We start from the raw sequence: 41,006 nt of genomic DNA, 5'->3' as shown, positions 1-41,006 counted from the left end.
GGCTCCCGGACTGGCTCCGGAGGCAGGCGCCCGGCTGCTGCGCGAGGCCAGCCAGCTCGACCTGAGCGGACAGCCCCGCTTTGTGCTGCATCTGCTGCAACTCGACGGCCTGTACCAGGGGCGGCAGACAACCCGCACCATCGTGCTGCGCGGCAGCGGCAATGCCGCGCTGACCGGAGTGATGGCGGCGCTGACCGTCGCGGCCGTCGCCCGCGATGCGGTGCCGCCCGGCAGCCATTTCGCGGCCAATATCCTTGATCCCGACGCGACGATCGACCGGCTTGTGTTGAGCGGAGCGGTGGACGTCCTGACCGAAACCGACGGCCCGATCTCTGCCCTGGCAGATTGCGAGGAGGGCACATTGTGAGAGAGCCAGACGATCTGGCCGCGATCGCCGATCAGGCCGCCTCGGCGGCTCTGGCGGCACGCGGGGCAACGGCGGAGACAATCGCCGCCTTGCCCGACTGGCTGGAGCAGGTCGAACGGATCAGCCTGAGCGCGATCGCCGCCTTGCTCGCCAGGAGTGGCGCCCTGCCTGCCGAGGGACCGCCCCGCCGGACCGAAGCAATCGTCGCCGGTCTGGGCACGGCATCCCGCCACGGCTGGCTGGTGCACCGCTGGCTGGCCGCGCTGATCCGACGTGGCTGGCTCAGTCGGAACGCAGACGGTGGCCTGGGCTGGATCGCTCCGCCAGCACAGTTCGGCATCGACCCGGCCGGACTGGACCCGGCCTATCACGCCCTGGGCTTCCCCCCCACGATGGCAACGGCGCACCGAGCGGCACTGGAACGATTGGGGGCGCTGGTCCGCGACGACATCACCCTGCAACACCTGCTGTTCCGCGATGGTGACGTGCTGACCGCACTGGCCGCTTATCAGGATAATCTGTTCACAGCGGCCCTCAACGCCGCAGCAGCGGCCCTGGCCGCCCGACGGCCTCGATCTCGCCTCCTCGAACTTGGTGGCGGGGCTGGCCTGACCACGGCGGCGGCGTTACGGGCCTTGGCTGGCTCGGCTGCCAGCTACCGTTTCACCGACGTATCGCGCTTGTTCACCGTGGCGGCGGAACGACGTTTCTCTGGCACGCCGGGGCTGATCTGCGCCCCGCTCAACATCGACGAGGACTTCGCGGCCCAGGGTGTTGCCCAGGGCTCGGTTGAGATCGTGCTGGCTGGCAACGTCCTGCACAACGCCCGCGACCTGGGCGCGACCCTGGGCTGGATACACCGCAGCCTGACCCCGAACGGCTGGCTGATCCTGACCGATTCGATCCGCGAAACCGACGCGATCCTGACCTCGATGCAATTCCTGTTATCGCCGCCGCAGGGTGGATCACCCCCAGGCGGCCGCGACCGACGCCCATGCGGTCAAGCCTTCCTCGACGCGCCCGGCTGGGCCGACCAACTGGCCGCCGCCGACTTCACCCTGTGTCTCGCCCGACCCAACCCGGCCTCGCCCCTGGCCGCCGCCGGGCAATGTCTCCTCCTCGCCCAGAGTGCCCGATGACCTCCCTCCCCCCATCCCTGCCCGACCAGATCCTGACCGCGCTCCGCCAAATGGGCTCACGTCCTGCTTTGTCTTCGGGCGAACGGAACTGGAGCGGTGCCGACCTCGCCGCGTTGTGCGACAGCGCCACCGCCCGGCTGGACTCCCACCCCGGCGACAGCCTGCCGTGGCCGCCTGCCACCGCCGACGATCCGACCCTTCTGCCGACACGGCTCGCGGCGTTGCGTCTCGGCCAGCCCCCGGAGGCAACCGCAATCCGCTCTCTGAGCGACCATTTTCCACCCGGCAGCCGATTGACACTGCTTGCCCCGCTAAGTGGATTTGGCGGCAATGCCGCGCTGGCCTGCTGGCGCAGCGGCGGCCACGTCCTCCACCAGCCAGGAGCGGATTCCTCGCCCGGCCGGGCGCTGCGACAGCTTGAACAGAACCCGACCGAGGTGGCCGCGCTCTCTGCCCCACTGCTGCGCGCCCTATCGCACCATCCGGCGCTGGCATTGGCCGATTTCGGCCCGCTGCGGCACATATTACATGACGCTGGAACCTTGAGCGCGACCGAGACCGCACCCTGGCGCAACCGCGACATCCCCCTGATCGGCCTGCCCCTCGCCACCTCGACGACGGATTGGCTGGCCGAGGCCGAAGCGGCGGTCGAGACAGATATGGCCGGATTCGACTTCGCCGCCACCGTGGCCACGGTGGAGCGGCTGGGCTATACGGCCCTGCTGTCGATGCTGAACGCGCTACTGCGGCGCGGTCTGTTCACCCGGCCCGAGGCGCGCCACGACACGGCCGAGATCCTGCTCCGGGCCAAGGTGGCAGAGGAGCACCAGCCGCTGATCCGGCGCTGGCTGCGGGTGCTGGAGGAACACGGTCTGCTGCACCGCGACGGCGCGAGATGGCGGGCGGCACCAGCGGTAGAGGATTATACCGACGACGCGCTGGCGCGGGCCTGGGATGGACTGGAGCGAGACTGGCGCATCGACACCGGCGGCAACGGCACCATCGCCTATGCCCGCAGCAACACCGAATGCCTGCCCGACCTGATGGCCGGTCAGGTGCGGGCGGTGCATCTGCTGTTCCCAGAAGGCCGCACCGATCTGGCCTGCGCTCTATACCGCGAACCCGTCTCCGCCCGCTATCAGCACCGAATGGCGGCAGCGATGGTGAGCCGGATCGCCGCCGATTGGTCCGGCCAAGCTCCGCTGCGGCTGCTGGAGGTCGGGGCTGGCACTGGGGCGACCTCGGAAACGCTGTTGCCCGCACTGGCCGCGACCGGCTGCGCGCTGGAATACTGGTTCACGGATGTATCGCGCTTTTTCCTCGATCAGGAAGCGGGATGGCTCGCGGCCTATCCCTTCGTCCGACGCTGCCGGTACGACATCGACCTCCCCCCGATCGCCCAGGGCCACGCCGCCGGTTCATTCGACGTCGTGATCGCTGGCGGAGCACTCAACGCTGCCCGCGACACCGACGCCTCGGTCAGCTGGCTGCGCGAATTGCTGCGCCCAGGCGGCTGGCTGGTACTGACCGAGCCGACGATCGAGGAAGTGTGGGTGATGGCCTCGCAAGCCTTCATGCTGGCCGAGGCACGCGACGGCCGCCGCCACACCGACGCGACCTTCCTGTCGCTGCCGCAATGGCACGCGGTGCTGGACAGGGCCGGACTGCACCGGGTTGCCACCCTGCCCCGGCCCGATCATCCGCTGGCGCGGCTGGGACACCTCGTTTTCCTCGCCCAGGCCGGGCGAGAGGAGCCGACATGAGCCCGGCCCGGCCCAAGCCCCGGCGGGTGGTCGTCGCAGGAACGGCCTTCGGCAGGATCTATCTCGATGCCATCGCCTCGGCCCCTGACGAATTCACCCTGGCCGGAATCGTGGCGCGGGGGAGCGAGGAATCCCGCCGTCACGCCACAGAACGCGGAGTGCCGCTCTACACCTCGGTCGCGGCAGTGCCCAACGACATCGACCTCGCCTGCGTGGTCGTGCGCTCGGGCGTAACAGGCGGGGCTGGGGCAGAGTTGGCCCAAGCCTTGTTGCGGCGGGGCATCCCGGTATTGCAGGAGCATCCGGTTCATGTCGCCGAGATCACCGCCGGACTCCAGGCGGCACGACTGGGCGACACCGCTTACGCGGTCAACACCCTGCACCCCAACCTCCGCGCCGTGCGCCAGTTCCTCGCCGCCGCCGCTCATCTGCGCCGACATCATCCTCCGCGCTTCCTCGACGCCGCCTGCAACAGCCAGTTGGCCTATCCCCTCCTCGACATCCTCGGCCGGGCCGTGGGGGGGCTGCGGCCCTGGTCGTTTCACGATGCACCACTACGTCCCGCTCCCATGGCCCCATTCCTTACCCTGGCTGGCACGGTCGGCGGAGTGCCGCTGACGCTACGGGTGCAGAATCAGGTCCATCCCGACGACCCCGACAACCATTCCTTCGTGCTGTACCGGGTCGCACTCGGCTGCGACGCCGGAGTGCTGACCCTGGCCGACCTCCAAGGGCCGGTGCTGTGGACACCCCGGCTGCATGCCCCACGCGACGCAACCGGCCGACTGCGGATGAACGGTCCCGGTACCGAGCGGCTGGCGGTGGCCAGCACCTCGATTCTGGGCGGGGAGACGCCTGCCAGCTTTCACCAGATGTTCGCCCAGACTTGGCCGGAAGCGGTGCTGGTCGCCCTGCGCGGGCTGGCGCGGGCCGTCGATGATCAGGCGGCGCGGCAGCGGGAAGGGTCGTGGGCGCTCGACGTGTCGATGGCCTGGCGCGACCTGACCGGACGGATCGGCCTGCCTGAGATCATCCGCCCGACCGAACCGATGCCACTGGCGCTCGATGAACTGGAAGCGGCAGTCCGAGCCGCCGAATAGAGACCGCGCAACGATCGCGGACATTGGAAGGAAGCGAAGAATGCGGTGCAGTCATGTCCTGGTCTGGGTCGAGGATCTGCATCGGGCGGTGCGGGATTATCGTCATCTCGGCTTCGAGGTCGAATACGCCACCGACGCCCGCGATGCCCGTCATGCCCATGTCTGGTTCCCGCAAGGTCCTATCCTCGAATTGCTCACCACCCCCGGCCATGCTGGCGCCTTCCGTTGGTTGATCGATCTGATCGCTGGACGCGGCGCCGGACGTCGGATGGCAGGCTGGGGCGGCAATGGCGAAGGATTCTGTGACGTGGCGGTGGTCAGCGCCTCCGCCGAGTTGGACCCCGTGCTACGCGACCTCCGCCGCGACGGGCTGGCAGTCGGCCGGGCGGTACGCTGGGTGCGGCGGCGGCCGGACGGACAGCGCACCCGTTTCCAGTTCGCCTATCCGGTCGAACCCCGCCTGCCCTTCCTGGTCAGCCCCTATGATCCACCGCAGCATCCTACCGTCCAGACCCATCGCAACGGCGCCTGCGGGATCGCACGGGTCCGGTTGGGAGTGGCGGCAGGAGATGAGGCCGCTATGACCCGGCTGGTCGACGACGACCCGACCTTCGCACTCGAACCAGCCGCCGTCACTGGAGTGAAAGCGGTCGAACTGGCCGGACTGCATCACGAACTCGACCCGCTTCTGTTGCACGGGGCTGTGATCCGGCGGGCACGAGAACAATCAGCTGGTCTTGCCGCGACAGCCGTTTGTTCTAATTGCAAGTGATAGTGATTTGCACTTAATATCCCCCTCATCAGGGCGAGGGGGATGGCTTTCGCTGAAGGGCTGCGTACAAGATGAAGCAGGATGGTTCTTCCCGGTGCGCGTCCGGGGGTGGCGGTAACGACGATTATAACAGCCTATTCGAGGATGGAACCGGCCGACTCCCCCGCCTCAACGCCCGCTTCGTCGAATTGAGGCCGGGGATGACAGCCGCGCTGTATCGCGGCACCGGGCAGGAGGAAACCCACGCCGATCTGATCAACAACAGCCCCTATGTCCATTTCACCTGCCTGCTGAAGGACCGATCCCGCACCCAGGTCCGGGGGCACGATCTGTCGCCCGACATCGGCGAAGGCTATGTGGTGTTCGCGCCGGGGGAACGGTTCTCGGTCGATTATGGCCCGAATTACGCCCATGTCGATCTGATGCTGTTGCCGGAAACGCTGGCGGAACTGACCGGGGACGATGGGTCCGGCCTTGATGACGAAATCAGCGGCGGCTTCGTGATGCAGGGAACCCCCCCAGGCCAGAGAATGATCGATGCCGCGCTGCGGCTCGCCGAACATGTCGAGGCACCCCAAGGCCAGCGTCTTTATTTATACGCTGCCGCCCTCGAATTCCTCGCCGGTCATCTCGGCGGCGGCGCGCCCGACCCGATCCCGCCGCGCGAACGGCAACGGCTGATCGCGGCGCGTGCCCGCCTGTTGCGCGACCTCAGCGCTGCCCCGACCATCGCCGAACTGGCGCGTGAGATCGGCCTTAACCAGCTCAAACTGAAACAGGGTTTCAAAACCCTGTTCGGCTCAAGCATCTACGCCCTGTTCCAGCAGCACCGGATGGAATACGCCCGACAATTGCTGCGCAGCCACAGCGTGACCGAAACCGCTCTGATGCTGGGCTACAACAACCTCAGCCATTTCAGCACCGCCTTCCGCAAGCAGTTCGGAATCCTGCCCCGCCACGAGCGCAAGGGCCTGACCAACTAACCGTGAAGGCACGTGTGGGCTCCCCCCACACCCGCCCAGGCCCCCGGCCCTAGACTCTCCCTTGATCGGGGTGAGAGCGGCCTGCCTTGCCCCCTCCCACACTGGTGAAACGCAGATAATCCCGATCCGGGCATTTTTCCGCCCGGTTTCGGGGGGAATCTTCCGACCAAATTGATAATGAAAATCATTATCTTTTAATGCCCGCCGGTGAGCAAAGGAATCTGTGATGAAGCCCTCCTTTCATGCGTGGCCGGATCATCTGGCAGAACAGTACGAACGGAAAGGCTATTGGCAGCCGCTAACGCTGGGACAGCATGTCCACGCCTGGGCCGCTTCCTTCTCCTCCCGCATCGCTCTGGTCGATGGGGCGCGGCGAATGTCCTATGCCGAACTCGACGCCCGGATCGACCGGCTGGCAGCCGGGTTCCACGCCCTTGGTCTCGCCGCCGGGGACCGGGTGTTGGTACAATTGCCCAACAGCATAGGCTTCGTCACCGCCTGCTTCGCCCTGTTCCGCCTCGGCGTGGTGCCGGTTCTGGCGATGCCAGCGCAGCGCGTGGCCGAGATCGACGCGTTGTGCCAGTTGGCCGAGCCAGTCGCCTATCTGCTGCCGGACCGCTTCCTCGGCTTCGACTACCGGCAGATGGCCGAGCAGGTTGCCGCCCGCCACCCCGCGCTGCGCCTGCTGATCGTCGATGGCGCGCCGGGCAGAGGGCATCTGACGCTGGAGGGGATCGAGCGCCCGGCGGCGCGTGTCTTCACCGGTCCCAGCCATCGCGACGTCGCCCTGCTGCTCCAATCCGGCGGCACCACCGGCACCCCCAAACTGATTCCTCGCACCCATGCCGATTACGCCTACGCCGCTCGTGCTTCGGCGGAAATATGCAGGATCGGTCCCGACAGCGTGACCCTGGCCGCGCTCCCGCTGGCACACAATTTCCCATTATGTTGCCCTGGCCTGCTCGGCACCCTCGGCCAAGGCGGCCGGGTGGTTCTGGCCCGCACGCCCGGCTTCGACGAAGCGTTTCCACTGATCGCCATCGAAGGCGTCACCCACACCGCCCTGGTCCCTGCGTTAGCCCGGCTGTGGGCGTCTGCCCGCGCTTGGAACCAGGAAAATCTCTCCAGCCTGACCCTGCTCCAGATCGGCGGGGCCCGGTTGGAGCCGACGGCGGCAGCGGATATCCGCACCGCTCTAGGATGCCCGATCCAGCAGGTGTTCGGCATGGCCGAGGGGCTATTGTGCTACACCCGGCTGGACGATCCCGACACCGTGACCCTGGCCACTCAGGGCCGCCCACTCAGCCCGGACGATGAGGTGCGGATCGTCGATACCGAGGGTCGCGACGTGACGCCGGGCGAAACCGGCGAGTTGCTGACACGGGGGCCATACACTATCCGCGGCTATTTCCGGGCCGAGGCGGTCAACGCCACCGCCTTCACCCCGGACGGCTTTTTCCGCTCTGGCGACCTCGTCCGCCGTACCGCTGATGGCAATCTGGTCGTGGAAGGCCGGGTCAAGGACCAGATCAACCGTGGCGGCGAGAAGATCGCGGCCGCCGAAATCGAACAGCATCTGCGCGCCCATCCCGCCGTGCGCGACGCGGCGGTGGTGGCGGTGCCCGACCCCCGGCTGGGCGAACGCAGTTGCGCGGTGCTGATCGCGCCGGAAGACCCGCCCGATCTCGACCGACTGCACGCCTTCCTGCGTGATCGCGGCCTGCCTCGCCATAAATGGCCCGACCAAATCACATTCGCCCGCTCCTGGCCGCTAACCGCGATCGGCAAAATCGACAAGAAGCAATTGGCGCAGCAGGCCCTGATCCGCCAGAGCGACACGCCCCGCCCTTATCTGGAGATGGAGGTGGCGCTGGCTGGCGATCCGCTCGACATGGCAGCGCGGATCGCCGCCAACGATCCAGCCGAAGCGCTGATGATCTATGAACGCGGCGGGGAATGGTCGATCGGCCTCGGCCGCGCCGCAGAGATCCTGGCCGATGCCGATGGTCTGGTGGTGCGCAATGGAGACGAAGTGCGGCGATGGGACGGCCCGAACCTCGCCGCCCTGATGACCGAGGCGCTGTCTGCGCTGCCGTTCTCCGGTTGGCGCGCCTATGGCACCGCTCAGTTCGAACTGGCGCGTCGGTTCCAGGATTTGCCGCTGGCTGCCGATGCGGCGCCGTTGCTGCATATGGTCCTGCCTGAAAGCGAAATCCGCCTCAGCCAGGGACGGGCCCTGTTACGCGGCCTCGACCGGCCCACCCTCGACGCGTTAGCCCGCCAAGTGAAGGCGCTCGAACTGAAGGCCGCGCCCCACCGGCCCACCACCGCCCGGATTGAGGTCGCCGAGGTAGAAACCGCCGAAGCCGAACCCTATCGCCGCCGCGTCGCCGCCGCTGTCACCGAGATCCACCAGGGCCATTATCAGAAGGTGATCCTGTCGCGGCGGGTCGAACTGGCCACCCCGCCCGACCTGATCGCCAGCTATCTGGTCGCCCGCCGGGCCAACACCCCGGCCCGTTCCTTCCTCCTGCGGCGTGATGGCTTCGCGGCAATCGGCTTCAGCCCGGAAACAGTGGTCGAGGTTGCCGCCGATGGCGCGGTCAGCACCCAGCCGTTGGCAGGCACCCGTGCCATGGGCGGCGATCGGGCCGAAGAGGACCGGCTGCGCGCCGAATTGCTTAGCGACGCCAAGGAGATCGCCGAACACGCGGTGTCGGTCAAGCTGGCCTGCGAGGAACTGAACTCGGTCTGCGTCCCCGGCTCGGTTCAGGTCTGCGACTTCATGTCAGTGTGTCGGCGCGGCTCGGTCCAACATCTCGGTTCACGGGTAGCGGGACGGCTAACGGCGGGACGCACCGCCTGGGACGCCTTCGCCGTCCTATTCCCGGCCGTCACCGCGTCCGGCATCCCGAAACGCCCGGCGATTGAGGCGATTGGCCGCCACGAACCCGGCCCGCGCGGGCTGTACAGCGGTTGCGTCATGATCGCCGATGCCGACGGTTCCCTCGATGCCGCCTTGGTGCTGCGCACTGTCTATCGGCGGGGCGACCGGGCATGGCTCCAGGCCGGAGCCGGGCTGGTCGCCCTCTCCACCCCGGAGCGGGAATTCCGTGAAACCTGCGAGAAGCTGAACAGCGTGTCGCCCCATCTGATCGCCGCAGCACCGGCAGAGGAAGACGACCACGCCCTGGAAGAGGCCCGCGCATGACACAGGATCTCCCGCTGGGGGCGTCGGCAAAGGCCGCCGCCTCGTTGTCCACCCCTGTCTCCCCCGATTGGCTGCGGCTCCAGGTGCGGCCGCTGCTATCCAATCCCGGCCGTGCGCTGGGTGACGACGACGACCTGATCGAGGCCGGGCTGGATTCGCTTCAGGTGATGCGACTGGTCGCCAGCCTGGGTCAGGCCGGGGTGGCCGTCACCTTCTCCACCCTGATTGAGCGCCCGACACTGGCGGCGTGGTGGGCGCTGATCAGCGCCACCGCCCCGACTGCGACCAAGGAAACCGAAGCCAACGCGGCCAACGGCGCGGATGATGGCACCCCCTTCGCCCTCACTGACGTCCAGCACGCTTATTGGATCGGCCGCCGCGACGATCAGCCGCTCGGCGGAGTCGGGTGTCACGCCTACCTAGAACTGGACGGCCGTCATGTCGATCCAAACCGGCTGGCGGCGGCATGGGGGCGAGTGCGGCAGAGTCATGGCATGCTGCGCGCCCGCTTCCACGAGGATGGCAGCCAGAGCATCGGCCCGCTTGATCACGCCGTTACGTCGCTACCGGTACATGATCTGCGCGGTAACGCGCCCGAGGCCGTGGACGCGGCCCTCGCCGCTACCCGAGACCGCCTGTCACACCGCCGCCTCGCCGTCGAGATGGGCGAGGTGGCCGGGCTGGAACTGAGCCTGCTGCCGGGCGGGGCGACCCGGATTCATTTCGACCTCGATCTGCTGGTCGCCGACGTCCACAGCTTGCATCTTCTGCTGCGCGACCTCGCCGCCGCCTATGCTCGCGATGCCGCGCCGCCAGCCCCGGCCGGATGGAGCTTCGCCGCCTATCTCGCAGACGAGGAACGACGCAAGGCGGCTCACCATGACGCCGACCGCGCCTATTGGCAGCGGCGGCTGGCTGATTGGCCCGGTGCTCCGGCGCTACCGCTGCGACGGCAGCCGGAGGAGATCGCCCAGCCGCGCGTTCGCCGCCATCAGCACCGGCTGAGTCCATCGGCCTGGGAAAACCTACGCAACCACGCCGCCTGCCACCGCCTCACCCCGGCGCTGACATTGGCAACCGCCTATGCCGAGATCCTGGCGCGCTGGAGCGCAAGCTCGCGCTTCCTGCTCAACCTGCCATTGTTCGACCGCCAGGGGAGCGATCCGGCGCTAGGCGAGGTTGTCGCCGATTTCACCAATCTGCTCCTGCTCGCGGTCGATTGCGGCGCGGACCAGACGTTCACCGATCGTGCCCGCACCCTCCAGGCCGGACTGCACGCCGACATCGCCCATGCGGGCTATTCCGGAGTCCGGGTGCAGCGCGACCTCGCCCGACTGCGACCGGGGGAGCGGAGCTTCGCCCCGGTGGTGTTCGCCTGCAATCTTGGCATCCCGTTGCTCGGCGAAGAGGCATCTGCCGTGCTCGGTCGGCTCGGCCACATGATCTCGCAGACGCCGCAGGTGTGGCTCGACCATCAGGTTTACGAACTGGAAGGCGGGCTGCTGCTGACCTGGGATGCGGTTGAGGATCTGTTCCCCGAGGGGCTGATCTCAGCGATGTTCGCCGCCTATGTCGAACTCATCGAAACCCTGGCCGCCACTCCGGCAGCATGGGAGCAGTCGGTCGCGATAGCGCTGCCGACAGAACAACGGGCGGTGCGGGCGGCGGTTAACGCCACCGCCTCGCCTTTGCCGCCGCACCTGCTGCACGACCCGATATTCGCCCTGGCGCGGGAGAGGCCCGAGCAGGTGGCACTGATCGAGCGACAGGGCACGCTGAGTTACAGTGCGCTGACCCGCCACGCCCTCCAGGTCGCCGCCCTGCTGGTGGAATGGGGGGTGCGGCCGGGCGACCCGGTGATGGTAACGATGCCGCGCGGCATCGGCCAGGCGATCGCGGTGCTGGGGGTGCTGGCGGCGGGCGGCTGCTACGTCCCGGTCGGGATAGGACAGCCACAGACCCGGCAGGCCCGTATCCAGCGCACCGCCGACATTCGCCATGTCCTGCTGCCGACCGACCTCGCCGCCGCCACCCGGCTCCCGCCGCTCGACCGGCCGGTCGATGTCGCGCCGGATTCGCCCGCCTACATCATCTTCACCTCGGGCTCGACCGGCGAGCCGAAGGGGGTGGAGGTCACCCACCGCGCCGCAGCCAACACGATCGACGCCATCAACCGCCGTTACCGGATCGGCCCGACCGACCGGGTTCTGGCGGTATCGGCGCTCGATTTCGATCTGTCGGTTTACGACATCTTCGGCCTGCTCGGAGTCGGCGGGGCGGTGGTGATGGTCGAAGAAGAGGACCGGCGCGACGCCACCGCGTGGCTCGATCTGATCCACCGCCATCAGGTGACGCTGTGGAATTCGGTTCCGGTGCTGCTCGACATGCTGCTGACGGCGGCAGAAGGGACGGAAACGGTATTGCCGCTGCGGCTGGCGCTGGCCTCGGGCGACTGGGTCGGGCTCGACCTCGCCGGACGCCTCGCCGCCACCACGGCCAGCACCGGCCGACTGGTCGCGCTGGGTGGCGCGACCGAAGCGGCGATCTGGTCCAACGCCCAGGAGGTGCCCGCGACACCGCCGCGTTCGTGGCGGTCGGTCCCGTATGGCACCCCACTGGAGAACCAGTGCTACCGGGTCGTCGATCCGCGCGGGCGCGATTGCCCCGACTGGGTGACGGGGGAATTGTGGATCGGCGGCACGGGCTTAGCCACCGGCTATCGCGGCGATCCGGCGCTGACGGCGCAACGCTTCGTCCAGGCCGATGGCCAGCGCTGGTATCGCACCGGCGACCTCGGCCGCTACGTGCCGGATGGAACGCTGGACTTCCTCGGCCGTGCGGACCATCAGGTCAAGATCCGGGGGCACCGCATCGAACTGGGCGAAATCGAAGCGGCATTGCACGCCTTGCCCGAGATACGCCAAGCGATTGCGCTGGCGGTGGGCCGACCACCGGCCCTGGCCGCCCTGCTGGTGCTGAAGCCGGACGCTCCGGCCGAGGCGATGGCAACGATCCGCGCCGGTCTGGCCGAACGGCTGCCCGAGGCAATGATCCCCACCACCCTCGTGGCGCGTGATGCGCTGCCGCTATCGGCAAACGGCAAGGTCGACCGCGCAGCTCTTGCTGCTCTACTGACCGAGGCCGCCGCCACCCGGCCCGAGGTCGGCGAACCGCCCCGCCCCGGGACGGAACAGCGGGTCGCAGCCCTGTGGTGCGAGGTGCTCGGGCTCGAACGCGTCCGCCGCCGTGACGATTTCTTCATGCTCGGTGGCGACAGCCTGCTGGCGACCCGGCTGGTGGCCCGGCTGGGCCAGCATGGCCTATCGGCCGACCAGCCGTTGCGGCTGCTGTTCGCCCAGCCGGTACTGGCCGATTTCGTCACCGGCCTGAGCGAGGCCAGCCCGGTGGGAGACGCAGCCCCGCTTCTTCCCGACATCGACCACCGCGCCGAACCGTTTCCGCTGACCGAGGTGCAGCAGGCATACCTGACCGGACGGGAGTCCGGCCTACCGCTGGCGTGCGGCACCACCTACGCGCTGGAATTCGACGGGGAAACAGTCGATCTGAACCGGATCGCGGCAGCCTGGACACGGCTGGTCGACCGCCATGAGATGCTGCGCGCGGTGCTGACCAGCGACGGACGGCAACGAATCCGCACCGAATCCCCGCTGGTGACGGTCACGTGCGAGGAACTGCCCGGAGCCGATGCCGCCGCCGCCAGCCAGCACTTGCGGGCATGGTGGGATCAATGGGCGGCCGAACGCGGCGACGGGCCACCCTTCGACCTGCACGCGATCAGCTATGGCCTAGGGCGCTGCCGCTTCGGCATCGCCATCGATTACCTGCTGCTCGACGGTTTCAGCGTCAAGCTGTTGTTGGGCGAGTTGATGACGCTGATGCGCGACCCCGCCATCGTCCTGCCGCCGCTTGGCCTATCCTTCCGCGATTATGTCCTCCAGGTCAGCCCTGTCGCCGAGGACGTGGCACGCGCCCAGGCCTATTGGCGCGCCCGGTTCGACGATCTGCCACCATCCCCGGCCCTGCCGCTCGCAGCCGACCCCACCACCCTCGCCCCGGTGCGGTTCCACCGTCATGAAACCCGGCTGTCGGCCGAACGCTGGCAGGACGTGCGGGCGCGGGCGCGTGAACATGGCCTGACCCCATCGGGATTGCTGCTGACGGTCTATGCCGCCACCCTGGCCCATTGGAGCGGAGGCGAGGCGCTGACCCTCAACCTCACCCTGTTCGACCGCCGCGACGTTCATCCCGATATCCACCGGGTACTGGGCGATTTCACCACGCTGGCGCCGGTGGCGGTCCATCCTCGTTCGGGCGACAGCCTGCTGACCTTGGCGCGGCGAGTGCGGGACGAACTGGCCGAGGTGCTGGAGCATCGCGCCGTCTCCTCGATCTGGGTCCAGCGCGAACGTGGCCGCCGCCTCGGCCGGGCTGCCGCCCTGCCGGTGGTGTTCACCAGCACGCTCGGTCTCGCCGACGAGGTGCTGCGCGCCCCCCCGACCGGCTTCCCCGCGTTGGCGGCAGGCGGCTTCTCCGAAACCCCGCAGGTGTGGCTTGATCATCAGGTTTACGAACTGGACGGTGACCTGCGGCTGACCTGGGATGTGGTGGAGGGGCTGTTCCCCCCCGGCCTGATCGACGAACTGGTCGCAGCGCAGCACCGCTGGCTGGAAGAGCTGGCTGTCGATCCGGCGGCGTGGCACCGGCCCGATCCCGATCTGCTGCCGACCGGGCAGCGGACACGGCGCGAAGCCCACGTCGAGACCCGTGCCGCCCCAGCCGGACGCGGGCTGCATCAGGCATTCTTTGATCTGGCTCGGGCCAGACCGGAACGGCCAGCGCTGTTCGACGGCGGACACGAGATTTGCTATGGCGAACTCGCCGGGCGTGCCCTGCGGCTGGCGGCCGTACTGCGCGCCGAAGGAGTGGAACGCGGCGAGCCGGTCGCGGTGTCGCTGCCACGCGGTGCCGATCAGGTCGTGGCCGTACTGGGAGTACTGGCGGCCGGGGGCTGCTATGTCCCGATCGGCCCCGATCAGCCATCGGCACGGCGGCAGCGCATCCTGACGACCGCCGGTATCCGCCAGATCGTCACCGCCGCCACCGTCGCCAGCAGCGCCGACCGCGTTCCACTCGAGCGGCCGGTCCTCGGCAACGGCGAGGAGAGCGCATACATCATCTTCACCTCAGGCTCGACCGGCGAGCCGAAAGGGGTGGAGATCACCCACCGCGCCGCGCTCAATACCATCGACGCGGTCACCCGCCAGCACGGCATCGGTGCCGATGACCGGGTGCTGGCGGTGTCGGCGCTCGATTTCGACCTGTCGGTCTACGACATCTTCGGACTGCTCGGTGTCGGTGGCGCGGTCGTCGTCGTGTCAGAGGAAGACCGGCGCGAGGCAACGGCCTGGTTGGAACTGATCCGCCGTCACCGCGTCACTGTGTGGAACAGCGTGCCGGTCCTGCTCGACATGCTGTTGACGGCAGCCGAACGCGCGGTCGAGCCGTTACCGCTGCGGGTGGCCCTGCTGTCGGGCGACTGGATCGGGCTAGACCTGCCGCCCCGGCTGACGGCCGCCACCGCCGGTTCCGGCCGATTCACTGCGCTCGGCGGCGCGACCGAGGCGGCGATCTGGTCCAACCAATTCGAGGTAGAGGGTGTGGCCCCCGCCGGATGGCCCTCGATCCCCTATGGCGTTCCCCTACCCAACCAAGCCTACCGAGTGGTCGGCGCACTCGGACAGGATTGCCCCGATTGGGTGCCGGGTGAATTGTGGATCGGCGGGGCCGGGCTGGCGGTCGGCTATCGCGGTGCCCCGGCGTTGACCTCCGAACGTTTCGTCACCCAGGCCGGTCGGCGCTGGTACCGCACCGGCGATCTCGGTCGTTTCCGCCCCAGCGGGCTGCTTGAATTCCTCGGCCGTCACGACCACCAGATCAAGCTGCGCGGCCACCGCATCGAACTGGGCGAGATCGAAGCGGCATTGCATTCCCTGCCCAACGTCCGCCACGCCGTCGCGGTCCTGCTCGACACACCCCACGCACTCGCGGCGGCGGTGGTGTTCGATCCCGATCCGGCCAGCGTCAATGAAATCGAGGCTCGGCTGCGGGCTGGTCTAGCCGACCGCCTGCCCGAATACATGATCCCCTCCCGTCTCGAAGCGATTGATCGGCTCCCGCTTTCAGCCAACGGCAAGGTCGATCGTGCCGCGGTGCAAGCTTGGTTCACGGCGAGTGCCCGTCCAACCGGGGTATCCGCCCCGCGCGGCCAATTCGAAACCGCACTGGCTGCGGTCTGGGCCGAGATTCTCGACCAGCCGCATGTCGGCCGCGACGACGATTTCTTCCTGCTCGGCGGCGACAGCCTCCGCGCCACCCGTATCGTCGAGCGGCTGTGTCGCGATGGCCTGACACCCACGCCTGCACCGCTGCGGCTGTTGTTCGCCAACCCGACCTTGGCCGGATTCGCCGCAGGCCTGAGCGAACATCTTGCCCATGGTCGCCCCACGGCCGTCCCCAGGGCGGAAGCGGCGGAACCATTTGAAATGGGCGCGATCTGAACCATAGACGGGCCGGTCCCGTCGCCCCGAATGACAATCAAAAGAAGAGGGCCTTTCAATGTCGGTGCAAGACCATGCAGTTTAACCACGGTTCCACTCGGGCGCGATTCAGCGCGCTGACCCTGTCGCTTACCCTGTCGGTACAGCTTCCCCTCCCCTCCTTGGCATGGGCCGAGGAGGCCGCAAGTACGACAATCGGCGAAGACAGCGCGGCGGTGGCGCTACCGGCGGTGACGGTAACCGCCCGGCGTGGTGAGGAAAAAGCCAAGGACGTTCCGTTCGGGCTGGCCGTGATCGATGGCGACTCGATCGAAACCGGGCGGATGCAAACGGTCGATGAGGCGCTTCGCAACGTCACAGGGGTCAGCGTCAATTCATCGGGCGGCCCCAATGATTACAACGTCCGTATCCGTGGCGTCGGCTCGCTCTATCAGATGAACATGGACGACAATTCGGTTGTGCTGAACGTCGATGGCGTCTCGATGTCGTCACGCAACCTGTCACTCGGCACGCTCGACGTCGATCAGGTCGAGGTGCTGAAGGGACCGCAGGGCACCCTGTTCGGCCGCAGCAGCGAGGCGGGCGCGATCAACATCACCACCCGCAAGCCGGGCCGGGTGATGGAAGGCTATGTCCGAGGCGAAATCGGCCAGCAGATGCAAAATCTGGAGGAAGGTGCGATCGGCGGCCCGGTCAGCGACACCCTCGCCGCCCGCATCGCCGTCCGCCGCACCGGGGCCGATTATTGGGTGAATAATGCCGAGGACGGCAAGCCGCTGACCCAAATGACCAACCTCGCGGTTCGCGGCAGCCTGTTGTGGGATCGCGGGACCGGGACCGACGCCCTGCTGACGGCGGAAGGAGAACGCGGCACCGGCGGCGTCAACAACATGATGCTGCGCCCCTATGGCGATCATCCCGCGCTCAACATCACGCCCGGTACCTTTGACGAAAACCGCAAGAGCAACAGCCGCACCTCGCTTGAGGTCAACCACGATCTGAGCGCCAGTCGGCTGACCTCGGTGACGGCGGCGACCACCACCAATTTCATCGGCTGGAAGGCCTATGATCGCGACCTGACCAAGGCGATGTTCGGCTTCCCGATGGAGATGCTGGTCCGCGATTCCGCGTTCGAACAGGCCTATAGCCAGGAACTGCGCCTGACCTCGCTGCCCGGAGCCAAAGTGTTCTGGGTCTCCGGCCTCAATGTCAGCCATTCCAACCGCTCGTTCGACAGCGCCTATGTCTCTCAAGGGGCGCGCCACGCCAAGCGCCGTTTCTCCTCCGACAGCGCGGGCCTGTTCGGCGAGATGACCTATCCGCTGACCGACGCGCTGAAGATCACCGGCGGCCTACGCCATTCCTGGGACTGGAAAAGCTATGACGCCGACTATGTCACCGCCGCCGGAGACCACAGCACCGACCAGCGCGGGGTCTATGCCAATTACATGACCGGCCGCGCGGGCCTGTCCTATGCGGTGACGGCGGCCACCAACCTCTATGGCACGGTGTCGCGCGGTTACAAATCGTCCGGCTTCAACGATTACGCTTCTCAGATCGCCGACGGCGTCCCCTACAAGGCGGCGACGGTGCAATCCTATGAGGTCGGCTTCAAGTCCGAGCCCGCCCGCCAGCCCTATACCCTGAACGGCGCTCTGTTCCTGACCCGGGTTAAGAACGACCACATGATGAGCTATAACAGCACCACCTTCGTCACCTCGGTGCTGAACGCCGACACCGAAAGCAAGGGTGCGGAACTGGAAGGGACGTGGCGGTTCGACAACGGCCTCGCCTTGTCGGGCGGGGTCACCTACACCCTTGCCCAGATCACCTCCGATGCCAGCGGGGTCAGCGGCGGCGACGTCGCCGCCGGGAACCGGGTTCCCGACGTGGCGCGCTGGAGCGGCAATCTGGCCCTGTCCTATATCAAGGATCTGCCCGATTTCCTCGGCCTGCCTGACCCGGCGATCAACGCCCGGATCAGCTATCGGGTGTCCGACAGCCGCCCCGCCGACGTACAGAACCACTTCAACCTCGCCCCCTACGGCAAGCTTGATTTGCATCTCGGCCTGATGGTCGCCAGCGCCGAAATCTATGCCTGGGCCGACAATCTGCTGAACGACCGTTACGACCTCTATGGCTATGGCGACTCGTCCTATCCCGGCGTGACCTACGGCAATCTCGCGCGCGGCCGCACCCTCGGTCTCGGCACCAGCTACAAATTCTGAGGAGAGCGCGGATGGAGCGCAAGACGACGTCGGCGACGTGGTGGCTGCTGACCAGCCTCTACACCACCCAATATCTCGGGCTCGGCTTCCTGGTGGTCGCCCTGGTGGCGATCCTGCGCGACCAGGGCGGCAGCCTCGACCAGATCGGCCTGATCTACATGCTGGGGCTGGTCTGGCCGCTGAAATTCCTGTGGGCGCCGCTGGTCGACCGTATCCGGTTCGGCCGCTGGGGACATTACCGGGTCTGGCTGCTGCTGACCCAAACCGGGCTGGCCCTGACCCTCGCGGCGATGGGACGGTTCGACGTGATCGGCGAGTTCTGGACCATCTATTTGCTTGGGTTGGCGGTGGCGGTGCTGTCGGCCTCGCAGGACATCGCCGTCGATGGCCTAGCCTGCCGATTGCTGGCACCGTCCGATCGCGGCTTCGGCAACGGCATCCAGATTGCCGGCAACCTGTTCGGCAACATGCTGGGCGGCGGTGTGGTTTTGATTACCTATCCCTATCTCGGCTGGCAGGGCAGCCTGCTGCTCCTCGCTGCCGGGACCTCCATCTCGCTGCTTCAATTGCTGTGGTACCGCGAGCCGAAATGGGCCATCGTCCCCACCGTCGGGGCCAATCTGTTCCGTTCCGTCGCCGCTTTCTGGAACCAGCCGGGCGGGCGGCTGTGGCTGCTGCTGCTGCTGCTCTATCCGATCGGCAGCAGCCTGGCCTACGCCCTGATCATCCCGATCCTGGTTGATGCCGGTTGGGAGATGGACCGGATCGGCTTCGCCGTCAACGTGCTCGGCTCGCTGGCCGGAATGGCGGCGGCGATGATTACCGGCTGGCTGCTGCCCCGGCTGGGCCGACGGCGCGGAATGATCTGGGCCGCCCTGCTGCAAATTCTCGGCATCGCAGCCCTCGCCCTGCCGGTGTTCGGCCTGACGGGAACCTTCAGCGTTACCACCGCCGTCTTGCTGTATTTCCTGCTTTACAATCCGGCGGCGACGGTCCTGTCCACCCTGATGATGGACCATGCCTCACCCGACCGCCCGGCCACCGATTACACCGTTCAGTACAGCCTGAACATGCTATTCGCGATGGCAACGATGTCGGGCGCAGCCGCTTTAGCCGGCCAGATCGGCTATAGCGGGGTACTCGGGCTGGCAGTGCTGGCCGGGCTGCTGGCGGCACTCCTATCGCTGCGCTATCGGCCTGACGCCAGCACGATGACGATCACGCCCCGGTATCGGCGGCAGCGGTGGTGGGAGAGGTCAGGTAAACGCTGAACAGCGGCGGGGATGGCTGCGCCGTCCCCGTCCCGGCCCCGAACCGGCGGCACGGCTGCTCTGCCTCCCTCATGCAGGCGGCTCCCCGGGACTGTTCCGGGCCTGGCCGCCGCGATCGCCTCGATCCTGAGGCCGGTAATGTATTGAAGATGTCAGTACAGTCCTGATAGGGTTACGGTCAGAGAGGAAGGTGCCTGATGACGTCGGCCAAACCGCACACCGGAAGAAGTCTCTCCCGCAAGGGCGACGTGATCCAGATCCGCACCTCGTCCGAGACCAAGGCCCTGCTGAACCGGGCGGCCGTGTTGCGGGGACAGAAATTGTCGGAATTCATGCTGGACAGCGCCCGCCGTCAGGCCGAGGAAACGTTGCTGGATCAGCGAGTATTCTTTCTGGAACCCGACGCGCACGAGCAGTTCCTGGCGATCCTTGACGCCCCCGCCGTGCCAAGCGACGAAATCCGTCAGATCCTGACCCGCCCGGCTCCCTGGGAGCGGTGATGCCGGAAGAGGAGGCATCCGAACGCAATCCGGCCCGGCGGGTTCGTTCGCCAGAGCGTTTGACCCCAAACCACGATCTGACCGCGTTCCAAAATGGTCGGCATCAGCCCCTGGACGATTGGCTGAAACGTCGGGCGCTTGCCAGCGAAGGCCTTTCGGCCCGGACCTACGTCGTCTGCGACGCCGACCATCCGGCGAGAGTGGTCGGCTATTACGCGCTGTCCACCGCGATGGAGCAACGGCTCGTTCTACCCAGCGCAAAGCTTCGGTCGGGAACGCCCGACGAAATCCCGCTGCTGCTGATCGGCCGCCTTGCCATCGATCAGGCGTGGCAGGGAACAGGTCTGGGCAGCGCCCTGGTGTCGGACGCTTTGCGCCGCTGCCTCGCCGCCTCGGACATCGCCGGGGTCCGCGCCGTGATCGTGCATGCCATCGACGACGGGGCGGTCGAATTCTACCGACGGCTCGGATTCATCCCCTCCCCGCTGGGGCCGCGCGTCCTGATCATGCCGATCGAATCCATTCACTGCGTCTTTTCCGGATATTAACCTGGGCGTCATCGGACCCAGGGGCAACATCGCGGGTGGATCATCCACCCGCGAATAGGATTTCACCATGAACGCGTCCGGATCGTGTTCGCCCCTTCGGTCCTCGTTACGCGGCATCGGGGCGGAACACATCCTCGAACGGGCGGCGGCGCTGCCGATGCGGCAGAACCAGAGTTTGCGCCTCGTCCAGATCGGCGGCGATGACCTCATCGCGCCCAGCCCAGGCGGCCAGAGCCTTGGCGGTCTTCAGCATCACGATGTCGGCGCGATGCCCATCGACTCCGGTCGCAAGGCAGCGATGGGCGATATCGAGCAAAATCGCATCCGTCGCGACAAGGCGGGGACGACGCGCGATCGCAGCGGCGATCCGGACGCGCAACGCCTCGGTCTCCTTCGCCCAACCCAGGCCGAACGATTCGGGATCGGCCTCGAACGCGGCGCGGCGCTTGATCACCTCGACCCGCTGTTCCGGCACGGCCAGCCCCTCGACCTGAACGCACAAGCCAAAACGGTCAAGCAATTGCGGGCGCAACTCGCCTTCTTCGGGGTTCATTGTGCCGATCAGGGTAAAGCGGGCGGGATGGCTGACGCTGATCCCTTCGCGTTCGATGGTGTTAACCCCCATCGCCGCCGAATCCAGCAGCACATCGACGACATGATCGTCGAGCAGATTGACCTCGTCGACATACAGAATGCCGCGATGGGCGGCGGCGAGCAGACCCGGCTCGATCCGCTTTTTGCCCTCGGTCAGGGCGTGTTCAAGGTCAAGGGTGCCCACCACCCGGTCTTCGGTGGCGCTGATCGGCAGTTCCACCACCCGCACCCGCCGGGTGACGGTGGGCAGAGACTCGCCCTCGGCGACCCGCGCCCGCACCTCGGAACTCATCGCCTTGGGATCATCGGGGTCGCTCTGGAACGGGCAGCCCTCGACCACAATGATATCGGGCAGCAGCGCGGCCAGCGCACGGACCGCCGTCGATTTGGCGGTCCCTTTCTCGCCCCGGATCAGCACGCCGGACAGGCTGGGATCGATCACGTTAAGGATCAACGCCGTCTTCAGCCGCTCCTGGCCGACGATCGCCGCGAAGGGATAGAGCGGACGGAGGGGGTCGATAAGGCTCACGGTTGGAACTCCTTGGCGAAATGAACCAGATCCTCGGCGCGAAGATCCTCGGCGCGAAGATCCTCGGTACGCAGGCAGGGGGCGGCCAACGCGGCGGCCAGCCGCCCGGCCAGATCAAGCCGGATCAGGCCGGGCGGCTCGGTGTCGATGACAATGAAGCGCGCGGCGGCAAACCGCTGCCCCAGCGCGGCGGCCAGACGCAGCGCCTCTTCGTGCGGCGGACCGCCGCCCAAACCGGCATTGGCGCGGCCATCGGTCAGGACCAGGACCAGCGGCCGGGTGGCGGGGTCGCGACGGCCGACCCGGTCGAGCAGACGAGCCGCTTCGACCAGACCGGCCGAGAGCGGGGTCCGTCCCCCCACCGGCAGATCGGCCAGCAGGCGGGCGGCGCGTTCGACCGACCCGGTGGGCGGCAGCACCGTTTCGGCCCCGGTGCCGCGAAACACCACCATCGCTACCCGGTCACGTTTTTGATAGGCGTCGAGCAGCAGGCTGAGAATCGCCGCCTTGGTCTCGACCATCCGCCGGTGTGCTCCCATCGAGCCCGAGCCATCGACGACGAACAGCAGGAACGACCCGACCCGTCGTTCGCGCCGCTTCTCGCGGATGTCTTCGGGACGGATGCGGATGGCCAGCCCCGGCCCCTCGTCCCTCCGGCGCAATTGATGCGGCGCGGCGGCGCGCAAGGTGGCGTCGAAGGCGATATCGTCGCGCTCGCGCAGGGGCGTGCTGGCGACCATCCGTCCCTGGCGACTGGCCGACAGCGAGCGGGCCCGCCGCCCCGACCCGGTGCGCAGCAATGCATCGCGCGGCTCGGACCCCAGCGGACGCGGCGTGAACGGCGTGCCGATGGACTGAACATCACCATCGTCCCCGGCAGGGCCAGGGGCTTGCTCCGCCGACTCGGCATCAGAGGGCGGAGGCGCCGCATCGTCGCCCTCCCCCGCCCCGCTCTCCTCCTGTTCCTCCGATCCGTCGGAATTCGGCGCAGACTCGCTCTCCCCGTCCTGGTCTGATTCCTCAGGGTCCTCGGACGGCGGCGGCGGCGGGGGCAGATCGGGCGTGGCCCCCCGCATCCGGTGCAGCAGCGCGAACGGCGCGACCTCGGTAACATCCTCGGCGGTGACGATGTCGCGACCGTCCCAGGCAGCATGAGCGCGGGCGGCGCGGGCGATCGCCAGATCGGCGCGATGACCGGCAACATGATTACGGCGGCAGATTTCGGCGATAAATCCCTGCATCGGACGCGGCAGGGTAATCTGGGGCAAAGCGGCCCGGGCGCGAACGATTCGCCCGGCCAGGACGGCTTGAGCCTCGGCCCAGCCCTGGGCGAAAGCGGTGCCGTCCTGCTCGAACGATTCCCGCGCCCGCATCAGGGCGACACGGATGGCGGGATCGCTCTCCCCGCTCACCGCGACCGCCAGCCCGAAACGGTCGAGCAATTGCGGGCGCAGGTCGCCTTCCTCGGGATTCATCGTGCCGATCAGGGTAATCCGGGCGGGATGGACCAGGCTTTGGCCTTCGCGCTCGACCCGGTTCACCCCACTTGCGGCAACATCAAGGATCGATTCGACCAGATGATCATCGAGCAGATTGACCTCGTCGATATACAGAATGCCCTGATCGGCGCGGGCCAGCAGACCCGGCTGGAAACGGGCCCGCCCCTCGGCCAGGGCCGCCTCCAGATCGATCGAGCCGATCACCCGATCCTCGGTGGCCCCCAGCGGCAGATCGACGAACGGGGCCGCCCGTCCCTCGGCAAGCCGGGGCAGCAGCGCGGCCAGACCCCGTGCGGCGGTCGATTTGGCGGTCCCCTTCTCGCCCCGGATCAGCACTCCGCCGATGGCGGGATCGATTGCCGCCAGCACCAGCGCCAACCTCATCCGCTCCTGACCGCACAACGCGGCGAAGGGATAGACGCTATCGGACACGAAAGACATGGGTCCACTCCTTGACAGCGCTCTCGGTCAGGATCGTCACCGCGCCGCCCTGAAACTCGCCCTCGACAGTCCCGCGCCGCTCTTCCTGATCGCCTTCGACCGCCAGCATCGCCGCCTGAAGCGCCGATAGCCGGGCCGCGTCGATCTGCCACAGGCCGCGCGCCTGGGCTTCGAGCAAACGGCGAACGATCTCGTCCAGCGCATGCGGGTTGGTTTGCATCAGCCAGTCGCGGGTGGCGCTATCGCCGACCAGACGATCATGCACCGCGTCGAACTGCGCCCGGCTGACGGCATGAGCGGTCGCCGACCAGCCGAACAGCCGGTTAACTCGGTCGCTCATCGCCTGGGCGCCGCCATAGCCTTGTGTCCTGGTCCGGGCCAGCCAGGCGGGATTGAGCAGGGTCAACGCCAGCGACTGGGTCAGTTCCTCGGCCAGCGAGCGGACCTCGCCCTCGGGACCGGTCTGACTGTCCGACCAAAACAGCCGCATCCGGCCCCCGCCCAGACCACGTCGCGCCGCCGCCGCCGCGCCGCCGCCCTCGATTCCGCAGGAACTCGACAGCAAATCAGCTTCGGGCGATCCCTGGCGCTGGCACCACAGATCGGTCCGCCGCAACGCCTCGGCATATTCGCCCAGCATCGCCTCGCCCCCGGCCAGCGCGACGCCGCCCGCGCCATAGGCCTGTCCGGCGCGGTTGACGACGATTTCGGCCAGATCGGCATCGCTGTCCCAGGCCGACGCATCAAGCGCCAGTCCCATCGCGCCGCCATAGCCGCCCTCGGCCGGACCGAACACGCGGGCCTGGGCCAGACGGCGCAGCACCGACCGCTCCGCACTCATCGTCTTGGCCAGAACCGCGAGACGCTCCTCGACATGGGCGCGCAGGAGATTGCGCTCGGGCGGCTCGTCCAGAGCGGCGACCAGGGCGACGGCGCGGTCGATCAGCCCGCACAGCCCCGGCAGGGTGTCGCGCACCACGCCGCTGATCTGCACCACCACATCAAGGCGGGGACGAGGCCGAACCGAGCCATCGGGATCGACGATCACCAGATCGGCCAGCGGGATCGGCTCGACCCCCTCGACCCGCCCATTGGCATCGCGACAGGGGCGGCAGCCCAGCAGCCACAAAGCCTGAGCAATGGTTTCCCCATCCGCCTGGAAGGCATCGCTTGACCACAGCGACAGGCCGACGGTGCGGGGAAACGGCTCGTCACTGTCGGTGCTCCAGGCCCGGAGCAGCTTTTCGCCCATCCGCGCCCCCACCGCCCAGGCGGCTTCGGTCGGAATGCGGCGCAGATCGACCCCGAACGGATTGCGCCCGGTGGGAAGGCACTCAACCCGACCTCGCGACAGATGCCCACCGGGACCGGGGGTGACGAACCGGCCGGACAGAGCCGCCAGCACCGCGTCCTGTTCGCCTCCGCTCTCGGCCAGGGCGGCGCGGAGACGATCCTCATCAACCGGCCGACCGTTTGTCCCCCGCGCCTCCGCGACATAAAGCCCGGCGACGGTATCGTCCGGCACCCGTCCCAACACATGCGGGTCGAGCGCCAGGGTTCGCGCCCGCAGGCTGCGCAATCGGCGCGGCAGGGACTCGATTGCGGTGTCCAATTCGGCGGCGGCGGGCGCGTCCCCGATCAGTCCCATCGCCCGCAGAGCAAGGCTCAACCGCGCCGCCAGTTCGCCCCGGCGCGCGCCCTCGGCCCCTTGATACTGACGGGTGATCTCTTCCAGTTCGTCCCAATCGCCGCCCAGACTGTCGGCGCGCGCCACTGGGGCACCAAGATGGCCGATGGTCACGGCACGGCCGCGACGACGCGCCATCATCGTCTCGCCCATCGCCGAAATCAGCGATGGCTGGATCACCGGCAGATCGCCCAGGCTGAGAACGGGGTAGCACGATTCGGACAAAGCGGTGCGCTTGCCCGGCAGATATTCGAGCGGGCTTTCGCTGCCCATCACCACCACGGCATCGATTGTGCGGCGCAGGAACCAGAACGTCGCCAGCCAATGGTGCGGCGGCGGAATTTGCGGATCGTGGAGGATGCGGCAGACCTCGCCGTCGCAGCGCGCCCGGTGACAGCCGCGCTTGGGTTCGGTCATCACCAGGATGTTGCCAAAGCGCAAACCACTGATCACCAGGGCGGGACCGCCGCCAACCGAGGCGGGCGCCACCATCGCCTGACCGGGAAAGGCTCCCCAGGCGGCGTCGATCGCGGTTCGCACCGGCTCGGGCAAGGATGCGAAATCGGCGCGGTAGCTCGCTTCGTCGATCAAAGCCAACGCACCACCCCGGGCGATGATTTCGCCCGTCGTGGTCCAGCGGAATTCCTGCACCGCGCGGTGGTCACGAATCAGATTGAGCAGGGCCGCGCCGTCGGCGGGAGGCGTGCCGACATCGTAGCCTTCGTCTCCCAAGCGATGGAGCAGCCGCACCGCGCTGTCCAGGGCATCAAGGCCGGGGGCGGAGCCGATCGTCGCTTCCATTCCTTTGCAGGGCGGATTGTGCAGCAGGATCGCGACGGATTTGTCGGCGTTTTCGCGCTCGCGCAGGCGGATCAGGGCGCGGGTCCGGCCAACCAGCCGGGCGATCTGATCGGCGACGGGAACGGCGCGGCGGATTTCTCCGTCGCCGCGCCAGGTGCAGGCGAACAAGGTGGGATCGGTGGTGCCCATCATCTCGGGCCGGGTCAGGCCAAAGATCACCGAAACCGGATTGAGCCCCCGCTCATCGGCGCGCCAGCCTTCCTCGTCATGGCTCCAATCGCGCAGAAGCTGAATCACCGGCACGGCGTGGGGGGTGAAGGGATCGGACTCGATGTCGGCTCCGTGCAGACCGGCGGCGTTCCAGATCGCGGCCAGCCGTGGCCCCAGTACCTCCAGCCCAAGCGACAGCGGATGATCGGGCCGCCCCCAGCCGCGCGCCAGATCGGAGGCACAGAACAGCGCCACCGGGACCAGCCCTGCCTCCTCCAGCCCACTGATCAGAGCATCGATCGCCGCCAGATCGTCGTTCAGCCAGGCATTGCGGTCGAACAATATCGCCACTGCCGGAGCCTCGGCGGCAAGACGCGAGGCGGCCCAGTCGAGATAAGCTGCGGAATCGTCCCAGGGCTGGGATGCGGCGGGATGATGGATTCCCAGCAGCAGCGGCTCGGTCGGCGGCGGCGGCCTTTGATCGATCCGACCGGCCCCCTGGAGCAGCGCCAGAACCGCATTTTCCAGGTCCGCCTCGGTCCCGGCGCGCAGATAGGACGACACCATCGTCCGGCAGGCGGCACGCGCATCGCCCAGGGCGGCCCGGCTTTCCAGCCCGGCGGCGACGGCGAACGGACAGCGTTGCGCCGCTGCGATCACCGCGCCGAACCCGGCCGAGGCGCGGGTGACCTCGACCCAGGCGGCATCGGCCAGGGCCACCGAGTCCTCGGCAAACGCCGTCCAATCGATCGCGGCCGACTGGCTGAGGACGCGAACCGCGATCCCCCGCACGGCAAGACGGGCGGCGGCCCGGTCCCAGACGCGGTCAAGCACCGGGTGACTGAACAGAAAAGTGACGCGGATCATCGGGACTCTCCGGGGGACGACATCGTGTCCTCGATCAGCCCTTCGGCATCCAGGAACAGGGTTTCCAGCCGGTCGCGATCGGCACCCGGCTCGGCCCACAGGCCGCGCCGGATCGCTTCGAGCAGGCGTTCGGCGATGGTGTGAAGGGCATGGGGATTATGACGGGCGAAAAAGTCGCGCATCTTCGGATCGAAGGCGTAGGTCCGCGCCATCTCGGCATATTGCCAATCGTCGAGAATGTTGCTGGTCGCGTCCCATTGGAAGCAATACTCGACCAGCTTGGCGAGGTCGCCCGCGCCCTTGTAGCCGTGGCGCATCATCCCCTCGATCCATTTCGGGTTCAGCACCCGCGTGCGGAAGATGAAGCGCCCTTCCTCGGCGGTCGAGCGCACGCGCGGACGGCGGGGATCGTTGGAATCGCCGGTATAACTGGCAACCGTGCCACCCCCCGCCGCCCGCACCGCCGCGTTCATCCCGCCGTGATAGGCGTTGTAATCGTCGCTGACGAAGATGTCGTGTTCGCGGGTGTCGGAATTCTTCACGGTCAGATCGAGCGCGCCCATCCGGCGGCGGAAGGACTCGCGGCTTTCCTCGCCATAGGTTCCGGCCCCATAGGCATGGCCGCCCCAATGCAGATAGATCTCGCCCAGATCGGCGGCGGTTTCCCAGCCGCCATCGCGCAACAGGGCGTTGACCCCGGCGCCGTAACAGCCCGGCCGGTCGCTGAACACGCGAAAGGCGGCCCGCCGCGCGATCTCGTCCTCGCCCAGCCCGGCGGCGCGCAATTCGGCGGTCTCGATCGCGACATTGCGGGCCAGCATATTCAGGGTCGGCGGCTCGGCCAAAGCGGCGATCATCCGCGTTGCCGTGTCGATCAGCTCCATCACATTGGGGAAGGTGTCGCGGAACAGACCGCTGGCCCGCACCGTGACGTCAAACCGGGGAAAGCGGCGTTCCTCCAACGGGATCGGCTCGACCCCGCTGACCCGTCCACTGCCGGCCTCCCACACCGGACGCGCCCCGATCAGATACAGAATTTGAGCGACATCGTCGCCCCGGGTCCGCATCGTCGGGCTCGACCACAACACCATGCCGATCTGTTCCGGCCAGCGCCCGTGATCGGCGCGATAGCGCTCGACCAGGGCGTCACCCATCGCTTGGCCCGACACCCATGCCTCGGCCGAGGGAATCTTCAGTGGGTCGAGCGAATAGAAATTGCGCCCGGTCGGCAGAACATCGATCGCGCCTCGCGTCGGTGCCCCGCCTGGACCGGGGGGAACGAACCGCCCGGCCAGACCACGGGCGGCAAATTCCAGTTCGTCGGTGGTGGCAAGGACACGGGGGCGGACATCGTCGCGAACGAAGCGGAGCGCACGGGCCACCCGAGCCGATCCGTTGAACCGCTCGGCGACGGCGTCGTCGAGCGCCGCGTCGCTCCACCCGGCGGCATCGAGCGCCGCCAAGGCCGCTTCGGCGCTGTCGATCATCCGGGCGATGGCCTGTCCCTTGGTGCCGCCGCCCGGCAAGGCTCCGCCGGGATCGTCGGTCAGTTCAAGCAGATCAAGACCGGCAGCGGCGGCGATCGCCTCCCACAGCGAGCCGCCCGCGCCATTGGGCAGCCGGGTCAGATGCACCAGGGTCGAGACCAGCCGGTCCCCCTCGGGCGGGCGGCCGAAGACGTGGAGCCCGTCATTGATCGCGGTAACCTCGATTTCGCTCAAATAGCCGTGCAGCCGCCCCAACGCCTCGGCCGCGTCATGGTCGAAATCGGCGCGCGTCAGCCCCATGTCGCGGTCGAGATGAGCGGCTTCGATCGCTTCCCACAGCCGGTCGAACACCAACGGCAGCTTGGCCGGGTCTTCCTGAGCGGTGAAATAAGCGGTTTCGATCTGGGTCTCGACCCGGGCCAGCGGCTCGGACAGATCGGCGCTGGTCTGCGCCGGAATCATGTGGTCGAGAATGCAGGCATAGGACCGCCGCTTGGCCTGCGTCCCCTCGCCGATGATCCCGACATTATAAGGATAGAGGTTGGGCAGATCGCGGATCGCCGCGTCGGGATGGCACCAATCCGACAGACCGACGCTTTTGCCCGGCATCCATTCCAGCGTGCCGTGGGTGCCGATGTGAAACACCGCCTGGGCGCCGAACCCGTCGCGCAGCCAGCGGTAATAAGCGAGGTAATGATGGGTCGCGGGCAGGAAGGGATCGTGCACCGCCTTCCCGTCCGGCTGCGCCACCGCATCATCGCCATCGTCCATCCGGGCGCGCGGCGGCTGCATACCGATGAAGACGTTGCCGTTGATCAGCCCGCCGACCAGGATCTCGCCATCATGGACGAAGGTTCGCCCCGGCGGCTCGCCCCATTTGGCGGCGATCTCGGCCCGCAATGTGTCGTTTCGCTCGCCATCCCAGCGGATCGCGGTGTCGCGATTGATCCGTGCCGCCGCCTTCTGCGACATCTGGGCGGGCGGCAGATAGCGCCGGTCGTTGGTCAGCCGTGACAGCAGATCGTGGGCCAGACTTTCGCCATCGGGATAGGAATGGTCGAGCCGATAGCCCTCGGCGGCGAGACGGTCGAGAATCGCCCGGACACTCTCGAAACTGTCCAGCCCCACCGCCGAGCCCAGGCAATCGTTGCGGGGCGGATAATGGTGGAACAGAATCGCCACCTTGCGCTCGGGCGGTGGAACCGAGCGCAGCCGCGCCCAGTTCAACGCCAGCGAGACGGCGTGACGGCACCGCTCCTCCACCGGGCGACGGCGGATCAGCCGGGTTCCGGTCGATCTATCCGGCTCGGCATGTTCGCGGGTGGCAACGACGCTGCCGATCAAACAACCGTCGAATTCCGGCTGGGCGACATTGGCAGAGACGTCGAGCGGAGTCACCGCCTGAAGGCTGTCCTCCCACTCGGCGCGCGGATTGGCGGTCAGGATCAGTTGCAGCACCGGCACGTCGAGATCGCCCAGCACCCGCGCCGTGTCGGCCCCCAATTGCGCCAGCGAGAAACTGAGCGGCGACAGCAATGCTCCGATCCGTCCGGCGAACCAGCGTGCGACCAGATCGGGCACCGACAATCCGCCCTGGGTCGCGCCACCGGCCCGGACGTGGAACAGGGCCAGCGCCAGCCCTCCCTGCCCTTCGATCTCGGCGATCAGGGCATCGTAGGTCTCCAGATCGCCCGACAGCCAATGCGGGCGATAGAACCACAGCCCGATCACCGGGCGGGTTTCTCCGTCGGCAAAGCGCCCACGCGCCCAGGCAAGATAGCTGTCCGGGTCGGAGGGACCGGCATAAGCGGGATGGTAAACCCCATCAATCGGCACCGGCGCAGGCGGCGGCGCGTCCTCGTCCCCCCTCACAAAGCGCAGCAGGTTGGCCAGATTCTCCGGCCCGCCCTGAGCCAGATAGGCGGTGCGGCGGCGATAGGCCGGGCTGCCGAAATCGCTGGAATGATCCTTGGCGATCGCCATCCCCTCGGGCGAGGCGGGCGCGGGCTGGACATGAACCAGCCGCCCGGCCGCCGCCGCAATGATCGTCTCGAACCCAGGAATCGATTCGGTCCCGCCATGGGGCAAGATGATGACGGCATGGGCCGTCGCGACCAGAGCCGCCGCCCGCTCGATCGCGGCACGGTCGAACAGATCGTCACGCGACCGCGCTGCCACCGCCAGCCCCAATCCGGGTCCGACGGTTCGCACCGCCTGTCCCAGATTGCCCAGAGAGGAACCGGTCGAATCGATCACGACGATCAGGGATTCAGGCTGGGACACGGATCGACTCCGAAGCGGAAGGATGATGGGCGGCGCGGCGCAGAACGCAATCAAGCGCCGACGCGGCGGACGAAACGATGGCGCGGGCCGGACACCGCCCCCGGCAACCGGACACGGCGCAAGCCCCGCAGAGGGTGCGGCTCGGACGCAAAGCGGACGCGGAAAGGTCCGGGTGATCGACGTTGCCCAGGCTGAACCCATCTTGTCCGACCAGACTGGAACAGGGCCACAGCCCACCGCCAGGGACCAGCACGGCGGCGCGTCCCCGTTCCGCCGCGCAGTAGGACTCGGTGGGGCCGCAGCCGACCATTCCCGCTTCACGCAGGACCAGCGGCTTTTGGCGGCGGCGATTGACCCAGTCGAGAGCTTCGACCAGCGCCGAATAGGCCCGCGCCAGATCGGCGGGGCGCGGCAAGGCGATGTCGGCCCCCCGCCCGAGCGGACGCAGGATGTCGAGCCCGAGCGAACGGGCCATCGCGAACCCGCCCAGCATCAGGGCCAGATCGACCAGACCGGGCAGCGTTTCCGCCGACAGAGTGACGGTTACTCCGAACGCGATCCCCTCCGCCTCCAGCCGATGCAGCCCGGCCAGTACCTGCGCCGTCTGTCCGCGCACCCGGTCATTGAGCGGCGGCGGGCCGTCGAGACTGACCCCGACCCCCAGGCGATGCCGACGCACCAGGGCGATGAAGCGGTCGTCGATGGCCAGACCGTTGGTCTGAATCGCGATCCGCCCGGCGCCAGCCGCCCGAGCCAGAGACGCGACCTGATTGACGATATCGGGCACCAGCCCCGGCTCGCCCCCGGCAATCTGGACTTGCGCACCCGGCGCAAGCCCCAGAGCGGCAATGGCCCGCCCGGCCAAAGCGGGGTCGAGATCCTCGCCCACCGGCCCGGCCCCCACGATAACAGGCGCGGCAGGACAATTGGCACCGCGTGGTTACCCACACCACCAACAGATCAAGCCCGGGACGAGGCATGGTCTCAGGCATCGACCTGGGCCAGCCCTTCCGGCACCACCATCAAGGCTCCGTCATGGGTTTCGATCCGGGCGGCGATGCCATAGATCCGGGCCAGAATAGGGGCGGTCAGCACCTCGCCCGGCGGACCATCGGCCACCACCCGCCCTTCGGCCAGCAGAACCAGCCGGGTGCAATGCCGCGCCGCCAGGGTCAGATCGTGCAGCACCACCACCGCCGCCCGGTCGCGTCCGGCCGACCGGCGCAGCAAATCCATCACCTGAATCTGATGACCGGGATCGAGCCCGGCGACCGGTTCGTCGGCAAACAGAAACGGAGCCTCGACCGCAAGGGCACGGGCCAGCAACACCCGCGCTCGCTCTCCCCCCGACAGGCTGGTCACCGACCGATCGCGCAGGTGGCTGATATCGGTGGCTTGGATTGCCCGTTCAATCGCCGCGATATCGCCCGGAGCAATCGCCTGCCAGGGGTCGAGGTGGGGCAGACGCCCCAGCGCCACCACCCGCTCGACACTCATCGGCCAGTGGCAATCGGGATTTTGCGCCAGATAGGCCATCGCCCCGGCGCGGGCACGCGACGGCCACTCGGCCAAGGACCGTCCGTCCAGACGGATGTCGCCGCGTTCCGGGCGAGCCAGACCGATCAGACAGCGCAGCAGAGTGGTCTTCCCCGCGCCGTTGGGGCCGATCAGCCCGACCACCTCGTTCGGATCGAGGCGGAAATCGACATCGTGCAGGATCGTGGCACCGTCGCGGACGAACGACAGACCGGTGGCTTCGAGGATCATGCCATCACCTTGCGGGTCTTCAGCACCAAAGCGAGGAAGAAGGGAGCCCCGACCAGCGCGGTCAGCACGCCCAGCTTCAGTTCAAGCTGGGTCGGGATCAGGCGCACCCCGATATCGGCGGCCAACAGCAGCGCCATACCCCCCAGCAGACTGGCGGGCAGCAACCGGCGCGGCTGATGGCCGACGAACGGGCGCAGCAGATGCGGCACAACGAGGCCGATAAAACCGATTGCGCCCGTCACCGCCACCCCGGCCCCCACGGCGAGACCGGTGCCCGCGACCAGGAAGAACCGCACCCGCCCCAGCGAAAAGCCCAGGGTCCGCGCGGTATCCTCGCCCAAGGCCAGGGCGTCGAGGGCTCGGCCCGACGACAGCAGCAACGCCGCTCCCACCGCCATGAACGGCAAGGACAGCGTGAAATGGTCGAGGCTGCGATCCTTCAGCGACCCCATCAGCCAAAAGACGATTTCCGATGCCGAATGCGGGTTCGGCGACAGGTTGATTGCCAACGAAATCACCGACCCGGCCAGCGAACTGACCGCGGTTCCGGCCAAAATCAGGGTCAGCACGCCGGGATCGCGCCCCGCCAGCAGATAAACCAGGGCGATGGCGAGTAGGGCGCCCACAATCGCCGCGACCGGCAACGCCAGCGGAAAGGCGGTATAGAGGCCGAAATACAGCACCAGCACCGCCCCAAGCGCCGCCGCCGAGGAGGCCCCGACCAGACCGGGTTCGGCCAGCGGATTGCGCAGCAAGCCTTGCAACGCCGCGCCGGACAGGCCCAGCGTACCGCCGACACAGATCGCCAGCAGGACACGCGGCAGACGCAATTCCTGCATGATGATCGTCGTCGGATCATCGCCGGGAGCGAACAATGCCGACAGCGGCACGTCGGCGGGACCAATCACCATCGACAGCACGGCCAGTATCGCGACCAGCCCGCCCAGCAGCAGGAGCAGGCGACCGTCATGGGCGGTGAACGAAGCCAGTCCCGAGGGGCGGGCGGACAAAATCGACCTCATCGTCTTCCTTCCAGAGTGGCGCGATGCGTGTCGACCAGGGTCGACAGGGTGTCGATGGCGATCGGTGTCGCGGCCCCGCCGCACAACCAGAACGCCATCGGAAACTGAATGCGGGCGACTTGCGGCAACCCGCGCCGCAGCGCCGGGTGAGCGAGAAAATCGGTAGCGATCCGAGGGTCGGCACGGTCGCGGAGTTGATCGTCGAGCAGCACCTGGGGGGCTGCCATCAGCACCGTTTCCATCTCGATCGTTCCGGCCAGCCTTTGCCCCAGTCGGGCCGCAACATTGTCGATTCCAGCGGTCTGCATGATCGAATCGACCAGGGTGTCCGCCCCATAGGCATAGCCGCCGCTGCGATAGACCAGCCCGTGCAGGTGGGTCTCGGGCCTGCGCGCGGCGGCGTCTTCCTGCTGATGGGCGATGCGGGCGGCCAGGGCACGGCCGCGCTCTTCATGGCCCAGCATCTTGGCGATATCGACGATCTGTTGCTTCGCCTGCTCGACATCGCGGGGCGGTTCCAGCCGTATCGCCCGAATCCCCAGCCGCTTGACCGTCATCGCGGTCGATCCGGTCCAGGTGCCGTAGAACAGCACGTCGGGACGCGCCCGGATGATCTCCTCGGCGCTGCGTTCGTTGCGGGGCAAGCCTTCGGCCAGGGCCTTGATCTCGGGCAAGGTGGTCACTTCCCCCCCCTTGGCCAGCGAGACGATCTGATCGCGGTCAGCCAGCACCAGAATCAACTGGTTGGCACAATTGTCGATCGACATCACCCGAACCTTATCCCCGGCCCCCGCCGGACCGGCCAGGCTCAGGATCAGGATGGAAAGGATCGTCAGGCGGTTCATGCGGTCCCCTCTCATTCGCTGCGGGCAACGACAACGCCGCCCAGTTGAAACCGGATTGGAACCACGATCGTCGCGGCACGGGTCTCGCCGCCCCGCCGCTCCGGGCGAAACCGCCAGCGCCGCACCGCTTCGACCGCCGCGTCGTCAAGGGTCTCGGACCCGCTGGAGGCAGCGACATCGACCGTTTCGACCCGACCGTTGGCATCAATGGCAATTCGAAGCTGAACCCGGCCTTCGAGCCCGCGCCGCCGTGCCGACAGCGGATAAGAAGGCGGCGGTGCGTCCAGCGGCTCGGCCTGTCGGTCGTCGCTCCGTCCCCCGCTGCCGTGAGCGTTTGGGTCGCCCGCCGGGGCACCGCCCTCGCTCGCCGACGCCTTCCCTTCCCCCGGCCCGCTTGGACCGGGTCCGCCCGATCCGGATTCGCCGGTGGCCGATGTCGCCTCGGCGGTTGGAGCGGCGGACACCGGCGCGGCCGACGGCGCCGGGACCGGAGCTGGAACGGGCCTAGACACGGCGTCCGGTCGGACCGGACGGGTGAGCTTGACGGGACTTCGCGGCACGACGACCGGAGCGGGAACCGCCGCAGGCACGGAGGGAACGGGCGCCGCCGTCGCTGCGGGAGCGGACGGGGATTGCCCCCCGGACTCCGACTGGGCCGCTCCGTCGGCTGCGCTGACCAGGGCGATTTCGACCACCGTCTCGGCGGGTGGCAACGCGGCCTGCCCCATTCCCCACAGCGCCAGCGCCAGCCCCCCGGCATGAAGGGCCAGCGAAAGCCCCCCACCGACGGCACCCTGGCGGGGGCTGACGGCGGGGACCGGCCTCATTTCATCGCCTCGCGAGCCAGGGTGAGCGGCTGGAACGCAACCTTGACCCCGGTAAAGAACGCGCGGCCCCCGGTCTCGGCATAGCCATAGGCGGATTCGTGATAATCCTCGGCCAGATTCTCGACCCGGCCATAGAGCTGAACCTGCTCGGTCACATCGTAACTGCCAGAAATGTCGAGCTGGACATATTGTCCCATCCGATTCGGAACCTTCGCCGAGGTCGAACGACTTTCCTGGAAGTCGGAACCGTAGATCGTCGAAACCGTCAGACGGGCCTTCTTCTCCAGAAAGCGCCAGGACAGATCATTGGCGACTTTATGGCGCGGGCGGCGCGGCAATTCCGCCCAGGTCGCCCGGTCATAGGCCTGGGTGTAGGTATAACTGGGCGAGACCTCCAGCGACCCGTCGTCATCGTTGAAGATCGTCCAGGTAAAGAAGGTCTCGACGCCATACGTCGTCGCTTTTGCCGTGTTCTGGTACTGTCCCGTATTGCCGATGGGGACGTAATTGATCAGGTTGTCGATGTCATTGCGGAACCACGTCACCCCGCTCTTGGCCGCGCCGCCCAACAGCTTCTGTTCGATTCCGACATCCCAGCCGCGCCCCTGTTCTGCCTTCAGTCCGGGATTGGACAGACCGGACGGGTAATATATCTGGAAGAGAAGCGGAGCCTTGAACGTCGTGCCATACGAGCCCTTCAGCGTCGTATCGGTGGGCAGGTGCCAGGCCAGGGTGGTGAACCAGGTCGGATTCCAGCCGAACACGTCGTGATCGGTGCCGCGCCAGCCTCCCCCCAGATCGAGTTGGTCGAACAGGTGGGCCTGATGCTGGAAGAACGGCGCGGTCGATTTCATCGACGAACTGGTGATCTTGCTTTTCTGCTGATACTGCCGCTGCCAGTAATAGTCGCGGTTATCCTCGTAGCCGATCGTCGTCACATGGTCCTTATTGAAGCGCAGATCGTTCTGCCACGAGGCGTTGACGGTTGTGCCAAGGTAAGCCGCACAGAGCGGCGAGCCCACGGTACAGCCCGAGGATGTCCCCCCCATGTTCCACTGATCGTTTCGAATCGCACTGGCATTGACGGTCTGGGTCCAGATCCCGTCCAACAAGGCGAGTGAGCCTTTGATCGCTCCGGTGTCGGTGTGTTTTGCCTTCGAGCGGTTGGTGTCGAGCGTGCCGGCCCCGGTTTTGCTGCCGTCCAATTCCGCCCAGAAATCAGTGTGCGAGCCTCGGATCTCGATCTCGGAATTGTCCGAGGGCGAAAAACCCACCTTGCCGTTGAAGGTGTTGTTTTGTGCCCCGTCGCGCTCGGTCCCCATTCCCCGGTCTTGGGAAGCGATCGACCATCCGGCGGTGCGGTAGCGCGACCAGCCAAAGGAATAATCGTAAGAGTCTCCACCGCCTCGGGCCGCGACATTCTCGCGGTTGGTGTCGTAACTGCCCAGTTCGGTCTGAGCCGTCACCGTCATCGGGCCTTTGCCCTTGCGGGTGACGATGTTGATGACGCCTCCGACCGCGTCCGACCCCCACTGTCCGGCGGCGGGGCCTCGCAAAACCTCGATCCGCTCGATATCGTCGGTGACCATCCAATCGAAATCGAAATTGTACATCGTGTCCTGGTAATTGACCCTCTGGCCATCGATCAACACCAGGGTATGGTTGGTTTCGGCGCCGCGTATCCTGACCTGCGCGGTCGATCCCATGCCGCCCTGCCGGGTCACCGACAGCCCAGGAACGCTTTTCAGAACCTCGTCGACCTTGGGAGTCTGGCGGGCATCAAGCTCGTCGCGCGTAATCACCGTCACCGAGCTACCGATCTGATCGACCGGCGTGGCGACGCGGGTGGCGGTCACCAGCATCTCGTCCATCGAGCCTTCGGTTTCGGCCCAAGCGGGACAGGTGGCCAGAACAGCCCCCGTCACCAACAGATGCGCCATCCGCCCGTTCTGCGTCATCCTCATCGTACGTTCACGCCCTTACGACCCATGCGTTGCCGACGACGCCTCGCCCCATCGGGCGAAACGCCATGCTCACGCGTCGTGCGAACGGATCGATTACTCGGCAAAACAGACTCGTCTTCCGCGCAAAAGACGCGGAATCACGGCCGGACAGGGATCACTCCCGCCGGTTCATTGGTCAGTGTCTGTTCAGGCCGAATATCATAACCACCCCCGCAGCGACGCAACAGCGCACCACCACGAGGCGACAATAATCGCTCCGACCGGGTATCCCGCCCGACGGATGGGTGATACTGGCAACGGCAGGTCTCCTGACTAAGGGATCGCTGGTCCTATCCCGCCTTCCCGGTTACCCAGTGGCGTCGTGGGAAGGACCTCCCCCCTTACAGTTGCGGGAACAGTCACGGACTTACACCGTGTTCCCTTTTGAACCCCGTCTCCGGGGACCGCTGCTGGCACCTGATTTACCCTGCACCGTCAGGGCTGTCAATCGACGCTGGAAAACTGTTTCTCGCCCGTTCTGTACTGGGTAATACCCCCTGGAAATAAGGGATGTGGACGTAGAATTTTCTCGGTCTTGCGAACGAGGAGATTCGGATGAAGAAGAGTCGGTTCACGGATGCCCAGATCATGGGGATCCTGCGTCAGGCGGAGGACGGTATCCCGGTCCTGACGCTGCGCCGCGAGCACCAGATGAGCAGCGCGACGTTCTACAAATGGCGGGCAAAATACGGCGGCATGGACGCCTCGATGATCTCGGAGATGAAGGGACTTGAGGACGAGAACCGGCGGCTGAAGAAGATGTTCGCCGAGCTCAGCATGCAGAATGAATTGCTACGTGAGGCTCTCGCAAAAAAATAACCCGGCCATCCCAGCGCCGGGAGATGGCCGAGACAGCCGTGGCGCGACGAGGGACCAGTATTGCGTTGGCGTGCCGGACGTTTGGGCTGAGTGAGACGTGCTATCGCTACAGCCCGAGGCTCTCCGACGAGAACAGCAGATCGCCGACCTTCTGGTTGGTCTCACCCAGGCCAGAAAGACCTGGGGGTTCGGCCTTTGCTTCCTGTATCTGCGCAATATTCAAGGGCATGGCTGGAACCATAAACGGGTCTATCGCGCGTTGGAACTGAACCTGCGGATCAAACCCCGAAAGCGGCTCAAATGCGACAAGCCCGACGAACTGACGGTGCCAGACGCCCCCAACCAGGTCTGGTCGATGGATTTCATGGCAGATCGTCTGGAGGATGGCAGGGCTTTCCGGCTGCTCAACGTGCTGGATGATTTCAATCGGGAGGGGCTCGGCATCGAAGTCGATTTCTCTCTGCCCGCCGAACGGGTCGTGCGTGTACTGAACCAGATCATCGAATGGCGCGGCAAACCTGGCGCTATTCGGGTCGACAACGGTCCCGAATATATCAGCGGCACCCTGATGAAATGGGCCGAAACGCACGGCATCGGCCTCCAACATATCCAGCCCGGCAAGCCGCAGCAGAACGCCTATGTCGAGCGTTACAACCGGACGGTTCGGCATGAATGGCTGGGGCAAATCCTCTTTGAAACCATCGCGGAGGTGCAGGATCACGCGACAGAATGGCTCTGGACCTACAACAACGACCGCCCCAATATGGGCATCGGCGGTATCACACCCGCCCAGAAGCTGAAATTGGCCGCCTGAATTCTATGTCCAACCCCCGTTAAAAATGGGGGGATTACCATAGAAAGTGCACGCCTTGCCGCGATATTCCCAGATCGTCGCCATGCCCCGAGCCGTCACGACCGACGGCGGCCCAAGCAAACCCTCCACATCGTCGGGCGTGAGGGTTTTGAACTGCTCCATCCGCAAATCCGGAATCGGCGGACCCGCGGGGCGTTTTGGCGGCGGCGTTGGACGAGGGGGGGGCGGAAGAATCAGCGACGGCACGACCGGTTCCGGAGCCGGCTCCGGTACGGGGGGCGGCTGAGTCGCGCAGGCAGCGACCATCCCGAGGATAGCCGCCACAACCAGACGATCCGGCCCCCGATGCGACATGGAGACGCCTCGGCAATATCTCACATGAAGATACAGCTTATGTGCTTTTATTTCTTTTGGTTGTGATGCAGATCACACGGCCGCGAGAATACGCCTAAATCCTCGCTCAGCCTGCACCTTGGGCGGCGACTTGAGCCCAGAAGCCGGTCTTCCGACCATGGGACTGACGCAACGCGAGCCGGTAGGCGTCATGGGGATCGAGCCCGTCCCAATCATTGATATCCGATGCCAGGGCATCGAGCCGGGCGAGATGGCGGGCCCCATGCCCATAGGCCGGCGACTTGGCGCGGGCCAGGATGTCGGCGAGCAGCGCGCGATAGAGGATGGTCGCGGCCAAGGGGTGGGCTTCGGCCAGGGCCTCAGCCGCCGGAACCAGGCAACTGTAATGACGCCCGTCCCAGTCCGCCCGATGCGACCGCACCAGCGCCGCCGCCCGGTCGAGGCGGGGCCAGCCGATAAAGAAATCGAGTGCGCCATAGGGATTGCGAAAGTCCTCGGCGAGGGCGAAAGCCCGATCCTGCTCATCGTACTCGATGAAATCCTCCAGCTTGCGGAGGTAGTCGCACAGCATCTGGGGATAGAGAGTGGCGGCGAAACACTCCCAGCGGAGCGTCTGCGCGGCGGCCCGTTCGTTCCGGGCGTCGAGAATCCGCGTTTCAAGGGCGATCCGCTCGACATCATGCAGGCGTCCGCTGGGTAAACTGTCTTCGCCGACCGCGACAACGCGGCAGCGGGATTTCCCATCCTCTCGCCGGACCCAGGCCAAAGCGTCGTCAAGCCGGCCGGCGGCGAACAGAGTTTCGGCCACCCGAACAGGATTCTGCTGCCAGGTGGGGCGCCGTTGCTCGAGCTCCAGATAGAGATCGAGGGTCTGTCGGGCCACGGCGATGGCTTGGCGCACCTCGAGAATGGAGTCGTTTTCCACCAGCCGCGCGAGGGTTTGATCCCAACCATCGAGCACCGGAGCCGACAGCAGCGGCACCACCGCGACCGCCATCTGGCACGCATATGGATGTGTCGCCTTGGACAGACTGACGACCAGGCGATCCGGGACGATCGCCTGGTCGGGTGGTTGCATCCGTTCGACCAATTCCGGCAATGCCTCGGCCGCTTGCCAGTAGACATCCTGAATCCGCCCGCTGGAATCGTCGATCCGCTCGAACAGCGACGCATGGCTGTCGATGAAGCGGAGCAGCCGCTGGACGGCAGCGGCGGGATCAAGCTCGGCAAGATCGACGCGGATGGTCTGGAGGGTGGCAGCCAGATCCTCGGCGAGCGCGCGTTCTTTTTCCCAGGCGATCATCGCCCTCCCCCGCTCCAGCGCAGCGAGACGGCGATCGATCAAGGCGGCAACGGCGGCCGGCCCCTTGGTCCCGGCCAGGGCAGCCTTGACCCGCTTACGAAAAGCCGGGTTGCCCTCCGCCTCCTCCAGGATCAACCGGGCGAGCACGTCCGTTCCCAGGGCGATCAGGGATTCAGGAGAAAGAGAGGTCTTGCCGGCCATGGGGTTCCGTCCCGCTCGAAATTCGGAAATCGGGCGACCTTGGCAGCGGAGACGGGACGGGGTCAAGCGGGGACGGCGGGAGGATTCCCGCACCAAATACGCTTTCGTCCGTTACCTATGTGTTACCTGTGCCGGGGATGGAACGCGAAAAAGGCGTTAGCTTTTCAGCTAACGCCTTGATTTCCTTGGTGTA

Annotated in this window: 22 protein-coding genes, 2 pseudogenes and 1 riboswitch; of the genes and pseudogenes, 13 read left to right on the top strand and 11 right to left on the bottom strand. The window is 67.0% G+C overall.

Annotated elements, in window-relative coordinates; all coding sequences use genetic code 11:
- The 12 genes and pseudogenes from K678_RS19045 to K678_RS08890 form a co-directional block, all read left to right on the top strand.
- A pseudogene (locus K678_RS19045) lies at positions 1-367 on the top strand (hypothetical protein); the annotation flags it as partial.
- Complete coding sequence (locus K678_RS08940) at positions 364-1,506, top strand: class I SAM-dependent methyltransferase (protein WP_021132137.1); 1,143 nt, start codon at positions 364-366, stop codon at positions 1,504-1,506. The pseudogene K678_RS19045 and the gene K678_RS08940, both read left to right, overlap by 4 nt.
- The gene (locus tag K678_RS17705; protein WP_021132136.1) at positions 1,503-3,269 is read left to right on the top strand and encodes a class I SAM-dependent methyltransferase; all 1,767 of its coding nucleotides are present in this window, start codon (positions 1,503-1,505) and stop codon (positions 3,267-3,269) included. The genes K678_RS08940 and K678_RS17705 overlap by 4 nt, the downstream gene beginning before the upstream one ends.
- Positions 3,266-4,369, top strand: a complete 1,104-nt coding sequence (locus tag K678_RS08930) for a Gfo/Idh/MocA family oxidoreductase (protein WP_021132135.1) — start codon at positions 3,266-3,268, stop codon at positions 4,367-4,369. The genes K678_RS17705 and K678_RS08930 overlap by 4 nt, the downstream gene beginning before the upstream one ends.
- A gap of 40 nt (positions 4,370-4,409) precedes the next feature.
- Complete coding sequence (locus K678_RS08925; RefSeq protein WP_021132134.1) at positions 4,410-5,141, top strand: VOC family protein; 732 nt, start codon at positions 4,410-4,412, stop codon at positions 5,139-5,141.
- A 200-nt stretch (positions 5,142-5,341) separates the two neighbouring features.
- Complete coding sequence (locus tag K678_RS08920; RefSeq protein ID WP_039852600.1) at positions 5,342-6,124, top strand: helix-turn-helix transcriptional regulator; 783 nt, start codon at positions 5,342-5,344, stop codon at positions 6,122-6,124.
- Between the two features lie 226 nt (positions 6,125-6,350).
- On the top strand, positions 6,351-9,335 hold the full coding sequence (locus K678_RS19755) for a salicylate synthase (protein WP_021132132.1): 2,985 nt from the start codon (positions 6,351-6,353) through the stop codon (positions 9,333-9,335).
- Positions 9,332-15,913 (top strand): non-ribosomal peptide synthetase, encoded by a 6,582-nt coding sequence (locus K678_RS08910; RefSeq protein WP_021132131.1) that lies wholly within the window; start codon positions 9,332-9,334, stop codon positions 15,911-15,913. The genes K678_RS19755 and K678_RS08910 overlap by 4 nt, the downstream gene beginning before the upstream one ends.
- A 74-nt stretch (positions 15,914-15,987) precedes the next feature.
- A complete protein-coding gene (locus tag K678_RS08905) occupies positions 15,988-18,141 on the top strand; it encodes a TonB-dependent receptor (protein WP_021132130.1) in 2,154 nt (717 codons plus the stop codon).
- 11 nt (positions 18,142-18,152) lie between these two features.
- A complete protein-coding gene (locus tag K678_RS08900; RefSeq protein WP_021132129.1) occupies positions 18,153-19,412 on the top strand; it encodes an MFS transporter in 1,260 nt (419 codons plus the stop codon).
- Between the two features lie 197 nt (positions 19,413-19,609).
- Positions 19,610-19,912 carry a type II toxin-antitoxin system TacA family antitoxin gene (locus K678_RS08895; RefSeq protein WP_021132128.1) on the top strand — a complete coding sequence of 101 codons (303 nt, stop codon included), beginning with the start codon at positions 19,610-19,612 and terminating at the stop codon, positions 19,910-19,912.
- Positions 19,912-20,460: a GNAT family N-acetyltransferase gene (locus tag K678_RS08890; protein WP_021132127.1), complete on the top strand. Its 549-nt coding sequence runs from the start codon at positions 19,912-19,914 to the stop codon at positions 20,458-20,460. Before K678_RS08895 ends, K678_RS08890 begins: the two co-directional genes overlap by 1 nt.
- A gap of 106 nt (positions 20,461-20,566) precedes the next feature.
- Here K678_RS08890 and K678_RS08885 read toward each other — a convergent pair whose 3' ends face one another.
- From K678_RS08885 to K678_RS08840, 10 genes are all read right to left on the bottom strand, one after another.
- On the bottom strand, positions 20,567-21,583 hold the full coding sequence (locus K678_RS08885; protein ID WP_021132126.1) for an ATP-binding protein: 1,017 nt from the start codon (positions 21,581-21,583) through the stop codon (positions 20,567-20,569).
- Positions 21,580-23,523 carry a VWA domain-containing protein gene (locus tag K678_RS08880; protein WP_021132125.1) on the bottom strand — a complete coding sequence of 648 codons (1,944 nt, stop codon included), beginning with the start codon at positions 23,521-23,523 and terminating at the stop codon, positions 21,580-21,582. The genes K678_RS08885 and K678_RS08880 overlap by 4 nt, the downstream gene beginning before the upstream one ends.
- Positions 23,504-27,088 (bottom strand): cobaltochelatase subunit CobN, encoded by a 3,585-nt coding sequence (locus tag K678_RS08875; RefSeq protein WP_021132124.1) that lies wholly within the window; start codon positions 27,086-27,088, stop codon positions 23,504-23,506. Before K678_RS08875 ends, K678_RS08880 begins: the two co-directional genes overlap by 20 nt.
- Complete coding sequence (cobN, locus tag K678_RS08870) at positions 27,085-30,858, bottom strand: cobaltochelatase subunit CobN (RefSeq protein WP_021132123.1); 3,774 nt, start codon at positions 30,856-30,858, stop codon at positions 27,085-27,087. The genes K678_RS08875 and cobN overlap by 4 nt, the downstream gene beginning before the upstream one ends.
- Positions 30,845-31,747 (bottom strand): radical SAM protein, encoded by a 903-nt coding sequence (locus tag K678_RS19040; protein WP_039852598.1) that lies wholly within the window; start codon positions 31,745-31,747, stop codon positions 30,845-30,847. The genes cobN and K678_RS19040 overlap by 14 nt, the downstream gene beginning before the upstream one ends.
- 95 nt (positions 31,748-31,842) lie before the next feature.
- Positions 31,843-32,625, bottom strand: coding sequence for an ABC transporter ATP-binding protein (locus K678_RS08860; RefSeq protein WP_021132121.1), 783 nt, complete (start codon positions 32,623-32,625; stop codon positions 31,843-31,845).
- A complete protein-coding gene (locus K678_RS08855; RefSeq protein ID WP_021132120.1) occupies positions 32,622-33,647 on the bottom strand; it encodes a FecCD family ABC transporter permease in 1,026 nt (341 codons plus the stop codon). Before K678_RS08855 ends, K678_RS08860 begins: the two co-directional genes overlap by 4 nt.
- A complete protein-coding gene (locus tag K678_RS08850; RefSeq protein ID WP_021132119.1) occupies positions 33,644-34,492 on the bottom strand; it encodes an ABC transporter substrate-binding protein in 849 nt (282 codons plus the stop codon). The genes K678_RS08855 and K678_RS08850 overlap by 4 nt, the downstream gene beginning before the upstream one ends.
- Positions 34,493-34,503: 11 nt before the next feature.
- Positions 34,504-35,319, bottom strand: a complete 816-nt coding sequence (locus K678_RS19035) for an energy transducer TonB (RefSeq protein ID WP_021132118.1) — start codon at positions 35,317-35,319, stop codon at positions 34,504-34,506.
- A complete protein-coding gene (locus tag K678_RS08840; protein ID WP_081673220.1) occupies positions 35,316-37,283 on the bottom strand; it encodes a TonB-dependent receptor plug domain-containing protein in 1,968 nt (655 codons plus the stop codon). The genes K678_RS19035 and K678_RS08840 overlap by 4 nt, the downstream gene beginning before the upstream one ends.
- A 281-nt stretch (positions 37,284-37,564) precedes the next feature.
- A riboswitch (cobalamin riboswitch) is annotated at positions 37,565-37,746 on the bottom strand.
- Between the two features lie 131 nt (positions 37,747-37,877).
- Here K678_RS08840 and K678_RS08830 point away from each other — a divergent pair.
- A pseudogene (locus K678_RS08830) lies at positions 37,878-38,955 on the top strand (IS3 family transposase).
- Positions 38,956-39,415: 460 nt separating this feature from the next.
- On the opposite strand, the gene K678_RS08825 reads toward K678_RS08830, so the two are convergent.
- The gene (locus K678_RS08825) at positions 39,416-40,813 is read right to left on the bottom strand and encodes a DUF6880 family protein (RefSeq protein ID WP_021132114.1); all 1,398 of its coding nucleotides are present in this window, start codon (positions 40,811-40,813) and stop codon (positions 39,416-39,418) included.
- Positions 40,814-41,006: the final 193 nt, after the last annotated feature.

The organism is Magnetospirillum fulvum MGU-K5 (assembly GCF_000442515.1).
GTDB lineage: Bacteria > Pseudomonadota > Alphaproteobacteria > Rhodospirillales > Magnetospirillaceae > Phaeospirillum > Phaeospirillum fulvum_B.
The sequence above is the reverse complement of the archived record's forward strand: the minus strand, read 5'-3'. Positions and strand labels throughout refer to the sequence as shown.

Coding starts and splice junctions, on each gene's coding strand:
- K678_RS08840 (WP_081673220.1), bottom strand. CDS start 37,283: ATGAGGATGACGCAGAACGGGCGGATGGCGCATCTGTTGGTGACGGGG.
- K678_RS08925 (WP_021132134.1), top strand. CDS start 4,410: ATGCGGTGCAGTCATGTCCTGGTCTGGGTCGAGGATCTGCATCGGGCG.
- K678_RS19035 (WP_021132118.1), bottom strand. CDS start 35,319: ATGAGGCCGGTCCCCGCCGTCAGCCCCCGCCAGGGTGCCGTCGGTGGG.
- K678_RS08850 (WP_021132119.1), bottom strand. CDS start 34,492: ATGAACCGCCTGACGATCCTTTCCATCCTGATCCTGAGCCTGGCCGGT.
- K678_RS08920 (WP_039852600.1), top strand. CDS start 5,342: ATGACAGCCGCGCTGTATCGCGGCACCGGGCAGGAGGAAACCCACGCC.
- K678_RS08875 (WP_021132124.1), bottom strand. CDS start 27,088: ATGATCCGCGTCACTTTTCTGTTCAGTCACCCGGTGCTTGACCGCGTC.
- K678_RS08825 (WP_021132114.1), bottom strand. CDS start 40,813: ATGGCCGGCAAGACCTCTCTTTCTCCTGAATCCCTGATCGCCCTGGGA.
- K678_RS08890 (WP_021132127.1), top strand. CDS start 19,912: ATGCCGGAAGAGGAGGCATCCGAACGCAATCCGGCCCGGCGGGTTCGT.
- K678_RS08900 (WP_021132129.1), top strand. CDS start 18,153: ATGGAGCGCAAGACGACGTCGGCGACGTGGTGGCTGCTGACCAGCCTC.
- K678_RS08880 (WP_021132125.1), bottom strand. CDS start 23,523: ATGTCTTTCGTGTCCGATAGCGTCTATCCCTTCGCCGCGTTGTGCGGT.
- K678_RS08855 (WP_021132120.1), bottom strand. CDS start 33,647: ATGAGGTCGATTTTGTCCGCCCGCCCCTCGGGACTGGCTTCGTTCACC.
- K678_RS19755 (WP_021132132.1), top strand. CDS start 6,351: ATGAAGCCCTCCTTTCATGCGTGGCCGGATCATCTGGCAGAACAGTAC.
- K678_RS08860 (WP_021132121.1), bottom strand. CDS start 32,625: ATGATCCTCGAAGCCACCGGTCTGTCGTTCGTCCGCGACGGTGCCACG.
- K678_RS08905 (WP_021132130.1), top strand. CDS start 15,988: ATGCAGTTTAACCACGGTTCCACTCGGGCGCGATTCAGCGCGCTGACC.
- K678_RS08910 (WP_021132131.1), top strand. CDS start 9,332: ATGACACAGGATCTCCCGCTGGGGGCGTCGGCAAAGGCCGCCGCCTCG.
- K678_RS08895 (WP_021132128.1), top strand. CDS start 19,610: ATGACGTCGGCCAAACCGCACACCGGAAGAAGTCTCTCCCGCAAGGGC.
- K678_RS17705 (WP_021132136.1), top strand. CDS start 1,503: ATGACCTCCCTCCCCCCATCCCTGCCCGACCAGATCCTGACCGCGCTC.
- K678_RS08930 (WP_021132135.1), top strand. CDS start 3,266: ATGAGCCCGGCCCGGCCCAAGCCCCGGCGGGTGGTCGTCGCAGGAACG.